This is a genomic window from Candidatus Poribacteria bacterium (genome assembly GCA_028820845.1).
Lineage (GTDB): Bacteria > Poribacteria > WGA-4E > WGA-4E > WGA-3G > WGA-3G.
In genome coordinates this window covers 1-53087 of the sequence record JAPPII010000065.1, presented here as the reverse complement: position 1 = coordinate 53087, position 53087 = coordinate 1, and the positions used below count along the sequence as shown (strand labels likewise).

The window sequence follows — 53087 nt, the reverse complement described above, 5'->3', positions numbered from 1 at the left end:
GTGATAACATTAAGAAAACTGAAATTGCCTATGTCCAAAACTACTTATTGCGTAAACTATAATAGTGTCCCGTATTAAAACCGATCTATATTCAACCCTGCAAGTTTGAAATACCTAAACCTGTGGAGAGAAAATCCGATGCTGATCACACTCATTCGTCGAGAACTCCTCGATAACCTGATGACCTTCCGGTTCGCCGCAGCCGTCTTCATCACGCTCTTGCTTGTCGTCGCAAATACTGCTGTGCTTATTCAGGATTATGAACGGCGGTTGGCAGCTTATAACACCGCTCTCAAAACACATCAGGATAAACTCCAAGAGTTCAAAGCCTATTCGGGTTATGAATTGAATATAGATCGTCCACCGAATCCGCTGAGTATCTTCAACGCCGGATTTGATAAACAACTCGGAAACCAAGTTCCAATCTATCACGCCTTTGTACCTACACTTTGGGACGCTTCCATGCACGGGTCAGATAACCCGTTTCTTAACATCTTCACATCAATTGATATCGTCTTCATCTTTGAGGTTATCCTCAGCTTGACAGCACTGCTATTCGCCTACGATGCTTTCGCTGGTGAGCGCGAACGCGGCACCTTACGTCTTGTTCTGGCACAATCGGTGAGGCGTGGACACATTCTGCTTGCAAAATACATCAGTGCAATGCTCTGTCTGCTTATGCCGTTGCTGTTAAGTCTCCTCTTCGCGATGATTTTGCTAACGAACAACCGTTCCCTCTCGCTTTCACCTGATGATTTTCTTCGCATTGGTGGGATTGTTCTAACATCGCTGGTATACCTATCGGTGTTTTACCTCATTGGGATGCTGATTTCTGAGGTATCTCGTAGGACCAGCACCGCCCTCATGCTATCTATGTTCGCCTGGGGATTTCTGGTGTTGGTTTATCCAAACATGATTCTCGCCGTGATGTCGCCATCGAGTCCGCCGCGCGCACAAATTGATTCTACCGCGAATCAGATGAAACAGATATGGGAAGAATTTGACAGAGAACGAAAGGATTTTCTCGTCAATGACCCTGTTCCCGGCGAAAGCATGTGGTTTGGTATTGGAGCATCCGGATGGAGTAGTGAATACCTTATACAACGCACATCAAAATTAAATGTTTACCTCAAGAATACCCTTAATATTGGCAAAATTAATGAGCAATCTGAGTCACAAGTTCCACACGCTCAGGGTTATTTCCGCTTTCTTGAACCCCGCGTTATCGGTAATGCAGAGAAAACATGGCTGCTCCGAAAACCTGGACTTGAAAATATCTTTGTGCGACCTGCAGGTATTGATAAAACCTTACTGAAACTCTCACCCATGGGCATCTATGACTCAGCAACGCAAGCCTGGACAGGCACAGATTTGAACGGTATCCGTGATTTTTTCGATGCAGCGCGTCAATATCGCCAAAGAGTCATCAACTATTTTTATGACAAAGAGGCTTTTGGGGAACAACAATGGTTTTCCGCCAACCAAGGGGCAGTCGATTGGAGCAGACTGCCGCAATTCCGTTTTAAAAGAAGCGACATCGGCGTAAATACAAAACGCGCATTACCCGATGTCTGTCTATTGCTGCTAATCAATGTTATTCTTTTCATGGCAATATTTCTAATCTTCATCAAAAGTGAAGTGTAGGATGGCTATTGGTGGTTGGTTATAGGCTGTAAGTTAAGAGGGGACTTGTAACAATTCGTGAGTTCTTGGAGTACTCCAAACTGTAGTTGATTGTTACGGAGTGGCTCTTAACCAACAACCAATAACTAACAACCAACAACCAATGTGGCATATTACAAAACGCGAACTCTACGACAATCTCAATAGCCTCCGCTTCGCTCTCACAACCGTCCTGCTGCTGGGTTTGATGTTAACGAATGCGGTTGTTTACCTCCGAGAGCATCCCAAACGGATACAAGAATATCGCGACGGGGTCACCAGATATCAAAATCGTTTAGCGAATTATGCCGCTGACAGCCTGTATAAACTCGCCGAGCAAGGTCCTGGAAATCTTTACAAAAAACCGTCTCCACTCCGTTTTTGTGCAGACGGCGGCGAGCCGTTTTTATCAAGGTATGCACAGGGCAGCTACCATCGATGGGGTGCTGGCACGCTGGAGAGTTTCTGGATACTGGCATATCCATCGTCCAATCCCAATCTGTATAATATCCGTCCAAATGTCACCGAATTGGATTGGGGTTTTATCATCGGCTACGTCTTAAGCCTCATCGCACTGTTGTTCACGTTTGACGCAATCTCCACTGAACGTGAACGCGGGACATTACGATTGATGTTGGCGAATTCAATTCCACGGCACACTGTACTCATTGGCAAGTTTTTAGGAGCGTTGATAAGCATCAGTATCCCGTTTACGCTTGCCGTGTTGATGAACCTATTGATAATTTCCACATCAAGTGCCGTTCACCTCAATATGGAAGCGTGGGGACGTTTAGGTATTATCTATTTTATTGCACTTCTATACACGTGCCTGTTTCTTGGGTTAGGTTTATTGGTGTCGACGCGTGTACAACGAAGTGCCGTCAGTCTTGTCGTGCTTCTATTGATTTGGACAGTTCTTGTGGTTTTCATGCCGAGTACACTCGCTTCTATTGCCAATGGTCTTTCATCGCCACCTATGTCCTATGATGAATTTCGGAAACGCTCTTCGCAATTTGAAGATGAACTGGATGAACTTTGGGATAAATACTACTCTTATTCGGATGACATACCTGAGGATGTGAGGGAGAAGATACGATTGGGAGGTGAGATTGTCACCAGAGATGCTGAGCAACAGGAGCGGTTACACGCGGAGCAATTAAATCAACAGATTTCTCAAATGAATCGCGCACGCGCCATCACCCGTATTTCACCTGTTGCCATTTTCCAACACCTTCTTGAGTCCTTCGCTGGAACCGGTTTTGAACGGCATTTGCAATTTTTAGACAACATTAAATCTCACGCCCAGCAATTTCGAGTATTCATTGCTGAAACCGATAAGGCAGACCCAACGAGCCTCCACGTTTTCGGTGTTCGCGAAGGTATGTCACAGAAACCTGTCAGGCCAGAGGCGATTCCCAAATTTAAAGACACACTGAGCCTCAGTCGCGATTTTAACGCTGCGATGATGGATTTATTGTTATTAGCACTGTTTTTCGTTGTGCTTTTATCCGGGGCGTATCTTGCGTTTGTGCGCGTTGAGGTATAACAGATGCTACTAACACTTATCCGCAGAGAAATACTCGATAACCTAATGACATTCCGTTTTGCTGCGGCTGTCTTTATCACCCTATTGCTGGTTGTTGCTGTTACTGCTGTACTCATCCAAGATTACGAGCGGCGTTTGGCAGACTATAACACCTCTGTGGAGACTCATCGGCAAGAACTATACAAAAGACCCGCCTATTCGCCGGGGATATCCAGATTGGATATCGATAGACCTCCCAATCCATTGAGTATATTCAATGTTGGATTAGATAAGCGACTCGGGAACGAAATTCGGGTATCTTACTGGCTTGTTCCGTCACTTTGGGATGCCGGCATGAATAGCTCAGACAATTCGTTTCTTAACATTTTCTCGTCAATTGATATTGTTTTTATTTTTGAGGTTGTCCTCAGTTTACTGGCACTTATATTTGCCTATGATGCGCTTGCGGGGGAATATGAGGCGGGCACATTACGTCTTATTTTAACGAATCCTGTCCAGCGCGGTTATATTCTACTTGCGAAATATCTCAGCGCGATGGTGTGTCTACTTATGCCTTTGCTGATGAGTCTGCTGCTCGCGATGCTTTTGCTAACGACATCCGCTTCAATTTACCTAACAACCGATGATTTCCTCTGTATCGGTGGGATTATTTTTGCCTCCGTCACTTATCTATCGGTGTTTTACCTCATCGGGCTGCTGGTTTCAGCGATGACTGGTAGGACAAGTACTGCGCTTATGCTATCCATCTTTGTTTGGGGATTTTTGGTGCTTGTCTATCCAAACGTGGTTCTTACCACAACAACTCCACAAGACCCCTCAGCAGAACGTGGGGCATCCGCTCTCAGTCAAATTAAGCAAATATGGGAGGAATTCGATAGAAAACGCAAACACTTCCTTGCTACCGACCCTGTCCCCGGAGAAGACCCAATGTTTGACATAAACAGTTCTAACGGATGGGGTGCTGGAGATGGATTCAGCGAAAATCGATTGACGTTATCCTATTACTATTGGACAGTGCTCTACTATAAAGGCGAACTCAATGCGGAATCGCTACCGCGGGTCCCACACGCGCAAAATTACTATGGTTTCCTCGGACCTCAGATCATTGATACAGCAGACCAAACGTGGCTCATCCGAAAGCAAGCACTCGATGACATTTTTGTGAAACCGGTATTCGTTGATAGAACGCTATTGAAACTTTCGCCAGTTGGAATGTACGACGCTGCAACACAGGCCTGGGCAGGCACGGATTTAAAAGGTCTCCAAGATTTTTTTGAGGCAGTTCGGCAGTACCAACGAACAGTTATTGCCTATCTACACGATGGAGATGTGTTTAAGTCTCGCTCGTGGTTTGCTCCAGACAAAACAGGCGTGGCCTGGGACACTTTGCCCCAGTTTTCTTTTCAAAGAAGTAGGATAGGCACAAATGCAAAACGAGCGTTACCAGATTTATTCTTATTGCTAACAATCAACATAGTTCTGTTTACAATAATATTTCTGATTTTCGTCAAGAGCGAAGTATAAAATGATGTGGTATATCGCAAAACGCGAACTCTATGATAATCTCAATAGTCTCAGATTTGCCCTCACAACAGTGTTGTTGTTAGGCTTGATGCTGACCAACGCCGTTGTGCATCTCCGTGAGCATCCCGCGAGAATACAGAGGCACCTCTCTTTTGTTGTAGAGGCGCGCAATATCTTAGAGGCACGTGCAGACAGTTTATATGACCTCGCACGAAAGGGACCTGGAAAACTTTACAAAAAGCCATCTCCGCTTCATTTCTGCGCAGAAGGGCGCGATACTTTTTTATCAGGAACCGTTGAGACACCCTATCACTTCTGGGACAGCAATAATCTAAGTAGTTTCTGGCGAATGCAGTATCCTGCTGTGCCCCACAATTTGACAAATATTCGTCCAGATGTCACCAAAGTGGACTGGGGGTTTATAATCGGCTATGCTTTGAGTCTCGTCGCGCTCTTGTTCACCTTCGACTCTATTTCCGGTGAACGTGAGCGAGGCACGCTGCGTTTGATGTTGGCGAATTCAATTCCACGGCATACCGTTCTTATGGGCAAGTTCTTAGGCGCGTTGATTAGTGTGAGTATCCCGTTTGGGATTGCGGTATTGATGAACCTACTGCTGATTTCCACAGCTAGAACCCTCCACCTTGGTGCAGAGGCGTGGGGACGTTTAGGTATCATCTGCTTTATTGCGATCTTGTATACGAGTCTTTTTCTGGTATTAGGTCTATTGGTATCGGCGCGTGCGCGGCAGAGTGCAGTGAGCCTCGTGATACTTTTGCTGGCGTGGGTCACCTTTGTCGTTTTTATGCCCAACATTCTTGCCTCGATCGCGAGTGGTTTTTCCTCTCCAATGTCCTCTGATGAACTTCAGGTGCGTCGAAAGCAAATCAATAATAAACTTTGGGAGGCGTACTTTCACAAAACAGGTGTATCCAAGCTGCGGGATATGCAGGTAGGAAGCCAGTTTGTTATCGAAGACAAAGCAGCGCAAGAACGTCTGATTGAAGAACGCTTAATGCAGCAGGTCGAACAAGTTCAACAGGCGCGCGCCGTTACCCGTATCTCACCGGCTGCGATTGTCCAGCAGCTTCTCGAATCCTTTGCTGGCACCGGTTTTGAGCGGCATCTGCAATTCTTGGAAAACGCCCAGCACTACGGTCGCCAATATCACGTATTCATCGTTGACACCGATAGGGGAGATCCTGAAAGCCTCCATCTGATCGGCGTTCCGGAAGGCATGTCTAAGAAACCCGTTAGTCCAGAGGCAATACCAAAATTTGAAGATACACTGAGTCTGAGCAAAGATTTCAACGCTGCAGCGATGGATTTGCTGTTGCTGACGCTATTTGTTGTGGTGCTTCTGTCGGGAGCCTATCTTGCCTTTGTGCGTGTGGAGGTATAATAGATGCTACTCACACTTATTCGCCGAGAACTCCTTGACAACCTAATGACATTCCGTTTCGCCGCAGCCGTCTTGATTATGCTCTTGCTTGTGGTTGCAAATACCGCTGTACTCATCAAAGATTATGAGCGGCGGTTGGCAGCTTACAATACTGCTCTCAAAACGCATCATCAGCAATTGCGGGAAAGAAAAACCTATTCGGGTGGAAAATTGGACGTTGCCCGTCCTCCAAATCCTTTGAGTATCTTCAATGTAGGGTTAGATAAACAGTTAGAGAGCGAAACTTGGATATCTCATAGTTATGTACCGACGCTGTGGGATGCTGATATGCTCGGGACAACGAATCCACTTCTCAACCTTTTCTCTTCGATCGATATTGTCTTTATCTTTGAGATAGTCCTGAGCCTAATAGCACTGATTTTCGCTTACGATGCCCTTGCAGGAGAACGCGAGCGCGGGACACTGCGTCTGGTTCTAACGCATTCGGTCAGTCGTGGGCAAATCCTGCTTGCGAAATACATCAGTGCGATGACATGTCTACTGGTACCGCTGCTAATGAGTCTGCTCCTTGCAATGATTTTGCTGATGACATCTACCACTATTTCCCTGAGCATTGGTGATTTTCTCCGGATTGGTGGGATTATTTTCAGTTCAATTTCATATCTGTCGGTATTCTACCTTATCGGCATGCTGATTTCAGCAGCAACCACCAGAACCGGTACCGCGCTGATGCTTGCCATGTTTGTCTGGGGATTTTCGGTGTTGGTATATCCGAATGTGGTGATTGCCGCGATTGCCCCTCCACAAACTTCGCAAGCGCGGATGGTCTCCACCTTCAATCAAATTAAACAGATATGGGAAGAACTCGATAGAGAACGAAAGCACTTCCTTGCGAATGATCCGGTTCCAGGGGAGGATCCGAGTTTTGGTATGGTACGGTCAGGTTTCGCCTATGAATACTTTTACGAGGATGCATCGGTCTTCTATTATCATTACGGTGCTGGCGCACACGTTTTGGAGCTTAATGAGGAATCCGAACCTCAGGTGCCACACGCGCAGGATTATTACCGCTTCCTTGTACCACGAAGCGTTGATGCCGCAGAGCGAACATGGCTTATCCGAAAAACAGCACTTGATACTGTCTTCGTTCAGCCAGCGATAGTTGATCGAATCCTTTTGAGGTTTTCACCCGTCGGGATGTACGATGCTGCAACGCAGGCGTGGGCAGGCACGGACCTGTCCGGACTCAGAGATTTTTTCGAGGCAGCGCGAAAGTATCGACGGACTGTGGTTGACTATTACTACGATAAAAACGCATTCGGCTCTCGGCAATGGTTTTCTGCAGACAAGGAGATGGTGGATTGGGACAATTTACCTCGGTTTTCTTTTCAGAGAAGCGATGTGAGAATAAACGTAGAACGAGCACTACCAGATTTACTCTTGTTACTAATAATGAACCTCTTGCTCTTTATAGTGATACTTCTGGTTTTCCAAAGAAGTGAAGTGTAAAGTGGCTGTCAGCTGTCAGGTCGCTGCGCTCTCAGCGGTCAGTTAAGAGACGCTTGCAAAGTTGATCGTTTAGTTCCTGCTACAAACTGCTGATTACAATTACTCATAAGGCACAACCTATCTTTGCTGAAAGCTGATTGCTGACAGCCGACAGCCGAAAAAATGATTTGGCATATCGCAAAACGCGAACTCTACGACAATCTCAATAGCCTCCGCTTTGCTTTGGCAACAGTGTTGCTTTTCGGTTTGATGCTGACCAATGCTATTGTGCATCTCCGGGAACATCCTGTGCGGATACAGAAATATCATGATGCCGTCACAGAATCGCTGAACCGCTTAAGGGCTCGAACAGATTTATATGAAATTGCGCAATGGGGTCCCGGAAATCTTTACAAAAAGCCGTCTCCACTCCATTTCTGTGCAGAGGGGGGCGATATTTTTTTGTCAGATAGAGTCAATGGCGAATTTGTCTTTTGGACCACCGATGACTTAAGGGGTTTCTGGCAGCTGTTATATCTACCCGCGACGCTCAATTCAAAAAATATTCGTCCAGACACTATCAAAGTAGATTGGGGGTTTGTGATTGGGTACGTTTTGAGCCTCATCGCGATCTTGTTCACCTTTGATTCGATCTCCGGTGAACGTGAACGCGGCACACTGCGTTTGATGTTAGCTAACTCGGTCCCACGTCATACTGTGCTACTTGGCAAGTTTTTAGGCGCCTTGATAAGTATTAGCGTCCCGTTTACGCTTTCTGTGTTGATGAACCTGTTAGTAATTTCCACGTCTAACGATGTCCAACTCAGCACCGAAGCGTGGAGCCGTTTAGGTATTATTTTTTCTATCGCGCTTCTGTACCTGTGTCTATTTCTTGCGTTAGGTCTGTTAGTATCGTCGCGTGTACAGCAAAACGCGGCGAGTCTTGTGACACTCCTGTTGATGTGGGTAACTTTTGTCGTTTTTATGCCGAGTACGCTCGCCTCCATTGCCAGCGGATTTTCAACACCGATGACTTATGATGAATTCTTTGAACGCCGGAATCAACTTCATAATGAACTCAAAGACACCTACGAGACTCGTTTGCAAAACACAGATGAGTTGTCAGCGAAAAAAATACAGTTAGGAGGCGAGTATGTCACTGACGAAGCAGCACAGCGGGAACGTTTGAGCCACGAACACTTAAACCAGGAACATGCTCAAATCCAACTGGCGCGTTCCGTCACCCGCATTTCGCCCGTTGCGATTGTCCAACACCTTCTTGAAGCGTTTGCTGGAACGGGGTTTGAACGGCACCGACAATTCGTGGAGAACGTGCAACGCTACGCCCGCGAATACCGAGAATTCGTCGGAGATATGGATAGGGCAGACCCCGACAGCCCTCATATCATTGGTGTCCGTGAAGGAATGTCACAGAAACCTATCAATCCAGAGGCAATACCGAAATTTGAAGATACACTCAGCCTCAGTCGCGATTTCAATACTGCGGCAGTGGATTTATTACTATTGGTTCTATTTTTCCTTGTTTTTTTCTCAGGCGCGTATCTCGCCTTTGTGCGCGTTGAGGTATAATAGATGCTATTCACACTTATCCGTCGAGAACTCCTCGACAATCTGATGACATTTCGATTTGCCGCAGCTGTTTTCATTACACTCTTGCTTGTCGTTGCGAATACCGTTGTACTCCTCAAGGACTATGAACAGCGACTGACGGCTTACAATACGGCTACTCAGGAAAGTTACCGGGAATTACGCGAGGAGAAAACCTATTCGTATTACCTTGGAGGGTTAGTTGCTCATCGTTCCCCGAACCCATTGAGCATTTTCAATTTGGGATTAGACAAGCGGGTAGGTAACAAAGTTAATGTATACCACGGGTTTGTGCCAACTATTTGGGATGCAAGGAAGCACGGGGCGAATAACCCGTTTCTCAACCTCTTCACTTCAATTGACATCGCGCTTGTTTTTCAAGGGGTCCTAAGTCTGCTCGCCCTGATTTTCGCTTACGATGCGCTCGCTGGTGAACGGGAACGCGGCACCTTACGCCTCGTGCTGACGCACCCCATCCGACGCGGGTCCATCCTATTTGCCAAGTACATCAGCGCGATGCTCTGTCTACTTGCGCCTTTACTAATCAGCCTTCTCCTGTCGATTATCTTGCTGACGACATCGACTGCGATTTTCTTGAATACGGATGATTTCCTTCGCATCGGTGGGATTGTCCTCACATCACTCCTTTATCTATCGCTGTTCTACCTCATCGGTATGTGCATCTCCGCGATGACGCGTCGAACCAGTACCGCACTCATGCTTTGCATGTTTGTCTGGGGATTCTTAGTCCTCGTGTATCCAAACCTGATTCTTACCGCTGTTGAAACCACCCCGCAACCGGAGACGCAAACCTCCGCCTATCATCAAATCAAACAGATGTGGGAAGAATGGGAGAGAGAACGCAAGCAGTTTCTACGCAATGATCCCGTCTTAGGTCCCTTATCGCGTAACGGCGAAAGTGGGGCATTTGACCTCAAGGGCGTTGAATACTCCTTCAGTCCGCGTGAAGACAAACCGGCAATATTACTCTATTTCCACCAAACCGGATTCTACGCCGGAAAAATTGGAGCAGAATCTGAGCCACAGGTCCCACTTGTACAGAATTATTACCGCTTCTACAATAGAGAGACTGTTAATACCGTCCAACGCACGTGGCTTGTTCGTAAACCCGCCTTAGAGGCCATCTATATCCAACCCGCAAATCTCGGTCGCACCTTACTGAAATTTTCACCCGTCGGGTTGTATGACGCGGCAACGGAAGCCTGGGCAGGCACCGATTTAGCGGGTATTCAAGACTTTTTCTACGCTGTTCAACGTTACCGACAAGCAGTCCTTGACTATTTCTATGACGAAAAGATATTTGAATCACGACAATGGTTTGCTGCCGATCAAGGCACGGCTGACTGGGACGCACTCCCGCAGTTTTCCTTTCAGAAGAGTGGTATAGACATCAATGCAAAGCGAGCGTTACCGGATTTATTCTTCCTATTGATGATTAACTTAATCCTGTTCACAATTATATTTTTGATTTTCGTCAGGAGTGAGGTGTAGGATGATTTGGCATATTACCAAACGCGAAATCTACGATAACCTCAATAGCCTCCGATTCGCTCTAACAACTGTATTGTTGCTGGCACTGATGGTAACCAATGCCGTTAGACATCTCCGAGAGCATCCGAAACATGTCCAGCGATATCGGGATGCTGTCGCCGAATCTTTGAATCACTTAACGACTCGCGCTGAGGACAGTCTTTATACACTGGCACAATACGGGCCGGGAAATTTCTACAAAAAGCCGTCTCCCCTTCACTTCTGTGCAAACGGAGGGGGTCCCCTCCTACCAGATACGATCAAAGTAGAAGAACCATACGTATTCGCGACGATGTCCGTGCCCGATTCAAATGAAGAGAAGGTGGTACTCCAAGGTGTCTGGACCCTGTCGTACCCAGATGCCAACCTCCAGAACAAGAGCGTTGGACCGGACGTTTCACAAGTGGATTGGGCGTTCATCATCGGTTACATCCTGAGTCTACTGGCACTCTTGTTCACCTTTGATGCCTTCTCCGGTGAACGCGAGCGTGGCACACTCCGATTGATGTTAGCCAATTCAATTCCCCGACACACTGTCCTTATCTGCAAATTTTTAGGGGCATTGCTCAGTATTAGTATACCGCTCACGCTTGCTGTGTTGGTAAACCTTTTGTTGATTTCGACCGCAAATACTGTTCACCTAACAACAGAAGCTTATGGACGTTTAGGTATCATTTTCTGTCTCGCCCTTCTGTATACGAGTCTCTTTCTGGCGTTAGGGTTATTAGTCTCCACGCGTGTACAACGGAGCGCGGTGAGCCTGATGATACTGCTTTTGACGTGGGTAACCTTTGTCGCTTTTATGCCGAGTACCCTCGCTTCAATTGCGAGCAGCTTTTCACCTGCCGTGTCCTTCAATAAATATTGGCAACAGCGGAATCCAGTTCAAGAGGACCTATGGGATAAATACGATGAGTGGATCTGGTCGGATGAATTGGATGACAGGACGTTAAGAGGAAAAAGCGATTTTTACACTGAAAACGCTGAAAGACGGGAACGCTGGCAGGAAGAGCAATTAAAGTACCGGAGTGCTCAGATGCACCGCGCCCGCGCCATCACCAGCATCTCACCCACTACACTTCTGCAGCACCTGATTGAAGCGTTTGCTGGTACCGGATTTGAGCGGCACCTGCAATTTGTGGAGAATACACAACACTACGCCCGACAGCTCCGTGAATTCATCGTTGACAGGGATAGAGGGGACCCTGAAAGCCGCCATATCATAAACATTCGTGAAGGCATGTCCCAGAAACCTGTCAGCCCAGAGGCGGTTCCGAAATTTGAAGATACATTCGACCTCAGTCAAGACCTCAATAACAGAGCAATAGAGATACTATTGTTGGCTTTGTTTGTTATGGTGCTTCTATCCGCAGCGTATCTCGCGTTTGTGCGGGCCGAGGTATAATAAATGTTAATGACACTTATTCGCCGAGAACTCCTTGACAATCTGATGACCTTTCGTTTCGCAGCGGTCCTGCTCATCACATTGCTGCTCGTTGTTGCGAATACTGCTGTGCTTATTCAAGATTACAAACAGCGGTTGGAGAGTTACAACGATGCCGTCAAAATGCATGATGCGCAATTACGGGAGGCGCAGACCTATTCCACGATGTACCTGTTCGTTGACCGTCCGCCGAATCCATTGAGCATTTTCAATGTCGGGTTAGATAAACGCTTAGGTAACCTTAGCGGCATCTGGCACGGATTTGTGCCGACGCTCTGGGATGCTCAGATGCACGGCACAGATAACCCATTTATCGCCTTCTTCTCTTCAATGGATATTGTGTTTGTCTTTGAGGTCGTCTTAAGTTTAATGGGATTGATATTCGCTTACGATGCGATTGCGGGGGAACGTGAGCGCGGCACGTTACGTCTCGTCCTCGCACAGCCTGTCGGACGCGGAGAGATCCTGCTTGCAAAATATATGAGTGCGATGGCGTGTCTGTTAGTTCCATTGCTATTAAGCCTACTCTTTGCGCTGTTGTTACTAACAGGTTCGATTCCATTATCAACAGCTGATTTTCTCCGCATCGCCGGGATTGTGCTTACATCGTTTGCTTATCTGTCTCTGTTCTACCTCATCGGATTGTTGATTTCTGCGACGACCCGTAGAACGGGTACGGCGTTGATGTTGGCAATGTTTATATGGGGATTTCTGATACTCTTGTACCCAAATCTGATTCGGGCAACGGTTAACCCCGGCGGTGATATTCAGGCGCGCACAAAGATCGCGAAAAATCAAATTCAACAGATTGTGGACGAATATAAGAGGGAACGACAAAAGTTCCTTGAAAGGGAGGGGGTCGTCGGAAAGGACTCTCGGTTTAATGAAGTGTTAGGAATTTACACGGATGCATACATAGATCCAGTAACCCTCTCGCCATATCTCGAAAATATGAGCGAGATTTCGGAAATTTCTCCCGACTTTGAACAGTATGTCCCGATTGCCAAGAGATACTACGCTTATGTTGAACCGTTGGTTGTCGATGCCGCAGAAAGAGCATGGTTCATCCAAAAGCAGGCACTCGATGACATTTTTGTTCGACAAGCCGAAATGGATAGAACACTGTTGAAACTTTCACCCGTGGGCATCTACGATGCCGCAACACAGGCGTGGGTAGGAACTGACTTTTTGGGTCTCAGAGATTTTTTCGACGCGGCGCGACGTTACCGGAGGATCCTAATTGACTATTTCTACGCGAAGGAGGCGTTTGCTTCACGAGAGTGGTTCATTGCTGATAAAGGTGCAGTAGACTGGAGCACACTCCCCGAGTTTAGCTTTGAGAGAAGTGATGTCCGGCTGAATGCAAAACGGGCATTGCCAGACCTATTCCTCTTATTAATATGTAACCTCGCGCTGTTTATGGGCATCGTTCTCATTTTCATCAGAAGTGAGGTGTAGGTTGATGTGGCATATTGCAAAACGTGAAATCTACGACAACCTGAATAGCCTACGTTTCGCATTAGCAACTGTTCTGCTTCTGGTATTGATGCTAACCAATGCTGTTGTGCATTTGCGTGAACATCCGGCGCGGACACAAGCATATCACAACGCTGCTGCTGATGCTATAAAGACGTTAGAGGCACGTAGCACCAGTTTATACCGCCTCGCGACTGAAGGACCTGGAGACCTCCATAAAGCACCCTCACCCCTCCGTTTCTGTGCGGAAGGCGATGAGGCATTTCTACCCAAGCATGCTATTGGGCGTAATTTCGTTCGCCACATCGCCAACGCGAGACCGGTTTGGCGAATCGGATACCCACAAGAGACACCGAATCTACGGGATATCCGGCCTGATTTCACCACTCTGGATTGGGCGTTCATCGTCGGTTATGTGCTGAGCTTTGTCGCGATTCTGTTCACTTTTGACGCAATCTCTGGTGAACTGGAACGCGGCACATTGCGGCTGACCTTGGCAAACCCAATTCCACGACACACGGTATTGATAGGCAAATTTTTAGGGGCATTCATCAGCATTAATATTCCGTTTGCAATTGCAGTGTTGATGAACCTACTCCTCATCTCTACCTCAGAGACAGTCCAACTCAATGCTGAAGCATGGAGACGTTTAGGTGTTTTGTATGGTATCGTTATCCTCTACGTCTGCCTGTTTATCGCTCTCGGTCTCCTCATCTCCGCAGTGGCGAGGGAGAGTGGTGTGAGCCTTGTGGTTCTATTGTTGATTTGGGTAAGTTTTGTAATATTTATGCCGAATACGTTAGCGTCTATTGGCAGTCGCACCTCGGTGCCGGTGGCATATATGAAATTTTGGGAGCAGCGCATCCAAATGGCGGACGAAGCGCGTGAGGTATACCAAGATAAGTATGGAGACTCACAAACTACGCCATCGGTGCGCGTGCTTGGCGAGTATGTTACCACGGAAGCAGAAGAACACGAACGTTTCAATGAGGCGTACTTGAAGCAGCAGATTAAACAGGGGAAACAGGCGCGGGCGATAACCCGCATCTCACCCACAGCAATCGTTCAACGCCTCTTTGAATCTTTTGCTAGCACTGGATTTGAACGGCATTTGCAATTTATTGAGAATGTGCAGCGGTATGCTCGTGAATACCGCGAATTCGTCATTGATACCGATAGAGCAGACCCGGAGAGTCTTCACGTTATCGGAATTCAAGAAGGGATGTCGCAGAAACCTGTCAGTCCAGAAGCGATCCCTAAATTTAAGGATACGCTCAACCTAAGCAAAGACTTCAACACCGCAGCAATGGATTTACTGCTGTTGGTGCTATTTCTGGCGGTCCTGATGTCGGGTGTGTATCTCGTTTTTGTGCAGCTTGAGATTTAAGGTCTGTACAGATTTCACGTTGGAATACAACACAGGTCTATTAAACAAAGAACAGAGGCATGGAAAAGTTAGTTTGACAAATCAAGGCGAAACATGTTATCTTTTAATGCAGGTCTCATGAGATTCTCTGTTTCTGTGGACATATACGGATGAAAACAGGGAAACTTGCAAAATCTGACGCTTACGTAAGTTCTGAGGAGAGTATCCCAATGCTACAGATTGAAATTCACTCACCTACTCTTAAAAAAGAGGTCGATGCTCTGATTGGTGCGGGACTCTATCCTGACCCTCACACCTTAATCGTTGAAGCCCTCGAGAACCTGGTCCGCGAAAAAAAGAAATCTCACCTTGATGCTTCAATCCAACTCTATCAAGCGGGAGAAGTGACACTTGCGAGAGCCTCGGAACTAGCTGGGCTGCACCGTTTTGAGTTTGAAGAGGTTTTAAAAACGAGAGGCATTTTGAAAATTGTTGAGGTTGGGTCAGTAGAGGAATTGAAGGAGGGCGTTTCGCTTATCAAAAGCTTTCACAGAGAAAAGAGTAAGACAAAGGAATAGTAAACCTTGGTCTTTATTGATACCGACATCCTCTCAATTTTCGCCAAGATTCAGCGTTTACCACTGCTGTTCGCAGTTTTTGATCAAGATGTACTTATGAACCCGGTAAACGCAGTGGGCAACCCTGCATTCGGGGCATGCGGATTACCGTTTACGATATTTTTGAATATCTTGCATCCGGTATGACAGTAGCGGAAATTCTTGACGATTTTCCGTATTTAACTGAAACGGACATTCTCGCCTGTTTTGCCCATGCTGCCAATCCGAACCGATAATCAGAATGCTTTTATGGCAACGGTTCGCCCTCGTTGGCTGTCAGTTCCGCATAAAGTCCCTGCAGTCGGGTCGTCACAGGACCAACGTCCTTGCTCCCAATTTTCCTACCATCAACTTCTAAGACCGGACTCAACTCACCCACAGTTCCCGTCGTGAAGACTTCATCCGCTGTGTAGACTTCAACTAACGAAACATTCCGCTCTGTCAAGGGAATACCAGCGTCGCGAGCGATTTGGATGACCGTTCCCCGTGTAATCCCTGGTAGGCAGCTATCGGCGTGTGGTGTCAGGACATGCCCACGTTTTATGATAAAAATATTCGTCGCATTCGTCTCTGAAACATACCCGTGGATGTCGAGCATAATCGCATCATCCACGCCAGCGACGTTTGCTTCAATTTTGGCAAGGATGTTGTTAATCAGGTTGTTATGATGGATTTTAGAATCAACACACTGGGGTGGGTTCCGTCGGATTGCTGAGGTAATCAGGCGGACACCGCTGCTGGCGTAGATGGGCGGCTTCCACTCCGCTATTACGATTAAAGTCGTGCCGTACTGATTGACGCGGGCATCCATACTCGACGTGACCTTTTTCCCGCGGCTGAGCGTTAGACGGATATGCACACCGTCCCGCATCCCGTTGGCTTCGAGTGTTTCAAAAATCGCCTTTTTAATTTCATCGCGTGTCGGAATGCCAGCGAATGCCATAGCATGTGCAGAATCCATGAGTCGGTCGAGATGTGCCTCCAACGCGAAGATTTTTCCGTTATAGACACGTAAGCCTTCCCATACGCCGTCTCCGCCTTGAACAAGGCTGTCGAATACGGAGATTTTTGCATCTTCGCGGGGTAGGAGTTCACCGTTGACGTGGATTAATATATTTTCGTTTCTTGCATCAGGTAACTTAGGTTCCATATTTTCTCCATTTTAATAGTTATCAGTCATCGGTTGTCAGTTGTTGGTTAAGACCTGTAGCAGTTGCCTGTTGCTTTCTGCCACGAGGTTCTCTTTCTGACTGCTGACTACTGATAGCCGACAGCCATTCTACCATGTATCCCGCACACTTACACCTTCGTCAGCGAGATAGGTTTTGATGTTTTCGATTGTGAATTCGCCATAGTGTGTGATAGAGGCGACGATCGCAGCATCGGCGTTGCTTTCGACAAAGACATCCCGTAAGTGCTGTGGGTTTCCTGCGCCGCCGGAGGCAATAACAGGCACTGAGACTAAATCTGCAATAGCACCGGTTAATTCGAGTTCATATCCCGCCTTCGTGCCATCTGCATCGATGCTATTAACAACGATTTCACCGGCACCCAAATCAACACCCCTTGCTGACCACTCCAAGGCATCCCAACCGACCGGTGTCCGTCCACCGTCTATGTAAATTTCATAACCGCTCGGAATCTGTTCACTTTCCCGAACGCGTTTCACCTGCATGCTCAGCACAACACATTGGCTTCCAAACGCTCGCGCGCCTTCGGCGATGATATCGGGATTCCGCACGGCACCGGAATCTATACTCACCTTTTCTGCGCCCGCAAGTAGAACACGACGCATGTCCTCGAGCGTCCGCAACCCACCACCGACAGAAAAAGGAATAAAAATCTCAGCGGCGACAGCAGAGACGACATCAATCATTATATCGCGGCGTTCATTGCTGGCTGTGATGTCGTAAAAGACGAGTTCATCGGCACCGCCTTCGTAATAGAACCGCGCCATCTCAACGGGGTCGCCGACATCGACATTGCCCTGAAAGGCGACACCCTTCGTGACTTTTCCGGCACGGACATCTAAACATGGAATTATCCGTTTTGTTAGCATTTTTTAACTATGTACTCCTGGGCGGCGTTTCCGTTGTCAACGCCGATGAAAAATTAATAAGAAGCCTGCTCTGGGTTATGAATTGTTTTTTATTAATTGAAATACTGCAAGGACAACGGACGCAGCAGCTCAGACTCAATAGTTTAAAAAAGTCGTTGCTTAAATATATTCAAAATATCGTCGAATTCTGCCACTCTCAGGAGTTTATACATTCCCGCGAGGACAATGAGACTTAACCCTATTGGTGCAAATACGCCGATTAGACGCGGCGCAACGCCCTCCGTACCGAGCCAATCGCCTTCAATAACTCCATTTGCCAACCAGCAGACAAACCCCATCACTACGGAGGCGATTAAGATTTTAAGCGTCAGTGGGATGATGCCCTTTAGTCCCAACCGTCCGACCTTTCGGCGGAGCAGTAGCAGTAGCATAGCACAATTCAGCGTCACGGTCAAAACCGTTGAAAACACTACGGCGCGGGGGTCCAAAAAGAGTTCGCGGTAGATAAAGAGATAGTTTAGATAGATGTTGAAGACAACGGCACAGATACTGACGATAACAGGTGCGCGAATATCTTTGTAGGCGTAAAATCCGTCCGTAACGATCTTGAGCGCCGAAAACCCACACAAGCCGAACGCATAGACGAACAGGACCCCAGCGGTTCCAACAGTGTCCGATACGCCAGTCTCTCCGCGTTCATACAGGAATCGGCAGATGGGTGCCGATAGGACCATCAACCCAACTGCAGCGGGGACTGTTAGCATAAGCATCAGACGGAGGGCGTAAGAGAGAGAGTTGCGGAAATTCTCTGTCTCTCCGGTTGTTGCGAACTTGGCAAGCTGCGGAAGTGCGACTGTTGAAATCGCCACACCGAACAGTCCTATCGGGAGATGCACAACGCGGTAGGCACGGCTAATCCATGTTAACCAAGCAGATCCTGATGTAATAAAGAACGTATTCGTAAATTGGTTCACCTGCACGACAGCGACCCCTAATACAGCAGGTCCAACCAGACGAATAACTTGAAGCACCCTCGGATCGCGTAGACTCAGCAGCGGACGGTATCGAAAGCCGACGCGATACATAGACGGCACCTGAATTGCGAATTGGGCGCTCCCACCAACGAACACACCGATAGCCATTCCCGTTACAGGATGCATCCCAGCCATTGGAAATAAATAGTAACCACCTACACCGATAACGAGCGAACTGATGTTAAAGAACGAGGACGCACATGCTGGAATGCCGAACTTCCCTTTGCTGTTCAACAGTCCCATCGCAATCGCCGCCAACGAAACAAAGAGAAGGTAGGGAAACATCAATTGAGTGAGATAGATTGTTAATTCAACTTTGGTATCAAACCCGTAGTGGGCAGTGGCATCTAACCTTTTGTCAAAATCCTCGCGCGCCAAGACATCAACAATAGTAGGTGCGAAAGCGATGCCGAGGATCGCGATACCTGTCAGGACGAGAAACGTTAAATTAAAGACACGGTTTGCGAGATTCCACGCTGCCTGCTCTCCATCCTCAGCCTCTGTGGCGAGGAATGTCGTAATAAACGCTTTACTCAAAATGCCTTCGCCAAACAGGTCCCGCAAAAAGTTTGGAATACGAAACGCCAAATAAAAAGCGTCGCCACTGAGGTTCGACCGGAAATAGTATGCGATCGCTGCTTCGCGTGCGAGTCCTAATAGCCGCGACCCCATCACGGCGATACTGACAATTCCAGCGGCACGGGTGACGCTTTGATTCTGATTGTCTACGGATTTTGTTTCGTTTTCCATCTTTTCATGGTTATTGGTTGTCAGTTTCCAGTTGTTGGTTAAGCGTGTGGCGGTCCCGAGCATCGGTAACTGCCATAGACTACTCTTATCCGAAAACTGATTAACGAAAGTGAACGTAGCGAACTACCGACAATCGTTTGCCATTTCCACTGAGAGCAGCATATTAAAATAAAACTTTCCTTGACATCGCTCTTAATTTAGTGTAAATTTTAGGACGTTGCCAATACAAATTTGATATACACAAGGAGAAACACAGATGCAGGAAAAACGATATTTCACGCTCGAAGAAGCAAACGAATGTATTCCTGAATTAGTTGATGAGATTTCACAGTTAAGAGCCATAAGAAACCTACTTGCAGGACTGCACGCAGAAATCACGCCCCTCTTGGAGGTGGTCTCTTCTAACGGCGGCAGTAAGCACACTCCCGCGCTCCTTAAAGCGACTGCCGACTTTAAGGAAATTTTGGAACGGATTGCGGCGCGCGGCTGCCACCTGAAAGGACTTGACCCTGGATTGGTCGATTTCCCACACCTCCGTGAGGGTAGGGAGGTCTATCTCTGTTGGCGGATCAATGAAAATAAGATCCGTTACTGGCACGAAATCGAGGACGGGTTTGACGGACGACAGCGGTTGTAGTAGGCTATTCGCTATTCGCTGTTCGCTCATTGCTTAAAAAAATGATGTGTCGGTCCGTGCCCGTGTCCGATATCCAGCGCGTGTTGAATAGCACCGGTAATATATGCCTTCGCTGTTCCAATAGCGTCTCTCAAATCTTTGCCGTGTGCGAGTTGCGTCGCGATTGCCGCTGAGTAGGTGCAACCCGTGCCGTGCGTGTTTTCGGTTTCAACCCATTCTGCCTCAAAAAAATCCCAGTCCCCGTTGCAATAAAGCACATCAATCGCACTGTTAGCCGTAAGATGCCCACCTTTAACGAGAACAGCGTGACAACCGAGTTCAGCGATTACTTTTGCAGCATTTTTTGCCTCATCCGCGTTTCGGATGTCCTGCTGTGCGAGCAACTCTGCCTCGTAAATATTCGGTGTAATCAGCGTCGCAAGTGGAATCAACGCCGTTTTGAGGCTCTCAATCGCCTCCTCTTTCAAGAGTGAGAATTTGCTTTTGGAGATCATCACGGGGTCCACGACGAGGGTTGGTGGCGTATATTCTTTCAACTTCCGCGTAACCGCTTCAACAATAGCTGATGAAGAGAGCATTCCGGTTTTGACGCTGGCTACGTCGAAATCTGTGAAGACGGCATCCAACTGCGCTTCAATCAGCGAGATAGGCAGATCAAACGCCTCGGTCACTGCCACTGTATTTTGTGCTGTAACGGAGGTGATTACGGACATGGCATAACCGCCGTTGGCTGAGATCGCCTTTATATCTGCCTGTATACCGGCACCGCCACCTGAATCTGAGCCTGCAATTGTTAAAATCTGTTTCATTTTTTTAACTATTAAATCTGGTCACCGTTCCACAATGTAAAGCTAAGACAAATTGTTCGCTGATCACTCACAATTTCGTTTCACAAATCAACGGTATGAATGCCGTATGGCATTCCCCGGGTTTTCGGTTAATTCCAACCGGCATTGGATTATGAAAGTTCTTAGCGATCTGACACTTGCAAAGACAACGGGCGCAGCAACTCAGATTCGGTCGTAAAAAAACGTTTCGTCTGTTTTCCTGCGTTTTTGGGAGCCATAACGCCTGACATCACAGCAACGCCGAAGGCTCCTGCTGATAGACACTCAGAAGCACGCGCCGGTGTAATACCTCCCAGAGCAAAGACAGGTAATTTAACGCGCCCTACCAACTTTGTGAGATTTTCCACACCGACTGCGGGACCATAACCGGGTTTGCTTGCCGTCAAATAGATAGGGCTATAGGTTAAAAAATCAGCCCCTTCTGTCTCTCGTTTTCCTGCTTCCGCAAAGGTATGCACCGAGCATCCGATAGAGAAATCGGCACCCATTTGTGTCTTCACCGAACTCACGGATGCTGCATTTGCTGGAAGATGAACGCCTGCGGCACCGACGGTGGCTGCGACGCGTATATCTGTATTGACGAAAAGTTTTGCTTTGTAGTTTCGACACAAGTCAGCAATTGGTTGCGCTAAGCGCATCAATTCATCGCTGTTTAAATCTTTTTCGCGCAATTGGATGACGGTAACCCCTGCATCCAGCAATTCGGAGATCACCTCAATCAGTGGGGTGGGCGCGCATCTGTGTCTGTCTGTAATGACGTATAACCTAAAATCGATCATTCTTTTTTTAGACGTGCCGCAAACGCACCGTCAACGCCGTGTTGATGTGGAAAGGTCTGTAGGAAGCCTTGTGTTGTTATTGCGCTCGAAGGAATATCTGGCAGAAAGCGTCGGGCATCTTCGACGCTATACATCGGGAAGTCGGTCAAAAATCGCTGAACAACCTCCTCGTTTTCCATCGGTTCTATGCTACAGGTGCTGTAAACGAGGATGCCTCCCGGTTTGATGTGTTGTGCGGCGTTCTTCAACAAGTTATATTGCATCTCACTAAGAGCACGAATTTGATCAAAGGTCTTGTTCCACCGAATGTCGGGATGTCGTCGGAGCGTGCCGAACCCGGAACACGGCGCATCAATAAGCACAGCATCCGCAGTTTTAATGAACCCAATATCTTCTTTTAGTACGTCCGTCACCCGTGTTTCAACGTTGTTGGCACCGACACGCCGACAGTTCTTTTGTAACAAGGCTATTTTTTCTGCGGACACATCCACGGCGAGAAGTTTTCCGGCATTTCCCATGAGATGCGCGAGGTGTGTTGTCTTGCCACCCGGTGCAGCACAGAGGTCTACAATGAACTGAGCGTTTTCTGGTGAAAGAAGATACGGGACCAACATCGCGCTTTCGTCTTGGACATAGATATCCTCGCGACGGAGGATATCCTTCAACGTCTGGTCGCCAGTAGCATCAAAAGCAGTGATGGCACGGTTTTCGAGTACCAAGCCGTCGGGAACAATTTTGGAGACCTTTGCGGCAATGCCGTTCGTTTCTAAAGATTGACAAACTTCTTCGCGTTGTGTCAGGAGGGAATTTACGCGGAACGCGAGCGGTGCGATCTGGTTGCTCGCGCGACAGAACGCTAATGTCCACGAAACGCCGCGGGTCTGCAGCCACCGCTTTACCAACCACGTCGGATAGGACAATGAAATCGCAATATGTTCGATCGGGTTTGCATCGAGTGGTGGGTAAGCTAATGTTCTGCCTTTGCGTTGTACGGAACGAAGAACGGCATTTATAAAACCTGCGGTCTTTCGTCCGCGAGCAGATTTGCGGAGGTGAGAAGTGGCGAGTTGGACGGTTTCATAAATCGCTGCGTGTGCGGGTATCCCATCAAGGTGTAGGAGTTGAAATGCGCCGAGTCGCAGGATATTACGGTGCCGAGCGTCTAACTGAAATCGGGGATTGATAAACTGATTCAGAACCCAATCAAGTTGCCGCTGCCACCGGATAACGCCGTAGACAAGTCCGTTTACCAGCCGCCGTTCCCGCCCGTCAATTGTATAACGTCCAAAGGCACTGTCAACAACAGAAGCTATGGAGGCACTGGTGTGTGAGAGGGTTAGCAGACACTCTAAGGCGACTTTGCGAGCATTCATATAGCGGTTAGCGATTAGTTGTTGGTAGTTGGTTGCTGGTAGTTGGTGTTAGCGTTGTGGGAGGTCCGATAACCCTTAACTATCAACCATTAACTAACTATCCACCAACTCCTAACTACGCAGTTGCCATTAGTAGGTGCAACTTACGGATGAGTCTGGACTTTTGACGATTTGCTGTCCCTTTTTTGATAACGCCTTTACCGGCGGCTCTATCCAAGAGGCTTACGGTGTTCCTGCACAGTTCCTGTGCGGTTTCAACATTGCCTTCATCCAGAGCGGTCTCCGTCTGTTTAAGCATCGTCCGTAGTGTTGCTTTGCGATGTCGGTTGCGTATGCGTTTCTTTTCGTCCGCACGCGCATGTTTCTTTGCAGATTGTCTATGCAAAACTGATACTCCTTTTGAGAACTTATCGCCTCGGCAATATCGCAAACAACCGAGGTGTAAAATGTCTTTTACAATGCGTATCTTTAATGATACCACAAAATATGGGGTTTGTCTACTTTTTTTCATTGGCTGTCAGCCATCAGTGATCAGCAGTCAGCAGAGCGACTTAATGGTTTGTGGGAACCTCACCAGCAGAGGTGGAACGTTAATGCCTTATCCTCTTCTGAAATCTCCGTTGATTTCTCAGCCAAAAAGCGGTAAAATAGTTAGAAATTAAAAGGAGATTACTTTGATGAAATTGCTACTGCCTTTGTTAGTTTTTACACTCGGCATCGGAGTCCACGCCGCTGTAGCGGCACCTTCAGATGCACCCGACACACCCCCATGGAAACCCATAGGAAAATACACACACCCCGACATCCAAGAAAGTTCCGGCATTGTTACAAGCCAGCAGTTTGAAGGTGTCTATTGGACCCTCAATGACTCTGGCAATCCTGCGACACTTTACGCGACAAAAATAGATGGTGAATTAATCCAAGAGATCGCTGTGCAGGGTTCAAAAAACTTCGACTGGGAAGCCCTCGGTATCGACTCAGAAAACCGACTCTGGATCGGTGAAATCGGCAATAATAGTAGATTACGACAAGATTTGAAGGTGGTCGTTGTTGCAGAACCCGACCCGTTCAAAGATACAGAAGTGGAGGTCATCGCAAGTTATCCGTATCGGTATCCCAATGAGAATGTGGATGCGGAAGGACTCTTTATTGGGGGAGGCACTCCTTATATCGTCTCTAAGGAACGAGAACGCGCTGTGCTTTACCGGTTTCCAACCCTCGAACCCGACGTAAAACAGGTCTTAGTGCATGTCGGTGAATTCACTGGGGCGAAACTCGTGACAGGTGCGGGATTGTCCGAAGACGGGACGCGGCTTGCTGTCTGCACTTACGACGCGCTCTGGGTATATCAGGGTACATTGGATAATTTAGCGCAGATGATTCAAGGCGCACCGCGACACTTATCGCACGATTTTAGCGGGGAAGCTGTCTGCTTTGACGGCTACGATCTTGTCCTAACAAACGAGGGGCGCGACCTCTATCGGCTGCCACAATTTTGGTATGAGAAAGCGTTACCGCTGCCTCCTAAAGACACACAATCAATAGCCTTGGGCCAGGGAAAAGAATATAGTTTAGAGGCTGAGATAGAAACGTACCGCGCAGCAGGCATAGATATAGGTGGAAGTCATGTCGCATTGACACCGAAAACCGCCGGAGAGATAGGAACTTTAACGATTCCAATTGAAGTGTCTCACGGAAATGCTTATGAAATCAGTGCTGTTTTAACGCGTGGACCGGAATACGCGCAGGTCGAACTATCGGCAAACGACACTGTGGTCGGGACACCCTACGACTGCTATGCTGCTGAACCGATCGCTGGGACATTGGTTTCGTTTGGAACTGCTCCCCTGAACGCAGGGACAAACCAAATCGTGTTTAGCATCGTCGGAAAGGCAGATGAGGCGACAGGCTATAAAATCGGTATCGATTCCTATCAGGTCCTGCACGCTTCACCGCTTGTTAAACATTACATGATATTGGGTCCGTTTCCCAAGACAGATGTTGAGACGATTGACAACACGCTGACTCCCGGAAGTCGATTGGATCTGAAGGCAGCTTACACAGATATGCATGGCAGAGCGATCCAGTGGCGGGAAGCAGCTGCAGTGGGAGACGGTTTCCTCAATTTAGGGACAAATCTTGGTTTTGAGTCGTCAGCCGTCGGATACGCGCTGGTATACGTCTACGCACCGGAAGCAACGGATTCTGTGTTATTGCTCGGGAGTGATGATGGTGCGACTGTGTGGTTGAACGGTTCTGAAATCTACCGAATCGACACTAACCGTCCTCCGATACCGGACGAAGATGCCGTTCCGTGTCGGCTCAATGCGGGGTGGAACGAGGTTTTGTGTAAGATTAGTCAAGAGGGTTGGGGTTGGGGACTCTACTTACGGTTTACGGATGTAGCTGGGGTTCTTAAGTATAGCATCCGACCAGAAGAATAATAGCAAATAGTGCTACTATGTGCAAGTCTACTTGCATATAGTAGCGTTTTTCTGCTGCATCGCGTGGGCAAACGGATGATGTCTTTGGCGAGGTTAGGAAACCTCGCCAGTAAAGATAGATGTTTTAAACCTTTTCGACGCTTAAGGTTGCGGGTTCACCGTTGAGTTTCTGTGCAACCGTGAAGGCGTTTCCACTCGGAGTCTCGACAACGGTTGTTGTCAGTGTCTCTTGCAAAATGTAATCCCGATGCACCTCAAACGCTTCCTCAACAAGCGATGACGGCGTTTCAAGGCTGAATTTAATCCGGTCTGAGACGTTGAAATTGGCATCTTTGCGCATATTCTGGATTTTGTTGACGAGTTCGCGCGCTAAGCCTTCAAGCGTCAATTCGTGCGTCAGTTCCGTTGACAGCGCGACGAATTTCCGCGCGTCTACCTCCACAAAGAAACCCTCTCGATTCTGTGTCTGCACGTCGATGTCTGACTGCTCAAGGGTATACGTCTCTCCCGATGCCTCAATCTGTAAACTGCCAGTGGCTTCCAGTTCCGTCTTCAGTTGCATCGTATCTGCGGTAGCGAGTGCCTTTGCGATGGCTTGCACGCCTTTGCCGTATTTCGGTCCCAACACCCTGAAGTTCGGCTTGAGCGTTACCTGTGAGAATGCGTCCAGATTTTCTACGAAGGCAATAGCCTTGACATTGAGTTCATCGTGGATGAGTTCTGACAAACGGTTAACAGTCTCTTTTTCTCCATCAGAAAGTCCGCCAAGCGTGAACTCAGCAAGTGGTTGACGCGTTTTAATGCCTGACTTGTTCCGTGCCGCATGCCCCATGCTGATGACCTCGCGTGTGAACGCCATATCGGTTTCGAGTTGGGTATCCTTCAGCGAGGCATCTGCAACCGGGTATTCCGCAAGGTGAACACTCAGTGGTGCGTCAGGATCAAGCGAGCAGACGAGGTTTCGGTAGAGTTCGTCCGACAGAAACGGCGTAAACGGCGCAGCGAGTTTGGCAACGGTTACAAGCACTTCATAAAGTGTTGCGTAAGCAGCCTGCTTGTCGGGTCCGGCTTCCGCACCCCAGAAACGGTCGCGGGAACGACGGACGTACCAGTTACTGAGGTCGTCCACAAACGCCTCAATGGCGCGCGGTGCGTTTGTGAGATGGTAATTCTCCATGTTATTGCGCACACTGTCAATGAGGGTATGGAGGCGTGATAAGATCCATCTATCAACAGTAGCACGTTCTGCAACAGGTGGTGCACCTTTCAGGACATCAATCTGCTCTAAGTTAGCATACATAACGAAGAAACTGTAGACATTGTGAAGGGTTCCCATGAACTTCTTCAAGGCTTCGTCAATGCCTTCCATTTTGAAAGTGCGTGGTGTCCACGGTGTGGTTGCGGTGAACATGTACCAGCGCAGTGCATCTGCGCCTTGCTTGTCAAGGATTGTCCACGGATCTACTGTGTTCCCTCGGCTTTTACTCATTTTTTGGCCGTCGGGTCCCATGATGAGTTCAAGGCAGAGGCAGTTCTTGTAAGCGGGTTTATCGTAGAGGAGTGTGCCGGTTGCCAAAAGACTATAGAACCAACCACGGGTCTGATCGATGGCTTCGGAGATGAAATCAGCAGGGTACGTTTGTTCGAGCATTTCCTTGTTTTCAAATGGATAGTGCCATTGTGCTGTGTGTGCACATCCAGAATCGAACCAGCAGTCAATTACATCTTGCACGCGATGCATTGTGCCGCTGCACTTGTTACAAGCGAGGACAACGTCGTCTACATACGGACGGTGGAGTTCAACATCGTCTGGAACGTCGGTGCCGAGTTCTTTCAGCTCGGCGATACTACCGACGCAGTGCTGATGCCCACAGTCCTTGCAGACCCAAACGGGTAAGGGTGTTCCCCAATAACGCTCACGACTCAATCCCCAGTCAATGTTGTTCTCCAACCAGTTGCCGAACCGTCCGTCCTTGAGGTGTTCTGGATACCAGTTGATTTGCTGGTTGTGCTTGAGCATCTGTTCTCGGAGGGCGGTCGTCCGGACGAACCATGATTCACGTGCATAGTAAAGCAGTGGGTTATCACACCGCCAACAGAAGGGGTATTGGTGGGTATATTCGGTAGCCTTAAATAATAAGCCGCGTCCTTCTAAGTTCTGAATGATTTTCGGATCAGCGTCTTTGACGTATTCACCTGCCCAGGGTTCTTTAACTTTTGGGACGAATCTACCGTCGGTCCCGACTAATTGCACGAATGGCATGTTGTGCTTCTGTCCGATTTCAAAATCATCTTGTCCGAAAGCGGGTGCGATATGGACCAAGCCGCTCCCCTCTGTCGTCGTGACGAAATCGGCTGTGACGATGTAGTGGGATTTTTCTGGGTGCTGTCCACTGTCAAACAACGGTTCGTATTCCCAGTTGCGGAGGTCTTTGCCTTTATAGTTCTCAACGATTTGTGGAGATTCATCTTCAAATAGACTCGGCAGACACTCCTTTGCGAGGATGAGGCGTTGCCCATTATGCTCAACGGCGACGTAATCGTAGTCCTCACCGACAGCGACGGCAACGTTAGAGGGCAACGTCCACGGTGTCGTCGTCCAGACGAGTAGATAGGTACTCTCCTGATTTCTTAACGGGAAACGTACAAAGATTGATGGGTCGGCGACCTCTTGATAGCCGAGTGCGACTTCGTGGCTTGCTAAGGTCGTCCCGCACCGATAGCAGTAGGGTTGCACCTTGTGTCCCTGATAGAGCAGTTCCTTATCCCACGCCTGCCGGAGGACCCACCAGATGCTTTCGATGTAGTCGTTTGACAGCGTGATATAGGCATCGTCAAGGTTGAGCCAGTATCCGATGCGCTCCGTCATCTGTCGCCAATCCTGTTCGTATTGGAAGACGTTTTCTTTACATTTTTCGATGAAGTTCTGAACGCCGTAAGCCTCCAATTCGGCTTTGTTTCTAATATTGAGTTGTTTTTCGACCTGATATTCAACCGGGAGTCCGTGTGTGTCCCAGCCTGCTTTCCTGTGAACGTAGTGTCCGGTCATTGTTTTGTAGCGGCAAACGGCATCCTTCATGACGCGTGCGAGGACGTGATGTACGCCGGGGGGTGCATTCGCAAACGGGGGTCCCTCTAAGAATACGAAAGGCGGTGCATCTTTGCGGACCTCCATGCTTCTCTGAAAGATGTCGTTTTCACGCCAAAACGCCAAGGTCTGTTTTTCTTTTTCAGCAAACGTGAATTGTGGTGATACCTCTTCAAACATAGGAAATTCCTCTTGCTCTTGTGGAAGATTGGAAACACGTCTCTTCCATCCATACTTCCTGCTATCTGGAAGCGTGGAAGAATGGCATTAAGTGCCTTCCAGACCTCCTGACGTATTTTCAAAAAAAAAACACCCACACCGAAATTGTCCGTTTCAGTGATGGGCGTCCAAATAAAAACTGCGTATCTGCCTGTGATTAGCCCACCACAGTCCGACGGATAGCAATAATAATGGATATAGCGCGCGAACCCACGACAGCACGCAGGCTATCTTGATATAGGGCTTTGGAGCGCAGAGGTTTTCTATATTGCGACATCAGTGTAGTAAGCGATTTTTGGTCCATGTTTTGTTGGCACGATGTAATATTGTTGTAAACGTGTACTTATTAAGTATAATACAACATTCTACGCGGGATGTCAAATATTTTTTTTGTTACCTAAGAAAGAGCGAGGTTAGGAAACCTCGCCAGCGAGGGGCGGGACGTATGTATTTATTTTTAGGATCTACCATAGTTTTAAGGAATTATTGGGTTTCGCGTCTCTTTTCGAGGATCCGGTGCGGTTAGGAAACCGCACCTACCGAGTCTGGGATTCAAAAATGCCGCGTCATTTCCAGACTCCAAAACCGGGGTTCGTTGACGTAACCCGTCAGATTGTTGAAATCAATGCCGCCGGTAGGAGATGTATCGTTGAGGATGTTGCGTCCGATAAGTGCTACCTCTATGTCAGCATAAGGCAATAGACAGGCGAGACGAACCCCGCCTTGCAAGAGCAAGTCATCGGCAAATTCTACAGATTCGTAGAGAAAGAATCGGACTCGGCTGCGATATGCCCAGTCCGTGGATGCAATAAGACGTGTGCCTCCGGGTAGGTTGAGGACGTAGTGAAGCGTTACATCTGCAATCCAACCGGGTGCTTGGGGTAGACTGTTGCCATTAATGGAGAAAGTTCCTTCAGCAGCGGCGCGCGGATCCAGCACTGTACACGGCGCACCACAGCCTTGTATCGCTAAATTCGGATCGTCAATACGCGTCTGGTTGTAACTGAGTCCTGCTGAAATCTCCAGTGATGTAGTTGGTGCAAAACTCAATTCTGCCTCAACACCGCGTCCAATAGTGCCTTCGGCGTTCACTAACCGATTGAAGTTTGCCTCGCCACCGACTGCGGTGAGCTGCTGATCCTGCATAAGATATTGGAACGCACCCATATTCAGGTGTAACCGTTGCTGCCATAGACGCAACTTCGTGCCGCCTTCAATGGAGAGAATAGTCTCTGTATCCGCCACCGTGACGGTATCGCCAAACAGCAAACGTCCCTGAATACTGGGGGCGCGGAATCCGCGTGCGGTGCGCAGATAGGTCTGGACGTTAGGTGAAATGCTATAGCGGAGACTCAGATCCCCACTCCACACTGTGTCTTGCGGGTTCTGATGGATGGGACCGAGTGGACCTGCTCCAATCGGTGATTTGTCTCGCCATGCTGTATAGTCTTTCGCATCGTGAGAGAGTCGCAAGCCAGCAGCCAATTCCAAATCCTCAAGCCATTGGAAGGTCATCGCTCCAAACGCCGCCTGTGCTGTAGCCGTTTGTTCTTGGCGTACCGATCCGTCCAAAGTGCCGCCTGCCAACGTATTGTAGTTGAAATCCTCCATCTCTACAAACTCATGAAAATAGTAGATCCCGAACTGATAGACGAGACGACGTGCTGCTGGACTCATGAAGCGGACTTCTTGGCTAAACTGGCGGAGTGCGGGAATACCGGATGCGGTTTCAGAGGGAAAGGGAATCTCGCCGGGACCGCTCGGTGGACTGAATACAGCACCGTAACCACCGTCTATGTCCCCGCGTGAGAAGTTAGTGAGTCGTTCCAATCCTGTGAGCGAAATTAGTTGGAAGTTTCCGATATCGTAGCGAACTTCAGCAGTCGAACCTTGTGTTCTCAGGGTTTGTTCATTGCGTCCGTCGTGTGCGATGCGGTCGCGGGTGAAATCTTGAACCAGTCCGGTTTCACCTTTTGACAAGATATTGGCGCGAAACAGGCGCGCCGTGCCGTCAAGATCGCGGGCATGGAACTTGAGCCACGCTTCGAGTTCGGGCATCGGGGTCCAGAGCAGCTGGAACCGTCCAGCCAAGTCCCGATGTCCTCCGAGGGCATTGTCTTCACCGGTGTGCTCATTATCGACCCAGTCGTTCCGCCACTGCGCAAGAAGTGAAAGTCTTGCGGAGAGAACGGACGGAACGAGTGGACCCGACACCGCCCCCTCAAAATTACTGGTGTTGAACTGCCCGTAGCTCAGTCGTCCGTATCCGTCTAACGTCTGCGTCGGACGCGCCGATTCAAATTTTACAGTACCCGCGGGTGTATTGCGTCCGAACAGTGTTCCTTGTGGACCCCGTAGCACCTCTATCCGATCCAAATCAAAAGCAGGAAAGCCTTTTAACAGGGCGTTTTCAAGAACAACCCCGTCGTAAAGGATTGACACGGGTTGTGAAGCGTTAAGGTCAAAGTCATTGTTCCCAAGACCGCGAATGAAAAAGCGTGGAAAGATGCGTCCGAATGAGGATTCTATTTGTAAACTGGGGGTGCGGTTGGACAAAAAACGGACATCCATACCGGACGAGCGCAAAATATCGGATTTCTCGCCTCGGATTGTGGAAACGGAGAGCGAGACTTCAAAAGACCGCTGTTCACGCTTGCGGGCGGTAACGACGACCTCTTCCAGCCTAATAACATCTTCAGTCTCCTCATCGGCGACGACGGTTAGAGATATAGATAGTATTGCCAAGAAAACGAAAACACAAAGTTGTTTACCAAAATTCATATTGCCTCTCAGATCAGATGTGATAATGTGTGATAATGAAAGCCCTATACCTAATGAACAACTAATATTGTAACATATTGGTATCTGAAAAGCAATTTTGGTCTGGCAGGGAGATAATGTTCTCGGAAATATAGGCGTGAATACAGTTTTAACTTAACGATATATTTTTTAGAAATTCCCCTTAAAAATGTTACACTGGTGTAACATTTGGTGTGTGGCGTGTAACGTTAGAGAACTTAGTGGCCGTAAGGGTTCGTTGATGTTTAATTTTCTGTTGTGAAAAAAATAATTTGGCGAAAAGTGTAACATTTTTTCTTGTTTTGAAAGTAGCGCAGGATTGTCGTAAAAGGGACAATTAAGCATAATCTGTGAATGCGTGAAGATGGCGTTGTTTTCGGGTCTTTCATTTTGGCGTATCACCTTATTATAGAATTACCTTTATAGTATAACATATATAATCAAAGTATGCAAATTTATTTTTATTTTTTTAGGGGATTGTTAATGGCGGTTGGTGATTAGCAGTTGGTGCCGGGGGATTGATGTGTAAAGGTCGCCTTTGAGGCGTACGCGGCAGCGATAGACGATTTTGATCGCGCCATCAAACTCGATCTGGGGTTTGCGCCTGCCTATCACCAGCGGGGGCTTGCGAAGCAGGCGATTGGACAGGAAAAAGCAGCAGCGGATTTTCGGAAGGCACAGCAACTGGATCCGAACGTGGGGAAATGAAAGGTAATTGTCTGAACTGTGATTTTTGTGATTCTGTGATTTTTGTGATAAGAGGTGCTTCCTGTATGAAAATGCCCTGTTATAGAATTACCAAAGTATTTTTTGAAACTTCATAAAGATTGCGCTACAAAGGGGGCAACTTCGGTTAAGCTGTGGGAGGGGTTTCTAACCCCGATACGCTCCTACAAGTGGCGGTCAGAAGCTCTCAACGGTGAGTGGAGACTCGTCTGAATCACGGATTTTCGCGGATTACACGGATGAACGCGGAAAATATACACTTTGACAGATTTACGCTACTGTGTGAAGAAAAAGGGCTCCGACCTTATTTTCAGATCTGTGTCATTGCCTCTTTAGTCCCAGCGGGGCGATATGTTTATAGAGACGCCATACCCCCACCAAGCAAACCCCCGGGGAATGCCCTAAGGCATTCATACCTTTGATTTCGGGGCGATATGTGTATCATACAGATAAAGAATCTAATGGAAAATGTAGGCGTTGATTGTCTGAATCACGGATTTTCGCAGATTATACGGATTAACACGGAACGGACAAAATTAACCAGATTCGCTTTGTCTTTTGCAAAGAAAGAGGATTTCGACCTACGCATAGATCGAAACCCTCATAAATAAACACGCGGAACAGTATGTATTTGGTTCGTAGTAGTGCGATTCATCGCACGTTCGGAAATTACCAATAAATTCTTAAACGTCATACAGTTCGTACTATTCACCTTCACCGCTTTTATCGCTGAGTTTGCCATTGCGGACAGCAAGTATGAGGAAATCAAGAAATTGCACAGCCTCTCTGAGAATCTTAGCGAACGCCTCTGGGCGATTTAGATTCTCAAGGTCGAAATGGGCAGATCCTCTTTTATATCGTGAATCTTGCAAGAGTTCGCGATGGGACCCACCCCGAGTATTTCGCAAATCCCATAAGCATCGTAAAAAAATAATATGTTTTTCAGCATCCTCGACTTTTCGGAAATTCAAAACATATTCAAGACGGTTAATACCTCGTTTAATATCCTTGCGTTTGCTAACAGGTATCAAAGCCTCTAAGCGTTCTTCGTTCAATCTCTCGATTAATATATTGGCAAGATCCAAGATGGAGTCTTTAAAATGAGATTCTTCGTCAACAGCAAAGATTCTTAAGCGTTGAAGTCGGTACTCGTCTCCAGAACTCAGAGGTTTCAACAATTGCCAATCAAGACATTCATCACATGCCTTTTGCAACTGATCATAACTTTGCTTGAACAAGAGATCCGGCTGGTCTGGACTCGCCCACTCTCCCAAAACCATTCGCCTATAAAAGGTGTCACTCACATCCCCTTCTGGTGGAATGTTATGAGATTTCCAATGTAATTGTTCCGCGTAAGGCAGATGTATTCCAAGATGGTCTAAGAGGACACAAACCTTGTCAGGGTTATCGTTGTCAATCTGCATACTCCACAATCCACGACTCTCCACCGAGCCCTCAACGCTGTATTTACTAGGCTCATTATAGTATTTATCTAAAACCTGTTTGCGAAAATGGATAGGAGTGATGTCCCATGGGGCATCTGGATTTTCACCGGAAACTTTTTTTAATTTACGTGGATTACACGTATGATAAACCTCATCACCGTTATCGTCAACATCGACGATGAATTCGACGTACTCTGGTTCCTCAGCAAAATCCCCAAAACCGCTCTTAGATTTAGGCAGAGGCTCAATAAGTTTTCTTCCTCTTAGTCTGCTAATTGACTGAAAATTTTGAACTGGAATATCCCAATGACGATAAGTCCAGCACATAAGCCCTTTGCATTTGAAGTCACACTGTTCAGATTCGCTGAGTCCAAGTTCCTCAACAGAATATTCCGAATACTCATTGAATTCAAATAGCAGCGAGAGGTACATCTCTTTGATAGCTAAGAACTGCCGAATTTCCTTGAATCTTATCTGAACTTCATTAGGCTTAACAATAGCGACCATCGTTTCATTTCCGGCATCATCAATTTTGATATATTTATCCGTTTTTCTGTCGTGATAGAGATTGTGGAAATGGCGAAATTCTTCAGATATCTCATTGTAATTTTCTCTTATTCCACCAAAGGAACGACAAATAATCAGCGGTTCCATCTCGTTTTCAGTACCGTAGCGGTCACCAATCCTTGCCTCAGAAAGCACCTGCTCAATCTGATCTTGCGGAACCAATTCGGAAAGAATAAAATAGTCGATATGACGTTTTTTCTCCACCCCCTGGTCCCAACGGTACACGGTGACCATCTCGGTCGCTTTCAAGTCGCGTCGAATCCACTCTAAGTTATGTGTTTGCGATAATCGCTCTCGGTCTGCCACAATGCTCATAACTCCACTTTCTCCTTATTTTTAACTAACAAAAGGGCATAAAGAGCACTTCCTAAGAATAGGAGCGTACTCCAAGCCCATTTTATTAATGTATGTTAATTTATTTAGAAATAGTATATTACGTAACTTTACGTTTGAACGCGTTGAAAAAATATGGAGCTGTTACATCCTAATCTCAATAGTTCAAAATTTCCACCGCTTCTCTATTTCGCAAGATTCAATGTAATGCTTAAGTTTCCGTAAATTGATCTTATGTTTACGAGCCGCTTCCTTGAAAATAACAATCGTCAACCGTCCACAAAATCTCTTTTCCCAACAGGCAGCTTTAATAATTTGCCTAACCCATACATCTAACGGAATCTGAATCGCAGCAAGGTGATCACTCGAAATAGTTACTGTAAGATCCCTTAATTCACCTTGAGTGCCAATATCCTTAAGAGGCTTTCGCCATTTCTTGAAATGTTTTCTGATTTTCCGCGATGAACTAAATTTTTCAGATGGATAAATTATACCCCCCCCCACTATTCAGTGTTAAGTAATTTCTTATGTGAATTTCTATCAACATACCTGTATCCAACCTGTAATTTACCGAAGACAACCGGATTTTACCAAGAACGCCGCGCGTAAAAAGATAGAGAAAACCTATAGTCGTAATTAAATCTGCAAATATGGCATGACCTTCTATCAAATTGTTCAACATGTCCTTTTATCTCCGTAAATCAAGTTGCAAAATAATGAGTGATTGGTGAATAAGTATAACACACGAAACCCTGCAAGTCAAGGGAAAAGCCGGAATATCACATCTCCATCCCTGCATCCCGATACGTCTGCTTAATCAGTTCAATCTCCGCATCGGTCAATCCATACAACTGATACACCAACTTATCTATCTCCCGCTCGATTTCACGCACGCCACCACTTTCTGGGTCTGCAAGTATCTGTTCAACCAAATCTGTCAGCTCTGCTTTTTGTGCCGCAGTCCGACCCGCTATCGGAACCTTCTCCATGTATTGGGCAAAGAAGCGCAATCTGCCGCCTTTCCATGGATCGTTGATACTCTGAAACTTGTGTCGGGCATACCAATCAAAAAGCTTACTGTTCAAAATAGCAAGTAAGGAGAGATCATTAGTAGGTATGAAGTGTGTTGTGTTTAATCCAAACGATTTCGTTGTATCATAACAAGCGTATAGAGACTTTGCTGTATCTGGATAGATAATCTTAGGATCATCAAAATCTAAGTAATAAGCAGCATTGGCTTGAATTTCATACCATTCATAACTTCCTGATGCGCGGCTTTCAAGGGATTCTCTGTATTGATTTAAGTAATCTCTGATAACCGGATACCGTCCAATATCAATCCCCTGACGCGTGAAAATCAGATAATGCTCGGTCCTTTTTGTTCGCCACTTTTTAAGGTCACGCCCCCTCAGTACAGGTTTTATGAGTTCGTCGCTTCTTGCATCTTCCACAATCAATTGCTGACGTATAGACTCACTAATGATAAACGCGTCATTACATCCAGTCTTTACGCCCATGTGGAACACTCCACCGACATATTCTCCTAACGGTATGCCAGTTTGTTGTAGTTTTGCGAGCAATCTAATTACCTTTGACGATGTTAGTGCCCATCCATTTGCTGATAGATCACAAACATTCATCAAAAAAGCACGCTCTTGAAATGCTTCGGCAAGACGCGGGATATCAGATTTATCACGAAACGTCGCGGCAAAAAAGGCTTCAGCGTTCGGTGCTCTACTTTCATATAGGAAAATACAGGTATCCACACCTGCCTTAAAAACAGGGACACTTCCAAAATCAAGCAACCTATGAAAGTATACCTTATCGGTAAAGAATTTCCGGAGTTTTTTGCTGAATCCTGCACGCAAAAACGAGTTGGAAGAAATATAAGTAAGGACACCACTTGTGCGGAGCAGCTCGGTACCGCGCTTGTAAAAATAGACATAGAGGTCTGCGGTGCCGGCATATACTTCTGAAAATAATCGCCTTAAAGTCGGTTTAATCGGTCTGATAAGTTCTTGGCGAACATAAGGAGGATTACCAATGACGACATCAAATCCACCTTCTTGGAATACCTCCGAAAACTTGACTTGCCAGACAAACTCATCTTTGTTTGCACTCCATCCTTGGAGGGTTTTTTCGAGATCAGCAATTACCTTTTGAAGTTCCCGCTTCTCTGGGTCGGTGTAGGTGACAAGATAGTTAGATTTATGCTCTTGAATCTGTTGAATCAGGTGGTCCTCATGTCGAATTTGTTCGTCCAAGGGTTCCGGTGCGGGTCCTGTTAAACTGTCTCCCGTTGCAACTTTATAGTCCAAATTGGGCAGCGGTTCTGGCGTTTCACCGTCAAAGTCGACGGCAAGGCTGAGCCACAATCGGAGCATGGCAATATTGGTAGCGAAGTCGTCTTTATCTACGCCGTAGAGGTTTTGCTGAATGATGTCGAGTTTGCGTTGGTAGGTTGTTGTGGAATCAATCTGATTGCTTTGGAAGAGTGCCTCTCGTAAGCGAAGCAATTCGCTCATCATACCGAGTAGATAGGCACCACTTCCACATGCTGGATCGCAAATACGCAGCGTTTGGAGAACTTCTAATACCTTCTCTGGGTTCCGGATTTCTGTCGCATCACCATCGTCAACAAACTTTTTAAGGCAGTCCTCTGTCTCGTCGGTTTTGTTCTGGAGGCAGATTTTCAGACTCTCTCGGCACATGAAGGAGACAACGGGGCGCGGTGTGTAGTAGCTGCCGGTGTCGTGTCTGCCGGTTACGAGCTCTTCAAACACCTTTCCGAGCATTTCTGGGTCTACTGCCACCTCAATATCAAGGGGTGTGGATTCGGTTACTGTGAAGTTGTAGCGTTCAAAGAGTTCGAGGATTTCGGCGAATTTGTCATTAGGGATATGGACGGCGTTGCGCTGGTCATATTCCTGCATTTCAAAGAGTCCACCGTTGAGAAAGGGTACTTCGCCGCGGCGTTCGACAGCTACGGCTGACTCCTCAGGTAAGTCTCCTGCATTACCGAGTCCATGAAAGAATGCCCAATAGAGGCGGTCGTTGAGGAAATTTTCTACAGTACTCGGAATATCATTAACATGCTCTGTCCCCCCTCCCCACTTATCACAGAGGTAGTAGTTAGCACACGCCATGTTCCGTCCCCAGCATTGAAGAGGGCGCGTAAGTAGTTTCGGTCACCGTTGTAGGTGAGCCATCCCTTCTTTTCTATGAAACGCAGGAACATCAGTCGGTTAAAGAGACGTTGGGTATAAAGCCGGCGGGTTTCTGTTTCGTTTTCTGGGATGCCTTCAACAGCGTTTTCTACTTGCGCGAAGACGCGTTGGTAGTCGGTGAAGAATTTATCGGTCACTGCTTCTACATCAAATGCCGCTTGCCATGCTTTTAGCCACCCCTCGTCATCTGAAAATCCCTCACTTGGAAAGGTGAGCGCAGGGAGGTTATATTCACAGAGCGTGCGGATATGCGTATCGCCTTGTTCCCAAGAGAAGATGGAAAGCACGGCACGTCGCCAGTTGTCCGTGGTGGATGCGAAGTGCGCGAAGGCAAAGCGTTGAAAATCGGTTGTGGTGCAGATAAAGAGGAGGTGGTCGTGTCTCCATGCGGGGAGGCTTGCGTCTCGGTCGCGCCGTTCAACGAGTCCACGAAGGACGCGGCGTAATGCTGTGCGATAAATCAGTTCACTGTCGAATTGGAGAAAAAAGATGCCCCACGGCTGCGTGCTGTCTGAAAAATCAAACTCTAACTGATGGGTTGGGAATGGTGGGAGCTGCTGGCAGTTAACGACCAATTCTTCAGTCAGTTCATCAAGATCAAGCTCCTCAGCGGACCAAGGGAAGGCAATATCTTCAAGTTCAACGTCTTCGGGGATGTGCCAGTCGAGTTTTTCGCGTAGAAAATCTAAAAGGGTGTCGAAGTTGTGAATGTTATGGATGTCGTCTGGGGTTATGTAAGGCATTAAGAAATCTCCATCCATGCGATGAGTTTAGGTTTCGTCCCCATCGGTGCTTGTATGCGCATAAGATAAGCGTTTATATGGCGTTCAATTCGCTTGCGAGCATCTACAAGTCCACCGGGACCGCTTTCCGTCCAGCGTTCTGTATTCTCGGCACACCGGATTTCGGGCCATATTTCTTCAACATTGTCAAGAACCGCATCAATTTCAGCGTCATAGAAGTACCATTTAATTTCACGATTTGGCATCTCGTAGCAACAGAAAAGTCCAATAGAACCAACGCGATCAGGTGAAATAGGTTCTCCATCGCGATTAAGAAAAGGCGGTGGCTCTTCGTCAACGGGTTTGCCCGAAAAGAGACGCAGTGGAAGGTTTGGCAATTGCCTCCAGAGTTCTGGATGAGATTCAGAGATACGTTGACGTTCAAGATTCATCAATTCTTCCGTGTTTTCCGTGCCTTCATAACGTTCATTGAACAACTGAAGGGTTTTATTGTCGTCGTCGGGCGAAACGAATTTTCCTTCAATACCGAGCGTGCGACTGATACGGAGGATTTTGCCATCGACCCGTTTTCGGAGTTTAAGGATGTCATCAAGTTCGGCGGGAGGCAGGAAATTCCAGACGTGGACAGTCGGATCTGTCCGGCTGAGCTGTTTCTCAATTTCTGGGTCAAGCCGCCGGTCTAATCTACCGATGCGTTGCATGAGTCGGACGGGATTCCAATGCAAATCGTAGTTGATAACAATAGACGCATCTTGTAGGTTAAGCCCTTCAGCGAGTACATCCGTCGTGATGAGTTTCTGAACAGGCAAAACGCTTTGAGGAGATTTTCCGTTATAGCAAGGCGAAAAGCGTTCGATAATTTCTTCTCGGTTTACCTTCCGGCGGCTATCAATTTGCTCAATATCTTTGAAACCGGCATACCGCAGTTGGGTATAAAGATAACGAGCGGTGTCACAAAACTCAGTAAAGATGAGTACTTTCTCGTTAGCGTGTTCTTTTAAGAGTTTAAGAAGCTGCTGGAGTTTATCATCTTGCGCTGTAGCGGGTTCGCTTGCCAACTGGTCGTGATAAAAAAGTCGATAGATTCGACTGAGGAGTCCCGTCAAGAAATTCATATCGTCCACAACATCGTCAAACAACCTGTCTACATCGTGGTCTTCCGGGATAAAATCGTCATCAGTTTCAACTGAGGCGAGGTCGTCTTCCTCTTCAGAGGGATTGGATGCAACGGAGCGTTGCAGGTTTTCTGGGGTGGGTTGTGATGGGATATCATCTTCTTGGAGTCGTTTTAGAATGTGTTTCTGAACAACGCGCCACCATCTCCGGTTCGTGCCTTCCCACATCTTAAAGCGTTCAGGGGCATGTTTTTTCAACCAGTCCGCCATCTTGAGGAGTAAATTTTCAACGGTTGCTTCAAACGCGCGCCATGAACTTTCCAAGCGTTTGAGTACAAGGGTCCGGATGAGACCGATAACCTGTTTTTCGCGCTGTTCAATCCGTTTCTCAGGGTTTTTGTGATACTTAACAGTGTTATAAATTGCCAGATTGAGAAATGGATCGTATCGATCAAAGGCATTTTGAAGTTCATCATAGAGGGTTCGATAGACCCGGCGAAGCGAGTAATCAACTGTGGGGTGTATAGTACGCTCAGGAAAAAGGATATGTGTTCCTGATTCTTTCTCGGCCTCCTTGATATACTTTCGACTTCGCTGAATAAGCACCTGTTTCAATAATGGGTCTTGACGTAAAAAGTCGTCTTCTTCAACCTGTTCGACAATTTCAGTGTCTTCATTCTCAAGTCGTTTTTCAATACCGCGGAAGTGCTTGCGGAAATCATGCATGCCGATGCTGGCGAAATGTCTTCTGTTGTTTTGCCCAAAGTAATTAATCAGATGATAGATATCATCAAGGCTATTATTGATCGGCGTAGCAGTGAGGAGATAGAGTTTCTTGTCTCTGGCAAGCTCCATCAGAAGCCTGCCACGGTTGGAACGGGGATTCCGAAAATGATGTGCTTCATCTATAATAATGACATCTGTGTGTTTTCGGAAGTAATCGAGTTCTTCCTCGCTTATCCCACCTTGACGACCGAGATCGGTGTGCAGTTTAATACGATAGTGTTCCTGAAGGAAAAGGGGATATTTCGACTGGAGTTGGCGACTCACTTGGCTATTCCAGACACTCTCTGCAACTGACTTAGGGGTAATGAGCAAAACGCGTTTGTTCTCTCTTAGATAGCGTTCAAGCAGCATCAAACCGATGTAGGTTTTACCGCTACCGACTCCATCGCAGATAAGCGCGCCATTCCAAGTATCTGCTATCTGGAGTGCAGCATGGTAGCCGTCTTTTTGGTACTGCGAAAGCGTTTGGTAAATCACCGATTCGTTTTCTTCCCACTCATCGGCAGGTTTTTCGCGTCCTCTGAAGTAGGTATGGAGTGCTTTGGCATAAACGGTAAAGGGTGAGTACTCCTTAAGGTGCCGCTCAATTGTGCGGAGCAGCTCGGCTTTCACTTCGGAGGCTTCCTCCCAACGGGCATCGTACCAATCGTTGAGCTTCTCAATATGTGTGGCATCTGTGATGAAAGAATTCAACTCAACGTTTTGGGTGAGTCCTGGAGTGGTGAAATTGGAACTGCCGACGGTAGCGAAATCAACAAGACTTGATTTTTGGGCATGCATCAAGTTGAGTTTCGCGTGAAATTTGGCTTTGTCATAAACGCGAACGGCGATTTGTCCCCTGCGAATTGCATCTCGGACAGCAGCAAGTCCATGGAGGGTGTCATCTTGTTCTTTTACGGATTCAATATTATCATCTGTGACTTCTTGTAATGCCTTGATTAGATGATCTTTTGTGCGTTTTGTAGTCTCGTCGCCCATTAGGAGACGGATTCCATCTAAATGTCGCCATGTCTCGCCGAGCGATAGGAATGCACCGATTTCAAATGTTCCGGTGGCTATGTCTAAACTGACACTTTTTATGAGTAGGCTCTCAAGGGCTTTCAGGAGGGTGTTGCCGTCTACGTTGTCAATGAGTGTCGGAATTTTCATGCGCGTTCAATTTTTCTTTCTATAGGGTTTATTTGATTGTATCACAGGAAAAATAAATTTTCAAATTTTTATTAGCCATGGAGTGTTAGTTTTTGGCAGCGGATTGTTAATAGGGGTTAGCGGTCGGGTGTTGGTGGCCAGGAGGGGCTTGGAAGTGTGGAAGGATGGAAGGGACGGTGGAAATTTGTTGAGATCAGGATTGGGAACAGTGATACACAAACTAAAAGTTTATGCTACAAAGAAAGCGATTATTTGCCACAAGGATCCTCTCGGAATACTCATCCAGAGTTAACGTTAACACGCTAAGGACTCATAACTATGACTGGAACAGATATCCTTTCTGGTGCAGTATCGCTGTTCTGCGCCAAGGTATCAAGTTGGTCGAGTGTAGCTGCGTCGTAATACCGTTGCCCACACTCTTGGCAGACACCTACTGGTACATCCTTGATAATTACCAATTTGCCTTCGTAGGAGTGATTAACGGTAACCTTTTTCGGGCGGATGTCGCCACTACAATATTCACATTCAAAAGCATTCATTGTTGCATCTCCTCTGTAGCATAAACTGTTATAATTCGCAATACCTTTGAATCTAGTGTTCTGTCAACTTTCAAATGATGGGAAACCCCAGTTCGTAGTAGTGCGATTTATCGCACGTCAGAAACGGGCAATGAATTGCCCTACTACGAACGACCTGTCAGTTTAGATGTGACAGACTACTAGAATGCGACAGATCACATTGATTTCCCTTCCATCACGAGCAGGCCCTGTAAGTCTATATCGGGGACCTCTCCGATCGCGAGTGAACCTCTGGGCTATTTGACCTCTCCGAATTGCCTGCTTCACGTCGGATGTTGATAGCATGTCCTTTCGCATTTCATCTAACGCATGTTGGGTTACTTGATAGGAGTTCTGAATAATTTTCTGTTGAATTGATTGGAGAACTCGACTTCTTCTCACCCCTGCTGCCTTTCCGTACACCTGCCAGTTATAAATAGCGTGTCTGTACCCTATTTTGCATAACGCTTTCTCAAAGTATATCACAAACTCGGCGAAAAGTCAAGGATTCCACTTTACACACCCCTAAATTGCATGTATAATTAAAGTAAAAAAACGGAGTATGTATTTCTATGGAACTTTATGAAGCCGTCAGTCCACTGGATTTTAGATACTATGGCGGGGATCCGGATTTTATGAAACGGTTATTGCCCTACGTCTCTGAAGCAGGATACGTCACGTATCAGGCACAGGTGGAGGCGGCACTGGTACGGACCTTGGCAAACTATGGTGTCTGTTCGTCAGCGATCGCTGATGAGGTGGAAGCGGCGGTCGATCTTGTGACGGCGGAAGAGGTCTACGAGGAACAGTCCCGCATTCGGCACAATATTCGTTCGCTCGTTAATGTAATTCGGCGGAAAATTAGTCCCGACGCGCGCCCTTATGTCCATCTATTTGCGACTTCTGCGGACATCTTGGATACGGCGACCTCCTTGCGGTTCAAGGCATTAACAGAAAATGTGATTATTCCTGACCTTGTTGTGCTGGAACAGCAACTGATTGCGTTGGCGCGTGAACATGCGGAAACGGTGCAAATCGGTAGGACACACGGACAACACGCTGAACCGACAACGTTCGGTTATTCATTGGCACTTTATGTGAGTCGTCTGGGTACAAGGATTGAGAAGATTCACGAGGCGGGTCAAAATCTGCGTGGACAATTCTCAGGGGCGGTCGGTGCGTTTAACGGTCTCACGCTCATCCATGAACACCCGGAACGGATTGAGGCGGACTTCCTCGCACTGCTCGGTTTGAAACCCTCTGATACACACACGTCAACGCAGTGTGTGGAACCCGAGTTTATCTCTGACTTGGCATATCACGTCACGGCGGCGTACACGGTGCTTGCGAACTTTGCAGACGATATGCGACATCTCTATCGTACTGAAATCGCTGAGGTTGGCAGGAAATATAACCCGCAACTGGTAGGGTCATCGACGATGCCCCACAAGGTGAATCCGGAGACCTACGAGAATATCAAGAGTTTGTGGAAGGCGTTTGTGCCACGCATGCAGACGGTTTTCATGGATAGCATTTTGGAACATCAACGGGATCTGACGAATTCAGCATCAAGTCGCTTTTTGACAGAACTGTTTACAGCGTTTGATTACGCGATCTATCGGCTTCGGCGCGCCTTGGACGAGATGGATGTGAAGGCGGATAACATGCGGCGCAATCTCGCGCTGAGCGCGGAGGACACGATCGCCGAGCCTATCTATCTGTTGATGGCATATTACGGGTTTCCCGATGCATACGACCATACCCGGAAGTTAATCGGACAGGTGCATGAGACTGGTAAGAGCCTGACTGCACTGCTGTGGGAAGATGAGACGTTTCGCCCGTTCCTTGATCAGCTGACGGAGCTGCAGCGTGAGGCACTCCGGGATCCAACGAATTACATCGGTGCTTCGGTGCGGTTGACCCACGCGACGTGTGATGAATGGGAAGAACGGATTTCTGAGATGGTTGTTGGTTAATAGTTGTTGGTTAAACCATGTTTGATATTACTTATTTAGGACGACGGTGCTTTCGTTTTATCAGACGCTATCCACGCACGTTCACAATAATTGGCTTTCTGCTAATTTTTTGTATCGGTATTCGGGTCGGACAGACGGTTCGGTTCAACAGCGTAACGGATTATTTCCGCTCCTTTATGGATCGTGAACGGAATGATGTAACCAAATCGGTTGCACAAGGCATTAGCCACCGGCAGATATTGGACAAAGGCGTGCTGACGAACATCCTTTCGGTCTCACCGGATGCTGTTGAGATTCGTCCGTATCGAGCGTTGAGTGCGGGGATTGGCACGGAATCGCTGGTATCGCTTGCGCGGCGGCACAAGGCGTTGGCTGCTATAAATGGCGGTTTCTTTGAGATGGCGGGGACGTTTCGTGGCGAGTCTGTCGGTGCGTTGAAGATTGACGGTGAATGGGTGAGTGAACCGGAACAGGGTAGAGCGGCGATTGGACTCCGAACTGTTGATGGAAAAATCGAGTCATACATTGACCGGATTGCACTACGACAAGAATTGGCATTGTCGAGTGGTGAAACATTGCCAATTGATGGTATGAACCGGGGTCGTGGTAGAAACGAGTTGGTAATTTACCGTCCACACTTTCACACCGTGACGTTGACGACCCCCGATGGTGTGGAAGTTGTTGTGAAGGGTGGTGAAGTGACCGATGTTCGGGATAGAGAGGGGAGTTCGCGCATTCCTGCTGACGGCTATGTTCTATCTGCGAGTGGTAGGCGGAGCAGGGATCTATTGGCACATATCGCAGAAGGTGATGGGGTTCAGATTCGTGAGACCATCATCCCTGAACGCGTTGGAGACAGCAAGTTGTGGGCAAGTTTCACGCATATTATTGGTGGGGGTCCGTTGCTACTCCAAGACGGGATGGCATCCGTTACGAAAGCGTACGAGCGCGAAGGATTTGATCAGGCATTCCACAGTTTTTGGCATCCACGCACGGCGATCGGTAAAAAGGCAGATGGTACGCTGCTGTTTGTGACGATAACGGCGGCGGAGGCAGGTGTCCGACGTGGTGTTAAGTTACCACGGCTTGCGGAACTTTTTCTGGGATGGGGTGCGACGGACGCGCTTAATCTTGATGGCGGCAACTCATCAATGTTGGTGATTCGAGACAAAGTTGTAAGTGTCAAGCAGACGGATTCTGAGCGTGCGAGGCCAAGTGCCAGGCCGGCACCGCGAAGGGCGGGGGCAGAGAGAAACGCGAGAACTGCCCGTGGTAACCGTCGAATTCGCCCGATGCCGAGACAGCAGGGACGCGCGATTTCGGATGCTATCTTGATTTTTTCACGGTTTTAGGTTATAATAGCGTTAGAATAGAAAAATTGAGGTGAAAACCAAAACCTTGTCTTTAGACACGATGAACTGGGAGCGAAACAGATCGTAACAAGGGGAGAAACAAACTATGTTGCGTAAGAGCAGACCCCCCGAACTTAAGAAAAAATCGAATAACGAACATCAATTTATATCGGGAGTGGCATCGAAACAGGACACGCTGTCAAGACGTTCTTTTTTGAAGGGATCCGTCGGGCTTGCTGCTTCTGCGCTTGCGGCGGGTGGATTAATTCTGCCTGCGGACGCACAATGGGGTTTCCGAGAATATATTCCTTATGACGCGGCACGAGACGTTCATTACGGCACGCGATACGGCGTGATTGAACATCACTATCCTGAGATGAATCCGACGGGTGAGAAATTTACGTTTGTGCGACTTAAGTATCCGGGTGGCGATTGGTACACGAACATCGTTAACTATTACCGGTGGCAATCGGATTTGAAGTTTACGGAGATTCTCGCTGAGAATACGACAATCGATGTTGAGGTACGTGAGAATCCACAATATGTTGATATTGACGATGAAGGATTATTCGCCTATCCGTTCCTATACATGACTGGACACAGCGGGATTCGACTCTCTACGGAACAGGTTCGTAAATTACGGGATTACTTTGAACGCGGCGGTTTCCTCCACGTCGAAGATTGCGATGCACGCTGGAATAACTATCGCGGGGGTTTACGCCCGTATATCTATGAGATGGTTCGGCAGGTATATCCAGAAAAGAAGTTTGAACGTTTGGATATGAGCCATCCGATTTATCATACGCTCTATGAACATGATGAATACCTTGGTGGTGACAAACGCATTCCAGATATATCTGATTATGACGAGGCTATTATGGATGACGATCGCGTGGTTATCTATTTCTGTCCGAGCGATTTGAATTGTGCGTGGGAAGGTAGACCGTGTGAGCCGGGTGGCGAGGAACAACGGACGTGGGCATTTAAACAGGGAATAAACGTTGTTGCGTATGCGTTGACGCGGTAATTGTAAAATCTACCCTAAAGAAGAACGAGGGGAAAATTATGAAAAAGAATTTTAGGGCATTTCGCCAAGGCTTTTTTACTTTCCAGAACAGGTTTTTGGAAACTTGGAAGGTACGCCGAAAATGTCTGTTGCTTTGTCTTGTGACGTTACTTATTTTTCTTGCCCCATACGCGAAGGCGCAAGAACTGTTTTCAGATGCAGTCGGTCCTGTGAGAGTTCAAGAGGTAACGGTAGTGACCCCGTTGGTAGTGCCATACATCACATGGGGTGGGGAAGCAGCACTCTTCCACGCCAATGGTGGACTAACGACGCGTCCGGGTACGATTATGGCGGAACTCGGAATGAATATCAAATTGGTTCCGGGCGACAATTTCCAGCAACAGGTCCGCGACTATCTTTCAGGCAAATCCCCGTTTCTGCGTGGCACGTTTAGGATGATAGTGCAGGCGAGTGAAGCCATAGGAAAAGATGCGCGCACAAAACCGGTCGTTTTTGGGCAGCTCACCTGGTCGGCGGGGGATCATTTCGTTGGACGCTCTAACATCCGGAAGATTTCTGACCTCAGGGGCAAAAAGATCGCTATCCAAAAGGGTGGTCCCCACGTAGGGATGCTCTATGATATGCTGAAAACTGCCCGGCTTTCAAAGTCAAATGTGACAATTGTTTGGGTAGACGAATTAACAGGTGCCAACGGACCGGCAGAACGCTTCCGCAACGACGCAACTATTGCAGGTTGTTTTGTGATAACGCCTGATATGATTGGATTAACAGGTGGATCTGAGAACACTGGCACAGGTGCTGAAGGCACGGTTAAAGGGGCAAGCGTCGTCGTGAGCACTGCGACACTTTCTCGTTCGATTGCGGATGTCTATGCGTGCCGCAAGGATTTCTACGACGCTTATAAACCGTTTGTTGAACGTTTCTTCGCTGGTTATCTGAAGGGTGCCGAAGAGGTTGTCGCTCTGAAAAAAACATACGAAACGAGTGGTTCCGAAAAATACACGCAGCTCCTGACGATGATGCAAAACATCTACGGGAAGGAAGTATTGCCCACCCTTGAAGAAGATGCCCACGGCTTAATAGCAGATTGTACGTTCGTTGGGCAACCCGGAAATATTGCTTTCTTCAACGATCCGAGCAACACCATTACCGGTTTTGAAGGCTTTAATAAAGCTGGATTGGATATGGCGGTGAATTGGGGATTTGCGAGACAGAGATACGCGCTAATTCCGTCGGATCTGGATTTTAACGCCTCAACTTTTAAGAATCTGCTCACGACTACCGTGACAGCACCTTCGCAATTGAAACAGACCCGTTTCAAAAAGGAGACAGTGCGCGCTGAAATTGAATCGTTTAATGAAGACGCAGTGCTTGACGAGAAGACGCTCATCTCGTTTACGATTCAATTTAAGGCGAACCAAGATACGTTTAGTGATACTGAATATCGGGAAGAGTTTGACCGAGTTGTTGAATTAGCTTCAAGATATGGGAATGCAGCCATCGCGATCAAAGGACACAGCGATCCGTCTCGAACACTAAGCGTATTGGTTAAAACGGGGCTTCAAACAGGTGTTTTGAAGCGAACAGGGACGCGGGGCAACTACAAATACTTTATGAGTGGCAGGCCTTTTAGTTTGGAAGACACCGCCACTCTGATTCGATTGATTCAAGAAAAGAAGTTTGACGATGGTAGCAGCGTTGAGAGTCCTTATCAAGTGATGCGCGCTGCACTCAAACTTTCTGAACAGCGTGGTCAAGCCGTGAAACAGGCAATTATCACCTATGCCCGTCGCAAAAACGCCCGTATCGATCCAGATCAGATTGTGCCGGTCGGTGTCGGGATTAAGGAGCCTGTTATTGCAAAGCCGACGAGTCCGACGGAAGCAGCAGAAAATCGGCGGGTTGAGTTCGCACTGATTAAAGTTTCAGCGGAAGCCGTTGCGGTCTCCGATTTTGATTTTTGACCAGGATTAATGTGATTTCAGTGATTACCAGGACTACGCGGATGAACTGGGAAAAGCAGCCCGGTAATCATGGTCAGATGACTGATAACCGATACCTTACTGAGATAAGAGTTTTTTATGAAATGCGTTATAACTGCCACGTTTGGTGTGCGATTTATTCTCTTATTAAGTCTGTTCATTTTGGGTCTCCAGATTTGTAGTGCGGATGATATTCATAAAGATAACATTGTTGTGATTCTTGATGCTTCGGGTTCCATGCAGGAGAAGTTTAGCGGCGATCAGACGAAATCGAAGATGGAAGCAGCAAAGGCAGCACTCCAAGAAGTCTTAGCGAAAGTTCCGAATGACACGTGGATCGGATTGCTGGTGTTTAGTGGTGCCAATATCCGAAATGAATGGGTGTACCCGTTGGGTGAGAAGGAAACTCAAAAACTGATAGCAGCCATCGACTTACCACAACCCGGGGGCGGCACCCCATTGGGGAAATATATTCGGATCGGGGCAAATCGTCTTCTTGAAGAACGGGCAAAACAGTACAACTATGGAAACTACCGTTTGTTAATTGTCACAGATGGTGAGGCATCGGACGCTGCCCAAGTCGAGCACTATACGCCTGAAATCCTCAATCGGCAGATTCGCGTTGATGTGATAGGCGTTGATATGAAAACCGATCACATGTTGGCACAGGTCGTGGATAGTTACCGCAGAGCAGATAATCCAGGTGAGCTGATGGCGGCAGTGTCGCAGATTCTTGCGGAAACAGGGGATACGGGTCCAGATGCTGACGGAGCAGATGCCTTTGAATATATTGCGCCCCTTTCACCGGAGATTGCTGCCGATTTGATTCAACAGCTCACAACCCCACCAAGCAACACGGCAATCGCTGTGAAGCCCATGGAGACAACAACACCGCAAACAACGACACCACCGAGAAAGGTGCCGACACCGCAGCAGTCTGATGCTGGAAATCGTGGGACCCTATGGTTCGTTATACTTCTGATTGTGTTTTCCGTTATCGGTTTCTTGGCTTTGAGAAATAGGAAATAGGAACTATGGACGCAGACAAGAAAAAACGCATAATCGTCATGGTGGCAAGTTGGCTTGTTATCATCGGCGTAATAGGGATAGCCTATAAGTTCCTCGTTGAACCGTGGATTCGGGGCAACCTTGTCAAAGAGACGAGTACCCAACGTTATGCCCATAACATCAAGGTATCACACGACTCGTTTCCTGGGTATGCGGTACTCCGTTCTCCTGCTGTTCAGAACCTGCTGAACCGTCAAGGGATTAAACTGACGTTCGTTGACGATAAAGCCGATTATGTCGGGAGAGCACGGGCACTGAAAAGCGGTAAGGTTCAGATGGCGGTTTTCACTATTGATGCCTATCTCAAGACGGGTAGCGTTATCGGTGAGTTTCCGGGTTCGATTGTCCTCGTGATTGATGAATCTAAAGGTGCGGATGCAATTGTTGCCCATAAGCGGGGGGTTCCACAGATACCGAGTTTGAGTAATCCGCGGGCGCGTATTGTATTGACCCCGGATTCGCCGAGCGAAACGCTTGCCCGAATTATGATTAACAAGATGAGTCTGCCGAGTCTTCCGCCTTCGTGGGCGGTTGAAACAAACGGTGCTGAAGATGCGTATAAGAAGCTCAAGTCCGCTGATCCAGATGAGCCGTACGCCTACGTCCTCTGGGAGCCTTATGTGACCAAAGCCCTTGCTATTGAAGGTGTGCATCTGCTGTTAGACAGTTCAAAACTGAAGGGTTATATCGTTGATGTGTTAGTTGTTCAGCGCGAATTTTTGGATTCACAACGTGAACTGGTCACACACGTTGTCCAGGCGTATCTCCGAGCGAACTACGATTACAATAACCAACCTGACGGGTTAGCCTCCTTAATTCAAGCAGATGCGAAGCAGTATGGCGATCCACTTAACCGAAAGGAGACGGATAAATTAGTTAAGGGTATTGAATGGCGGAACACGGTTGAGAATTACGCACATTTCGGCGTGATACCGGCAACCGAAGCAAAGGGGACCGAGAGACTCGAAGCGATTATCGCTAAGATTACGCAGGTGCTGGTGCAGACGAATTCGGTCGCTGCCGATCCAGTGTCAGGGAATTATGAGCAGCTCTTCTTTGAAGGTATTTTGCGGGCACTTCATCATGATAAATTTCATCCCGGTGTGTTGAATACAAGCGGTACAGATGAGTTAGACGGCATCTTTGTTGGATCAACACCGATGGAACAGGTTCGAGAAGCGGCATCCCTAAATCCACTTTCTGATGCGAACTGGAACGGGCTTGCGCCTGTTGCGGCGATGAAGGTAGAACCCATCCAATTCGGACGCGGGAATGCTCGGATTCTTCCGGGTAGTAAACGTGCGCTGAGAGAGCTCGCTGCAAATTTGAAATCGTTTCCACAGTACTATCTCAGGGTAGTCGGGCATACACGTCAGGAGGGAGATCCGGCAGCGAACCGGGTTCTTGCCTTACAACGTGCCGAGGCAGCCGCAGCATCTCTGAGAAGTTTTGGTATCGCCAACCATCGTATCCGTGCTATTGCGAGCAACCAGACCTCGTCCCAGATGCGTGGCGCAGCAGCACAAAGCGTTACGTTTGAGCTTCTCGGAAAACCGTATTAGGGTTATAAGTTGTCGGTTAATAGTTATAAGTCAACTACCCCTCGCTAAAGCAAGGGGCTTGTGTCAAACCATCAAACAGCGATAACTGGTTGGGGGTCTTAAACCCGAATGCTTTAGTGGCGGTGTTTCTCGCTTCATAGAGGGTGGTAACCCACCGCTCTCCACGAAGGGCAGCAGCTGCCCTGAAAAGTATGTTTAATGCCGCGTTGTGGTCTCGGTCAAGAGACGAGCCACAATAACCACAATCAAAAGTGCGTATTGCCAGCGAAAGTTTCTTTGGCGATTTCTGACCACAACACGAGCAAGTTTGCGAAGTATCTTTGGGGTTCACTTGGTGGAAGTGGAAACCGTCTCTTTCGGCTATGTTTCCACACCACTCAAAGAATATGCCCCAAGATGCATCAGAGATACTCTTGCTGAGGTGTTTGTTCTTTACCATGTTTGCGATTCTCAAATCTTCTGAAATGAGAACGTTGTTTTTCTGATGATGAAACAGTTTGTAGATAAGTTTCCCAATGAAATCTTTTCGCTTGTTTGCGGTGCGTTCATGATGCAATGCAATCGCATGAACGGCTTTGTACCAACGCTGACTACCTTTCTTGCGACGTGCCATCGTCTGAGAATGCTTATGGAGCAAGCCTTCTGCTTTGCGATACCATCTTGGATTGCCCTCTTTTTCACCGTCAGAAGTCGTCAGATAGTCGGTCGTTCCCATATCAACGGCAATCGCAGCCGTCGGTTCAACTTTCGGGATATCCGGGAGTTCACAAGAGATATGGGCATACCAGCCACTTGCTTTCTTGACAAGTGTAACTTCTTTTGGGTCCCCGACAAAAGGGCGGTGCATTCGTATCTTGACTTCACCGAGTTTCGGGACTTTCAACCTGTCAAGGCGCGTGCCTGTTTCGCGTATCGGATTTTGGCGGACGCGTTCATAAGTGCCTGTCGCTTTATCCTTGACCTTGTGCTTTCGCAAACACCACGTCACAGAACGGACACGCATCTTGAAACGAGGATACCCCTTTTTTGCTACATCCGCTTTACATCGCTTACGGAATGCATCAAAAGCTTTCTCAACACGTTTGAGGGCAGAAACTTGGAAATCTTGAGGCACGGAGCGGAAATCGTCATATTTCTCACGGGCAATCTTCAAAAGTTGTTCCTGGTCATATCGCGAAACAAAACGCCCCTCTGTCTCATGTGCGTGCTTGCGATTGTTGCGCGCCGAGTTCTGAAGTTCACACAAGTGGTCAAACCACGCTAACAATGTTTGTTCCTGTGTTTTCGTAGGATACACAGGATATTTGAAAGTCAATCTCATGGTATATCAGGTATCAGGCGTTTATCCCCTGAACAGTGGGAGGCAAGCACATTGTCAAGCGACAATGCTGTTCATGCTTGCCAACCTGATATTGATATTAAACCACAATTTACTAAAAATGTCAAGTGTTTTTTTTCAAAAAAAAAACGCTATGGCCTAATTCACGAGGGCGGATTTTCCTCCCCCCACTAAAGTAGGGGGCTTCCAATCCGTTTAATCTGGTGAGAGGTTTCTTTGTAACAATCCGGCTACGTCTGGAGTACTCTAATGCGCAGTGAATTATTACCAAAACCCTCTTAACTTATAACTAACAACCAACGAATAATCCATAACCAATAACCAACAACCAGTGATTAATCGGAAATTGTTTCGGAAGAAATTCCTACGTAGTGTTTACATTTTGTTAGCAGTGATCAATATAGCTGCGAAATAAACGA

Annotated in this window: 34 protein-coding genes and 1 pseudogene; 20 read left to right on the top strand and 15 right to left on the bottom strand. The window is 47.4% G+C overall.

Going from position 1 to position 53087, the window contains the following annotated elements; genetic code table 11:
* The first annotated feature begins 138 nt into the window (after positions 1-138).
* The 12 genes and pseudogenes from OXN25_13290 (at position 139) to OXN25_13235 (ending at position 15920) form a co-directional block, all read left to right on the top strand.
* Positions 139-1644 (top strand): ABC transporter permease subunit, encoded by a 1506-nt coding sequence (locus tag OXN25_13290; GenBank protein MDE0425832.1) that lies wholly within the window; start codon positions 139-141, stop codon positions 1642-1644.
* Positions 1645-1786: 142 nt separating this feature from the next.
* Positions 1787-3208 (top strand): ABC transporter permease subunit, encoded by a 1422-nt coding sequence (locus tag OXN25_13285; protein ID MDE0425831.1) that lies wholly within the window; start codon positions 1787-1789, stop codon positions 3206-3208.
* A 3-nt stretch (positions 3209-3211) separates the two neighbouring features.
* The gene (locus OXN25_13280; GenBank protein MDE0425830.1) at positions 3212-4732 is read left to right on the top strand and encodes an ABC transporter permease subunit; all 1521 of its coding nucleotides are present in this window, start codon (positions 3212-3214) and stop codon (positions 4730-4732) included.
* A 1-nt stretch (position 4733) separates the two neighbouring features.
* On the top strand, positions 4734-6134 hold the full coding sequence (locus OXN25_13275; protein MDE0425829.1) for an ABC transporter permease subunit: 1401 nt from the start codon (positions 4734-4736) through the stop codon (positions 6132-6134).
* A 3-nt stretch (positions 6135-6137) separates the two neighbouring features.
* Positions 6138-7643 (top strand): ABC transporter permease subunit, encoded by a 1506-nt coding sequence (locus OXN25_13270; protein ID MDE0425828.1) that lies wholly within the window; start codon positions 6138-6140, stop codon positions 7641-7643.
* A gap of 162 nt (positions 7644-7805) precedes the next feature.
* Positions 7806-9212, top strand: coding sequence for an ABC transporter permease subunit (locus OXN25_13265; protein MDE0425827.1), 1407 nt, complete (start codon positions 7806-7808; stop codon positions 9210-9212).
* Between the two features lie 3 nt (positions 9213-9215).
* Positions 9216-10742 (top strand): ABC transporter permease subunit, encoded by a 1527-nt coding sequence (locus tag OXN25_13260; protein ID MDE0425826.1) that lies wholly within the window; start codon positions 9216-9218, stop codon positions 10740-10742.
* Between the two features lies 1 nt (position 10743).
* Positions 10744-12186 (top strand): ABC transporter permease subunit, encoded by a 1443-nt coding sequence (locus OXN25_13255; GenBank protein ID MDE0425825.1) that lies wholly within the window; start codon positions 10744-10746, stop codon positions 12184-12186.
* Between the two features lie 3 nt (positions 12187-12189).
* Positions 12190-13683 (top strand): ABC transporter permease subunit, encoded by a 1494-nt coding sequence (locus tag OXN25_13250; GenBank protein MDE0425824.1) that lies wholly within the window; start codon positions 12190-12192, stop codon positions 13681-13683.
* 4 nt (positions 13684-13687) lie between these two features.
* Positions 13688-15088, top strand: a complete 1401-nt coding sequence (locus OXN25_13245; GenBank protein MDE0425823.1) for an ABC transporter permease subunit — start codon at positions 13688-13690, stop codon at positions 15086-15088.
* Between the two features lie 149 nt (positions 15089-15237).
* A complete protein-coding gene (locus OXN25_13240) occupies positions 15238-15645 on the top strand; it encodes a UPF0175 family protein (protein MDE0425822.1) in 408 nt (135 codons plus the stop codon).
* 92 nt (positions 15646-15737) lie between these two features.
* A pseudogene (locus tag OXN25_13235) lies at positions 15738-15920 on the top strand (DUF433 domain-containing protein).
* 11 nt (positions 15921-15931) lie between these two features.
* Here the strand turns inward: OXN25_13235 and ilvE are convergent.
* The 3 genes from ilvE to murJ all read right to left on the bottom strand — a co-directional run bounded on the left by ilvE (position 15932) and on the right by murJ (position 19527).
* Positions 15932-16834: a branched-chain-amino-acid transaminase gene (gene ilvE / locus OXN25_13230; GenBank protein ID MDE0425821.1), complete on the bottom strand. Its 903-nt coding sequence runs from the start codon at positions 16832-16834 to the stop codon at positions 15932-15934.
* Positions 16835-16963: 129 nt separating this feature from the next.
* The gene (gene hisF / locus OXN25_13225) at positions 16964-17743 is read right to left on the bottom strand and encodes an imidazole glycerol phosphate synthase subunit HisF (GenBank protein MDE0425820.1); all 780 of its coding nucleotides are present in this window, start codon (positions 17741-17743) and stop codon (positions 16964-16966) included.
* 143 nt (positions 17744-17886) lie between these two features.
* On the bottom strand, positions 17887-19527 hold the full coding sequence (gene murJ / locus OXN25_13220) for a murein biosynthesis integral membrane protein MurJ (GenBank protein MDE0425819.1): 1641 nt from the start codon (positions 19525-19527) through the stop codon (positions 17887-17889).
* 256 nt (positions 19528-19783) lie between these two features.
* Here murJ and OXN25_13215 point away from each other — a divergent pair, with 256 nt between their 5' ends.
* A complete protein-coding gene (locus OXN25_13215) occupies positions 19784-20164 on the top strand; it encodes a DUF2203 domain-containing protein (protein ID MDE0425818.1) in 381 nt (126 codons plus the stop codon).
* Positions 20165-20190: 26 nt separating this feature from the next.
* Here the strand turns inward: OXN25_13215 and thiD are convergent, their stop codons facing one another.
* The 4 genes from thiD to rpsT all read right to left on the bottom strand — a co-directional run bounded on the left by thiD (position 20191) and on the right by rpsT (position 23549).
* Positions 20191-20973: a bifunctional hydroxymethylpyrimidine kinase/phosphomethylpyrimidine kinase gene (gene thiD, locus OXN25_13210; GenBank protein ID MDE0425817.1), complete on the bottom strand. Its 783-nt coding sequence runs from the start codon at positions 20971-20973 to the stop codon at positions 20191-20193.
* A 161-nt stretch (positions 20974-21134) separates the two neighbouring features.
* Positions 21135-21791 carry a thiamine phosphate synthase gene (gene thiE / locus OXN25_13205; protein ID MDE0425816.1) on the bottom strand — a complete coding sequence of 219 codons (657 nt, stop codon included), beginning with the start codon at positions 21789-21791 and terminating at the stop codon, positions 21135-21137.
* A complete protein-coding gene (rsmB, locus tag OXN25_13200; protein ID MDE0425815.1) occupies positions 21788-23164 on the bottom strand; it encodes a 16S rRNA (cytosine(967)-C(5))-methyltransferase RsmB in 1377 nt (458 codons plus the stop codon). The genes thiE and rsmB overlap by 4 nt, the downstream gene beginning before the upstream one ends.
* A gap of 115 nt (positions 23165-23279) precedes the next feature.
* Positions 23280-23549 (bottom strand): 30S ribosomal protein S20, encoded by a 270-nt coding sequence (rpsT, locus tag OXN25_13195; GenBank protein MDE0425814.1) that lies wholly within the window; start codon positions 23547-23549, stop codon positions 23280-23282.
* Positions 23550-23841: 292 nt separating this feature from the next.
* On the opposite strand from rpsT, the gene OXN25_13190 reads away from it, so the two are divergent.
* The gene (locus tag OXN25_13190; GenBank protein MDE0425813.1) at positions 23842-25608 is read left to right on the top strand and encodes a hypothetical protein; all 1767 of its coding nucleotides are present in this window, start codon (positions 23842-23844) and stop codon (positions 25606-25608) included.
* A 124-nt stretch (positions 25609-25732) separates the two neighbouring features.
* Here OXN25_13190 and ileS read toward each other — a convergent pair whose 3' ends face one another.
* From ileS to OXN25_13155, 7 genes are all read right to left on the bottom strand, one after another.
* Positions 25733-28876, bottom strand: a complete 3144-nt coding sequence (gene ileS / locus OXN25_13185) for an isoleucine--tRNA ligase (GenBank protein ID MDE0425812.1) — start codon at positions 28874-28876, stop codon at positions 25733-25735.
* Between the two features lie 591 nt (positions 28877-29467).
* On the bottom strand, positions 29468-31696 hold the full coding sequence (locus OXN25_13180; protein ID MDE0425811.1) for a TonB-dependent receptor: 2229 nt from the start codon (positions 31694-31696) through the stop codon (positions 29468-29470).
* A gap of 1448 nt (positions 31697-33144) precedes the next feature.
* The gene (locus tag OXN25_13175) at positions 33145-34767 is read right to left on the bottom strand and encodes a hypothetical protein (protein MDE0425810.1); all 1623 of its coding nucleotides are present in this window, start codon (positions 34765-34767) and stop codon (positions 33145-33147) included.
* Positions 34768-35564: 797 nt separating this feature from the next.
* Positions 35565-37931 carry an Eco57I restriction-modification methylase domain-containing protein gene (locus OXN25_13170; GenBank protein ID MDE0425809.1) on the bottom strand — a complete coding sequence of 789 codons (2367 nt, stop codon included), beginning with the start codon at positions 37929-37931 and terminating at the stop codon, positions 35565-35567.
* On the bottom strand, positions 37853-38755 hold the full coding sequence (locus OXN25_13165; GenBank protein MDE0425808.1) for a hypothetical protein: 903 nt from the start codon (positions 38753-38755) through the stop codon (positions 37853-37855). Before OXN25_13165 ends, OXN25_13170 begins: the two co-directional genes overlap by 79 nt.
* Positions 38755-41805 (bottom strand): helicase-related protein, encoded by a 3051-nt coding sequence (locus OXN25_13160; protein ID MDE0425807.1) that lies wholly within the window; start codon positions 41803-41805, stop codon positions 38755-38757. Before OXN25_13160 ends, OXN25_13165 begins: the two co-directional genes overlap by 1 nt.
* 302 nt (positions 41806-42107) lie before the next feature.
* Positions 42108-42344, bottom strand: coding sequence for a type II toxin-antitoxin system MqsA family antitoxin (locus tag OXN25_13155; protein ID MDE0425806.1), 237 nt, complete (start codon positions 42342-42344; stop codon positions 42108-42110).
* A gap of 590 nt (positions 42345-42934) precedes the next feature.
* On the opposite strand from OXN25_13155, the gene OXN25_13150 reads away from it, so the two are divergent.
* From OXN25_13150 to OXN25_13125, 6 genes are all read left to right on the top strand, one after another.
* Positions 42935-44338: a lyase family protein gene (locus tag OXN25_13150; GenBank protein ID MDE0425805.1), complete on the top strand. Its 1404-nt coding sequence runs from the start codon at positions 42935-42937 to the stop codon at positions 44336-44338.
* Positions 44339-44355: 17 nt separating this feature from the next.
* Positions 44356-45690 carry a phosphodiester glycosidase family protein gene (locus tag OXN25_13145; GenBank protein ID MDE0425804.1) on the top strand — a complete coding sequence of 445 codons (1335 nt, stop codon included), beginning with the start codon at positions 44356-44358 and terminating at the stop codon, positions 45688-45690.
* Between the two features lie 106 nt (positions 45691-45796).
* Positions 45797-46717 carry a DUF4159 domain-containing protein gene (locus OXN25_13140; GenBank protein ID MDE0425803.1) on the top strand — a complete coding sequence of 307 codons (921 nt, stop codon included), beginning with the start codon at positions 45797-45799 and terminating at the stop codon, positions 46715-46717.
* A gap of 38 nt (positions 46718-46755) precedes the next feature.
* Positions 46756-48681, top strand: a complete 1926-nt coding sequence (locus OXN25_13135; protein MDE0425802.1) for an ABC transporter substrate-binding protein — start codon at positions 46756-46758, stop codon at positions 48679-48681.
* Positions 48682-48798: 117 nt separating this feature from the next.
* Positions 48799-49728 (top strand): VWA domain-containing protein, encoded by a 930-nt coding sequence (locus OXN25_13130; protein MDE0425801.1) that lies wholly within the window; start codon positions 48799-48801, stop codon positions 49726-49728.
* A gap of 5 nt (positions 49729-49733) precedes the next feature.
* Entirely contained in the window at positions 49734-51329 is a 1596-nt protein-coding gene (locus OXN25_13125) for an OmpA family protein (GenBank protein MDE0425800.1), read from the top strand.
* A 34-nt stretch (positions 51330-51363) separates the two neighbouring features.
* Here OXN25_13125 and OXN25_13120 read toward each other — a convergent pair whose 3' ends face one another.
* Entirely contained in the window at positions 51364-52650 is a 1287-nt protein-coding gene (locus OXN25_13120) for an RNA-guided endonuclease TnpB family protein (protein ID MDE0425799.1), read from the bottom strand.
* Positions 52651-53087: the final 437 nt, after the last annotated feature.

Excerpts from the sequence above, each read along its gene's own strand:
- OXN25_13120 (MDE0425799.1), bottom strand. The coding sequence starts at position 52,650 with ATGAGATTGACTTTCAAATATCCTGTGTATCCTACGAAAACACAGGAA.
- OXN25_13190 (MDE0425813.1), top strand. The coding sequence starts at position 23,842 with ATGAAATTGCTACTGCCTTTGTTAGTTTTTACACTCGGCATCGGAGTC.
- OXN25_13140 (MDE0425803.1), top strand. The coding sequence starts at position 45,797 with ATGTTGCGTAAGAGCAGACCCCCCGAACTTAAGAAAAAATCGAATAAC.
- hisF (MDE0425820.1), bottom strand. The coding sequence starts at position 17,743 with ATGCTAACAAAACGGATAATTCCATGTTTAGATGTCCGTGCCGGAAAA.
- OXN25_13130 (MDE0425801.1), top strand. The coding sequence starts at position 48,799 with ATGAAATGCGTTATAACTGCCACGTTTGGTGTGCGATTTATTCTCTTA.
- OXN25_13215 (MDE0425818.1), top strand. The coding sequence starts at position 19,784 with ATGCAGGAAAAACGATATTTCACGCTCGAAGAAGCAAACGAATGTATT.
- thiE (MDE0425816.1), bottom strand. The coding sequence starts at position 21,791 with ATGATCGATTTTAGGTTATACGTCATTACAGACAGACACAGATGCGCG.
- ileS (MDE0425812.1), bottom strand. The coding sequence starts at position 28,876 with ATGTTTGAAGAGGTATCACCACAATTCACGTTTGCTGAAAAAGAAAAA.
- OXN25_13165 (MDE0425808.1), bottom strand. The coding sequence starts at position 38,755 with ATGCCTTACATAACCCCAGACGACATCCATAACATTCACAACTTCGAC.
- murJ (MDE0425819.1), bottom strand. The coding sequence starts at position 19,527 with ATGGAAAACGAAACAAAATCCGTAGACAATCAGAATCAAAGCGTCACC.
- OXN25_13145 (MDE0425804.1), top strand. The coding sequence starts at position 44,356 with ATGTTTGATATTACTTATTTAGGACGACGGTGCTTTCGTTTTATCAGA.
- OXN25_13280 (MDE0425830.1), top strand. The coding sequence starts at position 3,212 with ATGCTACTAACACTTATCCGCAGAGAAATACTCGATAACCTAATGACA.
- OXN25_13125 (MDE0425800.1), top strand. The coding sequence starts at position 49,734 with ATGGACGCAGACAAGAAAAAACGCATAATCGTCATGGTGGCAAGTTGG.
- OXN25_13150 (MDE0425805.1), top strand. The coding sequence starts at position 42,935 with ATGGAACTTTATGAAGCCGTCAGTCCACTGGATTTTAGATACTATGGC.
- OXN25_13290 (MDE0425832.1), top strand. The coding sequence starts at position 139 with ATGCTGATCACACTCATTCGTCGAGAACTCCTCGATAACCTGATGACC.
- OXN25_13275 (MDE0425829.1), top strand. The coding sequence starts at position 4,734 with ATGATGTGGTATATCGCAAAACGCGAACTCTATGATAATCTCAATAGT.
- ilvE (MDE0425821.1), bottom strand. The coding sequence starts at position 16,834 with ATGGAACCTAAGTTACCTGATGCAAGAAACGAAAATATATTAATCCAC.
- OXN25_13180 (MDE0425811.1), bottom strand. The coding sequence starts at position 31,696 with ATGAATTTTGGTAAACAACTTTGTGTTTTCGTTTTCTTGGCAATACTA.
- OXN25_13155 (MDE0425806.1), bottom strand. The coding sequence starts at position 42,344 with ATGAATGCTTTTGAATGTGAATATTGTAGTGGCGACATCCGCCCGAAA.
- OXN25_13135 (MDE0425802.1), top strand. The coding sequence starts at position 46,756 with ATGAAAAAGAATTTTAGGGCATTTCGCCAAGGCTTTTTTACTTTCCAG.
- OXN25_13270 (MDE0425828.1), top strand. The coding sequence starts at position 6,138 with ATGCTACTCACACTTATTCGCCGAGAACTCCTTGACAACCTAATGACA.
- OXN25_13250 (MDE0425824.1), top strand. The coding sequence starts at position 12,190 with ATGTTAATGACACTTATTCGCCGAGAACTCCTTGACAATCTGATGACC.
- OXN25_13240 (MDE0425822.1), top strand. The coding sequence starts at position 15,238 with ATGAAAACAGGGAAACTTGCAAAATCTGACGCTTACGTAAGTTCTGAG.
- OXN25_13260 (MDE0425826.1), top strand. The coding sequence starts at position 9,216 with ATGCTATTCACACTTATCCGTCGAGAACTCCTCGACAATCTGATGACA.
- OXN25_13160 (MDE0425807.1), bottom strand. The coding sequence starts at position 41,805 with ATGAAAATTCCGACACTCATTGACAACGTAGACGGCAACACCCTCCTG.
- OXN25_13170 (MDE0425809.1), bottom strand. The coding sequence starts at position 37,931 with ATGGCGTGTGCTAACTACTACCTCTGTGATAAGTGGGGAGGGGGGACA.
- OXN25_13265 (MDE0425827.1), top strand. The coding sequence starts at position 7,806 with ATGATTTGGCATATCGCAAAACGCGAACTCTACGACAATCTCAATAGC.
- OXN25_13245 (MDE0425823.1), top strand. The coding sequence starts at position 13,688 with ATGTGGCATATTGCAAAACGTGAAATCTACGACAACCTGAATAGCCTA.
- rsmB (MDE0425815.1), bottom strand. The coding sequence starts at position 23,164 with ATGAATGCTCGCAAAGTCGCCTTAGAGTGTCTGCTAACCCTCTCACAC.
- OXN25_13285 (MDE0425831.1), top strand. The coding sequence starts at position 1,787 with ATGTGGCATATTACAAAACGCGAACTCTACGACAATCTCAATAGCCTC.
- thiD (MDE0425817.1), bottom strand. The coding sequence starts at position 20,973 with ATGAAACAGATTTTAACAATTGCAGGCTCAGATTCAGGTGGCGGTGCC.
- OXN25_13175 (MDE0425810.1), bottom strand. The coding sequence starts at position 34,767 with ATGAGCATTGTGGCAGACCGAGAGCGATTATCGCAAACACATAACTTA.
- OXN25_13255 (MDE0425825.1), top strand. The coding sequence starts at position 10,744 with ATGATTTGGCATATTACCAAACGCGAAATCTACGATAACCTCAATAGC.